58 protein-coding genes and 1 tRNA gene (1 of these 59 cut by a window edge) are annotated in these 55,180 nt (G+C 69.1%); 45 read left to right on the top strand and 14 right to left on the bottom strand.

The genetic code is table 11. The features are described 5' to 3' along the window. Both AB0C27_RS18820 and AB0C27_RS18815 read right to left on the bottom strand, forming a co-directional pair. Nucleotides 1-159, bottom strand: partial view of a ClpX C4-type zinc finger protein gene (locus AB0C27_RS18820; RefSeq protein WP_357845448.1) — the 5' end (the start) only. 207 nt of this gene lie to the left of the window's left edge; 159 of the gene's 366 nt are visible here — the first part of the coding sequence; it begins with the start codon at nucleotides 157-159; the stop codon falls past the left edge of the window. Nucleotides 160-177: 18 nt separating this feature from the next. Then, nucleotides 178-495, bottom strand: coding sequence for a hypothetical protein (locus AB0C27_RS18815; protein ID WP_357845445.1), 318 nt, complete (start codon nucleotides 493-495; stop codon nucleotides 178-180). A gap of 367 nt (nucleotides 496-862) precedes the next feature. On the opposite strand from AB0C27_RS18815, the gene AB0C27_RS18810 reads away from it, so the two are divergent. From AB0C27_RS18810 to AB0C27_RS18775, 8 genes are all read left to right on the top strand, one after another. Then, on the top strand, nucleotides 863-2,677 hold the full coding sequence (locus AB0C27_RS18810; protein ID WP_357845443.1) for a glycosyltransferase family 2 protein: 1,815 nt from the start codon (nucleotides 863-865) through the stop codon (nucleotides 2,675-2,677). Nucleotides 2,678-2,795: 118 nt separating this feature from the next. Beyond that, on the top strand, nucleotides 2,796-3,818 hold the full coding sequence (locus AB0C27_RS18805) for an energy-coupling factor ABC transporter permease (protein WP_357845440.1): 1,023 nt from the start codon (nucleotides 2,796-2,798) through the stop codon (nucleotides 3,816-3,818). A gap of 3 nt (nucleotides 3,819-3,821) precedes the next feature. Beyond that, entirely contained in the window at nucleotides 3,822-4,577 is a 756-nt protein-coding gene (cbiQ, locus tag AB0C27_RS18800; RefSeq protein ID WP_357845438.1) for a cobalt ECF transporter T component CbiQ, read from the top strand. Continuing rightward, the gene (locus AB0C27_RS18795) at nucleotides 4,559-5,308 is read left to right on the top strand and encodes an ABC transporter ATP-binding protein (RefSeq protein WP_357845436.1); all 750 of its coding nucleotides are present in this window, start codon (nucleotides 4,559-4,561) and stop codon (nucleotides 5,306-5,308) included. Before cbiQ ends, AB0C27_RS18795 begins: the two co-directional genes overlap by 19 nt. A gap of 190 nt (nucleotides 5,309-5,498) precedes the next feature. Beyond that, nucleotides 5,499-5,837: an STAS domain-containing protein gene (locus AB0C27_RS18790; RefSeq protein WP_101785558.1), complete on the top strand. Its 339-nt coding sequence runs from the start codon at nucleotides 5,499-5,501 to the stop codon at nucleotides 5,835-5,837. A gap of 47 nt (nucleotides 5,838-5,884) precedes the next feature. Next, nucleotides 5,885-6,658, top strand: coding sequence for an SDR family NAD(P)-dependent oxidoreductase (locus AB0C27_RS18785; protein ID WP_357845433.1), 774 nt, complete (start codon nucleotides 5,885-5,887; stop codon nucleotides 6,656-6,658). 6 nt (nucleotides 6,659-6,664) lie between these two features. Further along, nucleotides 6,665-7,459, top strand: coding sequence for a crotonase/enoyl-CoA hydratase family protein (locus AB0C27_RS18780; protein WP_357845430.1), 795 nt, complete (start codon nucleotides 6,665-6,667; stop codon nucleotides 7,457-7,459). Between the two features lie 126 nt (nucleotides 7,460-7,585). Further along, on the top strand, nucleotides 7,586-8,224 hold the full coding sequence (locus tag AB0C27_RS18775; protein ID WP_357845427.1) for a rhomboid family intramembrane serine protease: 639 nt from the start codon (nucleotides 7,586-7,588) through the stop codon (nucleotides 8,222-8,224). A 4-nt stretch (nucleotides 8,225-8,228) separates the two neighbouring features. On the opposite strand, the gene AB0C27_RS18770 is transcribed toward AB0C27_RS18775, so the two are convergent. The 3 genes from AB0C27_RS18770 to AB0C27_RS18760 form a co-directional block, all read right to left on the bottom strand. After that, entirely contained in the window at nucleotides 8,229-8,804 is a 576-nt protein-coding gene (locus tag AB0C27_RS18770; RefSeq protein ID WP_357845424.1) for a TIGR00645 family protein, read from the bottom strand. A gap of 94 nt (nucleotides 8,805-8,898) precedes the next feature. Continuing rightward, entirely contained in the window at nucleotides 8,899-10,008 is a 1,110-nt protein-coding gene (gene serC, locus AB0C27_RS18765; protein WP_357845421.1) for a phosphoserine transaminase, read from the bottom strand. Between the two features lie 163 nt (nucleotides 10,009-10,171). After that, nucleotides 10,172-11,278 (bottom strand): citrate synthase 2, encoded by a 1,107-nt coding sequence (locus AB0C27_RS18760; RefSeq protein ID WP_346103296.1) that lies wholly within the window; start codon nucleotides 11,276-11,278, stop codon nucleotides 10,172-10,174. 203 nt (nucleotides 11,279-11,481) lie between these two features. On the opposite strand from AB0C27_RS18760, the gene pdxH reads away from it, so the two are divergent. From pdxH to AB0C27_RS18735, 5 genes are all read left to right on the top strand, one after another. Next, complete coding sequence (gene pdxH, locus AB0C27_RS18755; protein ID WP_357846626.1) at nucleotides 11,482-12,111, top strand: pyridoxamine 5'-phosphate oxidase; 630 nt, start codon at nucleotides 11,482-11,484, stop codon at nucleotides 12,109-12,111. A gap of 10 nt (nucleotides 12,112-12,121) precedes the next feature. Further along, nucleotides 12,122-13,360 (top strand): MFS transporter, encoded by a 1,239-nt coding sequence (locus AB0C27_RS18750; protein ID WP_357845417.1) that lies wholly within the window; start codon nucleotides 12,122-12,124, stop codon nucleotides 13,358-13,360. A 207-nt stretch (nucleotides 13,361-13,567) separates the two neighbouring features. After that, on the top strand, nucleotides 13,568-14,269 hold the full coding sequence (locus AB0C27_RS18745) for a metal-dependent transcriptional regulator (RefSeq protein WP_346103376.1): 702 nt from the start codon (nucleotides 13,568-13,570) through the stop codon (nucleotides 14,267-14,269). Between the two features lie 123 nt (nucleotides 14,270-14,392). Then, complete coding sequence (locus AB0C27_RS18740) at nucleotides 14,393-16,615, top strand: SpoIIE family protein phosphatase (RefSeq protein WP_357845413.1); 2,223 nt, start codon at nucleotides 14,393-14,395, stop codon at nucleotides 16,613-16,615. A gap of 16 nt (nucleotides 16,616-16,631) precedes the next feature. Beyond that, nucleotides 16,632-17,408 (top strand): alpha/beta fold hydrolase, encoded by a 777-nt coding sequence (locus AB0C27_RS18735; protein WP_357845410.1) that lies wholly within the window; start codon nucleotides 16,632-16,634, stop codon nucleotides 17,406-17,408. On the opposite strand, the gene AB0C27_RS18730 is transcribed toward AB0C27_RS18735, so the two are convergent. Together AB0C27_RS18730 and AB0C27_RS18725 are read right to left on the bottom strand one after the other, a co-directional pair. After that, a complete protein-coding gene (locus AB0C27_RS18730; protein WP_346103304.1) occupies nucleotides 17,409-17,570 on the bottom strand; it encodes a hypothetical protein in 162 nt (53 codons plus the stop codon). Nucleotides 17,571-17,686: 116 nt separating this feature from the next. After that, complete coding sequence (locus tag AB0C27_RS18725) at nucleotides 17,687-18,832, bottom strand: acyl-CoA dehydrogenase family protein (protein WP_357845407.1); 1,146 nt, start codon at nucleotides 18,830-18,832, stop codon at nucleotides 17,687-17,689. Nucleotides 18,833-19,061: 229 nt separating this feature from the next. Between AB0C27_RS18725 and AB0C27_RS18720 the strand changes: the two genes are divergently transcribed. The 6 genes from AB0C27_RS18720 to AB0C27_RS18695 all read left to right on the top strand — a co-directional run bounded on the left by AB0C27_RS18720 (nucleotide 19,062) and on the right by AB0C27_RS18695 (nucleotide 25,442). Beyond that, the gene (locus AB0C27_RS18720) at nucleotides 19,062-20,435 is read left to right on the top strand and encodes a hypothetical protein (RefSeq protein WP_357845404.1); all 1,374 of its coding nucleotides are present in this window, start codon (nucleotides 19,062-19,064) and stop codon (nucleotides 20,433-20,435) included. Beyond that, nucleotides 20,432-21,283: a class F sortase gene (locus AB0C27_RS18715; RefSeq protein ID WP_357845401.1), complete on the top strand. Its 852-nt coding sequence runs from the start codon at nucleotides 20,432-20,434 to the stop codon at nucleotides 21,281-21,283. Before AB0C27_RS18720 ends, AB0C27_RS18715 begins: the two co-directional genes overlap by 4 nt. A gap of 540 nt (nucleotides 21,284-21,823) precedes the next feature. After that, nucleotides 21,824-22,726, top strand: coding sequence for a hypothetical protein (locus AB0C27_RS18710; protein WP_357845398.1), 903 nt, complete (start codon nucleotides 21,824-21,826; stop codon nucleotides 22,724-22,726). A 5-nt stretch (nucleotides 22,727-22,731) separates the two neighbouring features. Continuing rightward, the gene (locus tag AB0C27_RS18705; RefSeq protein WP_346103312.1) at nucleotides 22,732-23,490 is read left to right on the top strand and encodes a class F sortase; all 759 of its coding nucleotides are present in this window, start codon (nucleotides 22,732-22,734) and stop codon (nucleotides 23,488-23,490) included. Between the two features lie 23 nt (nucleotides 23,491-23,513). Further along, a complete protein-coding gene (locus AB0C27_RS18700; protein ID WP_357845394.1) occupies nucleotides 23,514-24,239 on the top strand; it encodes a hypothetical protein in 726 nt (241 codons plus the stop codon). Between the two features lie 57 nt (nucleotides 24,240-24,296). Beyond that, nucleotides 24,297-25,442, top strand: a complete 1,146-nt coding sequence (locus tag AB0C27_RS18695) for an acetyl-CoA C-acetyltransferase (protein WP_357845391.1) — start codon at nucleotides 24,297-24,299, stop codon at nucleotides 25,440-25,442. A 441-nt stretch (nucleotides 25,443-25,883) separates the two neighbouring features. On the opposite strand, the gene AB0C27_RS18690 is transcribed toward AB0C27_RS18695, so the two are convergent. The 3 genes from AB0C27_RS18690 to AB0C27_RS18680 form a co-directional block, all read right to left on the bottom strand. Next, complete coding sequence (locus AB0C27_RS18690; RefSeq protein ID WP_357845388.1) at nucleotides 25,884-26,243, bottom strand: MerR family transcriptional regulator; 360 nt, start codon at nucleotides 26,241-26,243, stop codon at nucleotides 25,884-25,886. 10 nt (nucleotides 26,244-26,253) lie between these two features. Further along, nucleotides 26,254-27,705 (bottom strand): serine hydrolase domain-containing protein, encoded by a 1,452-nt coding sequence (locus AB0C27_RS18685; protein ID WP_357845385.1) that lies wholly within the window; start codon nucleotides 27,703-27,705, stop codon nucleotides 26,254-26,256. Nucleotides 27,706-27,775: 70 nt separating this feature from the next. Beyond that, nucleotides 27,776-28,237, bottom strand: coding sequence for an Lrp/AsnC family transcriptional regulator (locus tag AB0C27_RS18680; protein ID WP_357845382.1), 462 nt, complete (start codon nucleotides 28,235-28,237; stop codon nucleotides 27,776-27,778). An 82-nt stretch (nucleotides 28,238-28,319) separates the two neighbouring features. Between AB0C27_RS18680 and AB0C27_RS18675 the strand changes: the two genes are divergently transcribed. The 5 genes from AB0C27_RS18675 (at nucleotide 28,320) to AB0C27_RS18655 (ending at nucleotide 34,803) form a co-directional block, all read left to right on the top strand. Next, nucleotides 28,320-29,546, top strand: a complete 1,227-nt coding sequence (locus tag AB0C27_RS18675; protein WP_357845379.1) for an amino acid permease — start codon at nucleotides 28,320-28,322, stop codon at nucleotides 29,544-29,546. 68 nt (nucleotides 29,547-29,614) lie between these two features. Next, complete coding sequence (locus AB0C27_RS18670) at nucleotides 29,615-31,486, top strand: acyl-CoA dehydrogenase family protein (RefSeq protein WP_357845376.1); 1,872 nt, start codon at nucleotides 29,615-29,617, stop codon at nucleotides 31,484-31,486. A 204-nt stretch (nucleotides 31,487-31,690) separates the two neighbouring features. Further along, nucleotides 31,691-32,962, top strand: a complete 1,272-nt coding sequence (locus AB0C27_RS18665; protein ID WP_357845373.1) for an extracellular solute-binding protein — start codon at nucleotides 31,691-31,693, stop codon at nucleotides 32,960-32,962. Nucleotides 32,963-33,025: 63 nt separating this feature from the next. Beyond that, nucleotides 33,026-33,910: a sugar ABC transporter permease gene (locus AB0C27_RS18660; protein ID WP_346103328.1), complete on the top strand. Its 885-nt coding sequence runs from the start codon at nucleotides 33,026-33,028 to the stop codon at nucleotides 33,908-33,910. Beyond that, nucleotides 33,910-34,803 carry a carbohydrate ABC transporter permease gene (locus tag AB0C27_RS18655; protein ID WP_357845368.1) on the top strand — a complete coding sequence of 298 codons (894 nt, stop codon included), beginning with the start codon at nucleotides 33,910-33,912 and terminating at the stop codon, nucleotides 34,801-34,803. The genes AB0C27_RS18660 and AB0C27_RS18655 overlap by 1 nt, the downstream gene beginning before the upstream one ends. 70 nt (nucleotides 34,804-34,873) lie before the next feature. Here the strand turns inward: AB0C27_RS18655 and AB0C27_RS18650 are convergent, their stop codons facing one another. Further along, nucleotides 34,874-35,620: a methyltransferase domain-containing protein gene (locus AB0C27_RS18650; protein ID WP_357845365.1), complete on the bottom strand. Its 747-nt coding sequence runs from the start codon at nucleotides 35,618-35,620 to the stop codon at nucleotides 34,874-34,876. 124 nt (nucleotides 35,621-35,744) lie between these two features. Here AB0C27_RS18650 and AB0C27_RS18645 point away from each other — a divergent pair, with 124 nt between their 5' ends. Next, on the top strand, nucleotides 35,745-36,284 hold the full coding sequence (locus tag AB0C27_RS18645) for an RNA polymerase sigma factor (RefSeq protein ID WP_346103334.1): 540 nt from the start codon (nucleotides 35,745-35,747) through the stop codon (nucleotides 36,282-36,284). Next, a complete protein-coding gene (locus AB0C27_RS18640) occupies nucleotides 36,271-37,062 on the top strand; it encodes a hypothetical protein (protein ID WP_357845361.1) in 792 nt (263 codons plus the stop codon). Before AB0C27_RS18645 ends, AB0C27_RS18640 begins: the two co-directional genes overlap by 14 nt. Here the strand turns inward: AB0C27_RS18640 and AB0C27_RS18635 are convergent. Next, nucleotides 37,051-38,073 (bottom strand): adenosine deaminase, encoded by a 1,023-nt coding sequence (locus AB0C27_RS18635; RefSeq protein WP_357845358.1) that lies wholly within the window; start codon nucleotides 38,071-38,073, stop codon nucleotides 37,051-37,053. The genes AB0C27_RS18640 and AB0C27_RS18635 overlap by 12 nt on opposite strands. A gap of 89 nt (nucleotides 38,074-38,162) precedes the next feature. Here AB0C27_RS18635 and AB0C27_RS18630 point away from each other — a divergent pair, with 89 nt between their 5' ends. Genes AB0C27_RS18630 through AB0C27_RS18615 form a run of 4 tightly spaced genes read left to right on the top strand, consistent with a single transcriptional unit; the run spans nucleotide 38,163 to nucleotide 40,748 of the window. Continuing rightward, complete coding sequence (locus AB0C27_RS18630; RefSeq protein ID WP_357845355.1) at nucleotides 38,163-38,669, top strand: SigE family RNA polymerase sigma factor; 507 nt, start codon at nucleotides 38,163-38,165, stop codon at nucleotides 38,667-38,669. Next, nucleotides 38,666-39,571, top strand: coding sequence for a PASTA domain-containing protein (locus AB0C27_RS18625; protein WP_357845352.1), 906 nt, complete (start codon nucleotides 38,666-38,668; stop codon nucleotides 39,569-39,571). Before AB0C27_RS18630 ends, AB0C27_RS18625 begins: the two co-directional genes overlap by 4 nt. Before the next feature lie 29 nt (nucleotides 39,572-39,600). Further along, the gene (locus AB0C27_RS18620; protein ID WP_357845349.1) at nucleotides 39,601-40,203 is read left to right on the top strand and encodes a hypothetical protein; all 603 of its coding nucleotides are present in this window, start codon (nucleotides 39,601-39,603) and stop codon (nucleotides 40,201-40,203) included. Nucleotides 40,204-40,247: 44 nt separating this feature from the next. Further along, nucleotides 40,248-40,748, top strand: coding sequence for a hypothetical protein (locus AB0C27_RS18615; protein ID WP_357845347.1), 501 nt, complete (start codon nucleotides 40,248-40,250; stop codon nucleotides 40,746-40,748). Between the two features lie 73 nt (nucleotides 40,749-40,821). Here AB0C27_RS18615 and AB0C27_RS18610 read toward each other — a convergent pair whose 3' ends face one another. Then, nucleotides 40,822-42,030, bottom strand: a complete 1,209-nt coding sequence (locus AB0C27_RS18610) for a pyridoxal phosphate-dependent aminotransferase (RefSeq protein WP_357845344.1) — start codon at nucleotides 42,028-42,030, stop codon at nucleotides 40,822-40,824. Between the two features lie 168 nt (nucleotides 42,031-42,198). On the opposite strand from AB0C27_RS18610, the gene AB0C27_RS18605 reads away from it, so the two are divergent. The 10 genes from AB0C27_RS18605 (at nucleotide 42,199) to rplL (ending at nucleotide 49,031) form a co-directional block, all read left to right on the top strand. Next, nucleotides 42,199-42,271 (top strand) — tRNA-Trp (locus AB0C27_RS18605). Nucleotides 42,272-42,348: 77 nt separating this feature from the next. Beyond that, a complete protein-coding gene (gene secE, locus AB0C27_RS18600; RefSeq protein WP_181307797.1) occupies nucleotides 42,349-42,594 on the top strand; it encodes a preprotein translocase subunit SecE in 246 nt (81 codons plus the stop codon). A gap of 67 nt (nucleotides 42,595-42,661) precedes the next feature. Beyond that, complete coding sequence (gene nusG / locus AB0C27_RS18595) at nucleotides 42,662-43,432, top strand: transcription termination/antitermination protein NusG (protein ID WP_106244320.1); 771 nt, start codon at nucleotides 42,662-42,664, stop codon at nucleotides 43,430-43,432. Nucleotides 43,433-43,550: 118 nt separating this feature from the next. Next, the gene (gene rplK / locus AB0C27_RS18590; protein ID WP_106244322.1) at nucleotides 43,551-43,982 is read left to right on the top strand and encodes a 50S ribosomal protein L11; all 432 of its coding nucleotides are present in this window, start codon (nucleotides 43,551-43,553) and stop codon (nucleotides 43,980-43,982) included. Nucleotides 43,983-44,047: 65 nt separating this feature from the next. Further along, nucleotides 44,048-44,767: a 50S ribosomal protein L1 gene (rplA, locus tag AB0C27_RS18585; RefSeq protein ID WP_346103347.1), complete on the top strand. Its 720-nt coding sequence runs from the start codon at nucleotides 44,048-44,050 to the stop codon at nucleotides 44,765-44,767. 546 nt (nucleotides 44,768-45,313) lie between these two features. Next, entirely contained in the window at nucleotides 45,314-45,814 is a 501-nt protein-coding gene (locus AB0C27_RS18580) for a SigE family RNA polymerase sigma factor (RefSeq protein ID WP_357845339.1), read from the top strand. A gap of 11 nt (nucleotides 45,815-45,825) precedes the next feature. Then, on the top strand, nucleotides 45,826-46,767 hold the full coding sequence (locus AB0C27_RS18575; RefSeq protein ID WP_357845337.1) for a hypothetical protein: 942 nt from the start codon (nucleotides 45,826-45,828) through the stop codon (nucleotides 46,765-46,767). 211 nt (nucleotides 46,768-46,978) lie between these two features. Further along, nucleotides 46,979-47,803: a DUF1396 domain-containing protein gene (locus AB0C27_RS18570; RefSeq protein ID WP_357845334.1), complete on the top strand. Its 825-nt coding sequence runs from the start codon at nucleotides 46,979-46,981 to the stop codon at nucleotides 47,801-47,803. Nucleotides 47,804-48,042: 239 nt separating this feature from the next. Further along, nucleotides 48,043-48,567, top strand: a complete 525-nt coding sequence (rplJ, locus tag AB0C27_RS18565; protein WP_357845332.1) for a 50S ribosomal protein L10 — start codon at nucleotides 48,043-48,045, stop codon at nucleotides 48,565-48,567. A 71-nt stretch (nucleotides 48,568-48,638) separates the two neighbouring features. Beyond that, nucleotides 48,639-49,031 (top strand): 50S ribosomal protein L7/L12, encoded by a 393-nt coding sequence (gene rplL, locus AB0C27_RS18560; protein WP_185070580.1) that lies wholly within the window; start codon nucleotides 48,639-48,641, stop codon nucleotides 49,029-49,031. 86 nt (nucleotides 49,032-49,117) lie between these two features. Here the strand turns inward: rplL and AB0C27_RS18555 are convergent, their stop codons facing one another. After that, a complete protein-coding gene (locus tag AB0C27_RS18555; RefSeq protein ID WP_357845329.1) occupies nucleotides 49,118-49,510 on the bottom strand; it encodes a nuclear transport factor 2 family protein in 393 nt (130 codons plus the stop codon). An 87-nt stretch (nucleotides 49,511-49,597) separates the two neighbouring features. Here AB0C27_RS18555 and AB0C27_RS18550 point away from each other — a divergent pair, with 87 nt between their 5' ends. From AB0C27_RS18550 to rpoB, 5 genes are all read left to right on the top strand, one after another. Beyond that, nucleotides 49,598-50,161, top strand: a complete 564-nt coding sequence (locus tag AB0C27_RS18550) for a TetR family transcriptional regulator (protein WP_357845326.1) — start codon at nucleotides 49,598-49,600, stop codon at nucleotides 50,159-50,161. Between the two features lie 121 nt (nucleotides 50,162-50,282). Continuing rightward, nucleotides 50,283-51,284, top strand: coding sequence for an ABC transporter ATP-binding protein (locus AB0C27_RS18545; RefSeq protein WP_357846624.1), 1,002 nt, complete (start codon nucleotides 50,283-50,285; stop codon nucleotides 51,282-51,284). Nucleotides 51,285-51,526: 242 nt separating this feature from the next. Next, the gene (locus AB0C27_RS18540) at nucleotides 51,527-52,027 is read left to right on the top strand and encodes a hypothetical protein (protein WP_357845325.1); all 501 of its coding nucleotides are present in this window, start codon (nucleotides 51,527-51,529) and stop codon (nucleotides 52,025-52,027) included. After that, a complete protein-coding gene (locus tag AB0C27_RS18535; RefSeq protein ID WP_357845323.1) occupies nucleotides 52,024-52,521 on the top strand; it encodes a hypothetical protein in 498 nt (165 codons plus the stop codon). Before AB0C27_RS18540 ends, AB0C27_RS18535 begins: the two co-directional genes overlap by 4 nt. Before the next feature lie 446 nt (nucleotides 52,522-52,967). Next, a partial coding sequence (gene rpoB / locus AB0C27_RS18530) for a DNA-directed RNA polymerase subunit beta (RefSeq protein ID WP_357845320.1) occupies nucleotides 52,968-55,180 on the top strand: 2,213 nt, incomplete at its 3' end.

The following is a 55,180-nucleotide window of genomic DNA, read 5'->3' as shown; positions in this document are numbered from 1 at the left end:
CGAGGTCGATTCGGCGAGCCGTTCCTGTTCCAAGATTTCGCTACACAGGCCGACGCACTGGTCACAAATATGCACACCAGGCCCAGCGATGAGTTTGTTCACATCCGCGCTGTTCTTGTGACAGAACGAGCAGTGGAGGTTGTCCTTCCAGTCAGGCATGCCCTGACGCTAGCCTCGTCAGGCCACTCCTGACAAGCCTGAGATCCGGCCGCGGTCCATCTGGCCCTCGATGATCTCCTGCCGCTCCTCGGTGATCCGTTGCAGGATCCGCATGTACGCGTCCAGCACCTGGGCGTACTTCGCCCGTGCCAGCTCAAACTGCTCCCGCAGCAGGACGACCCGTTCGAGGTCGCCGTCCCGTCTGGCCTCCTCCAGCAGGGCGCGAGCCTCGTCCACGATCTCTTCGGACCTGGCTCTCGTACGGCGTAGCAGTGCGGCGCACTCGCACAACTCCGTCAGACGCGCCGACGCGATGATCAGCTCAGCGCTTCGCACGGCCGGACCGTCGGCCGTTTCCTCACGGAGATCGGATCCCATTTCACGCCACCTCCTGGTCAAGGTTGCCTAACTGTAGACGCGCAACCCGGCCCTGCGGATCACCGGCGGCTCGCAGTAGGAACTGAACGCTCCCAGCGGTTGTGTTTCTTCTCCCAGGTAGAAAATCATCACCCCTGAAACTCGTTCGGTGCGGCAAGTCTCAACTATTTGTCAGCCGATGGCTCCGCTTATCTGCAGAATGCCGTGTTTTGCCGGTGTGGGGAAAAGCCTCCGGAGGAAGACGTCCGATCTGCCCGCACGGGCTCGGCGTTGGTCACATACTGAAACGGACCGACAGCGCAACGTGACTCTGGAGTGGTGGGCGATGGCGGCGACAGGGAGCGAGGGCGACGCGGTGGACGTCAGTGTCGTCATCCCCGTACACAACTGCCGGGCCTATCTCGACCGGTGTCTCACGTCCGCGCTCGTCCAGCGGGTGCGCAAGGAGATCGTCGTCGTCGACGACGGCTCCACCGACGGCAGCGGCGAGCTGCTCGACCTCTACGCCGAATATCACCCCGAGAGCGTCAGGGTGATCCACATCGAGGCCAGCGGCGGCGCGGGCCGGCCGCGCAACGTCGGGATCGAGCACGCGACCGGCCGGTACGTCTTCTTCTGCGACGCCGACGACCACCTCGGCCCCGAGGCGCTGGAACGGATGGTCGCCGCCGCCGACGGCAACGGCACCGACATCGTGCTGGGCAAGATCGTGGGCCACGGCAGGCGGGCGCCGGCGTCGATGTTCCAGCAGGGCGCGGAGCGGGTGGGACTCGGCGACAGCAACGTCTACAACAGCCTGAGCTGCTTCAAGCTGTTCCGGCGCGAGCTGCTCGAACGCCACCGCATCAGGTTCGGCGAGGGCATGCTGGTCGGGGAGGACCTCCTGTTCACCGCCCACGCCTACTGCCACGCCGAGGCGGTCTCCGTGGTGGCCGACTACGACTGCTACCACCTCGTGTCCAGGTCCGACGGCAGCAGCATCATGCAGCAGCCGGGCAGCAGGGACCCGCTGGCCTGGCTGGCCATGATCAGGGGCCCGATCGAGGTCATGGCCCGGCACGTCGAGCCGGGCCCACTGCGCGACCACCTGCTCCGCAGGCACTTCAGGCTCGACGTGTTCACCCAGCTCGGCACCGTGTTCCTGGAGAGCGACGACGTACGGCGCAAGGACATCGCGCGCGAGGTCGCGGCCCTGTGCGACGACTGGTACACCCCCGGCGTGCACGAACGGCTCAACACCATCGACCGGCAGCGGGCGGGCGCGCTCGACGACATCGACCGCCTGGTGCGCCTGGCCCGCATCGAGAGCGCCACCGTGCGCAGGAGGCTGACCGGGCTGCGCTGGGACGGCGACTGCCTGGTGGTGACGGGCGCGGCCAGGCTCGACGGCATCACCAGGGACGACGGCCTGTCGGTGGTGCTGCGCGCCCGCCACGATCCGGACGTCGAACTGGTGCTGCCGGCTGAGCGCAAGGGCGGCGAGTTCACCGCGCGGGTGGACGTGGCCGCGCTCGCATCCGGCATCTGGGACCTGCGGGTGGCGGTGGAGATCGAGGGCGTGATCCGGCTCGGCCGGCTCGGCGCCGACCGTGACAGCGACATCGCCCGCCCTCAGCCCCGCCTGATCGGCGGCGTGGTGGCCGTGCCCTACTTCACCAGGGACAACGGCAACCTGAGCATCGACATGGGCGGGCATGCGGTCGCGGTGCCTGGCCTGGCCAGACTGATCAGGGCCCGGTGGGCGCTGGGGCACCGGCTGATCGTGGACGGCGAGATCACCGTGGTCGGCACCGCGCCGGCGGCCTCGGCGATCAGGCGGATCGTCTGGCGCGAGCGGCGCACCGGGCGCGAGCGCACCGACGCGGTGGTGGCCCTGCCCGGAGGCGGCTTCGCGGCCAGGCCCGCCGTGGGCCGGCTCGCCCCCGGCACCTGGGACGCCTACCTCGAACTCGACCTGGGCGGGCCGCCCGCGCGCTTCAGGATCGAGACCGACGCCGAGACGGTCGCGGCGCCGCGCCGGTGGTGGGGAGCGCCGCTGCTGAGGAGCGTGCGGCCGTACGCGACGTCGGGCAAGGGGCGCTTCAGCGCCGTGGTGCGCCGGCTCACGGCCGAGATGCTGATCAGAAGAATCATCAGGTAGCGAGGGCCGATCAGAGGAATCTTCCGCTATTGCCCATTATGTGCAGGTGCAAGATGATGTCGTAAAGTGAGGCCGTTTGGTCTGTCCGCTTTGGATCCGTCCTCTTCAGGAGGGTGCCGTGCACGTTCCCGATGGCTTCTTCAACGCAGCGACGTCCGTGTCGGCCGGGGCCGTGGCGGCGGCGGGGGTCGCGGTCTGCCTGCGCGGCGCCCGGCGCGAGCTCGACGACAGGACCGCGCCCATGGCCGGCCTCGTGGCCGCGTTCATCTTCGCCGTGCAGATGCTCAACTTCCCCGTCGCCGCCGGCACCAGCGGACACCTCCTCGGAGGCGCGCTGGCCGCGATACTCGTGGGGCCGTACACAGGGGTGCTGTGCATGGCCGTGGTCCTGCTGGTGCAGGGCGTGTTCTTCGCCGACGGCGGGCTGACCGCGCTGGGCGTCAACATCACGATCATGGGCATCGTCACCGTGCTGGTCGGCTGGGGCGTCTTCCGGCTGGTCGCCGGCCTGGCCAGGGGGGCCAGGGGAAAGGTCGTGATCGCGGCGTTCCTGGCCGCGCTGATCTCGGTGCCGGCCTCCGCCCTCGTCTTCACGCTGCTGTTCTGGCTCGGCGGCACCGCGCCGATCGAGGTCGGCGCGGTCGCCGCCGCGATGGGCGGCGTGCACCTGCTGATCGGCATCGGCGAGGCGCTGATCACGGCCGCGACCGTCGGCGCCGTGCTGGCCGTGCGGCCCGACCTCGTGTACGGCGCCCGCGGCTTGGCCAGGCCCCTGGTCCTGCGCGGCGCGGGCGGCGAGAGCACGACCGTGGGCGGGCCCGAGCCGGTCGCCGCGGGCCGGTCGCTCAAGCCGTTCCTGCTCGGGGGCGTCGGCGTGACGCTGGTGCTGGCCGGGCTGGTGTCCTTCTTCGCCTCCTCCTCGCCCGACGGACTGGAGGCGGTGGCCCAGAACGAGGGCTTCATGGAGCGGGAGAGCGGCCACCTGTTCGGCGAGTGGGCGCTGGCCGACTACGGTGACGTGGGCGGGATCCCCGTCGGCGTGGCCGGCGTCATCGGCGTCGGGCTCGTGCTGCTCATCGCCGGCGCCGTGGCCTACGCCGCGCGGAGACGTAGCGAGATCCCCGACGAGACCAAGGCGTGACACGTGGGCGCGGGCCATCATCACCAGCTCTACCTGCCGGGCGACTCGGTCGTGCACCGGCTGCCGCCGCAGTGCAAGCTGCTCGCGGTCTTCGCCTTCGCCCTGGTGGTGGTGGCCACGCCGCGCGAGAGCCTCTGGGCCTTCGCGGTCTACGCCGTCCTGCTCGCGGGCGTCGCGACGGTGGCCAGGGTGCCGCTGCCGTACGTGCTGCGGCGGATGGTGATCGAGGTGCCCTTCGTGCTGTTCGCCTTCTTCATCCCGGTCATCGGGCTGGGAGAGCGGACCACGGTGCTGGGCCTGTCGCTGAGCGTGCCCGGTCTCTGGGCGGCCTGGAACATCCTGGCCAAGGCCACCCTCGGCGTGGTCGCCTCCATCCTGCTGGCGGCCACCACGGAGCCGCGGACGATTCTGCTGGGGGCCCAGCGGCTGCGGCTGCCGGGCCTGCTGGTGCAGATCGCCATGTTCATGCTCAGGTACATGGACGTGATCCTCGACGAGATGCGGCGGATGCGGGTGGCCAGGGAGTCGCGCGGGTTCGTGGCGCGTGACCTGCGGCACATCCCGGTGCTCGCCAGGTCCGCGGGGGCGCTGTTCATCCGTTCGTACGAGCGGGGCGAGCGGGTGCACCTGGCGATGCTGAGCCGCGGCTACGACGGCCAGATGCCGATAATTCATGAAATGTCGGCGTCTGTGCGCCAATGGGGGACCGCGCTCGCCCTGCCCGCGGTCGCCCTGGCAACATGGGGACTGACGTGGTGAACTCTCTCGAAGTCCGGCAACTCGCCTACGCCTACCCCGACGGCACGCAGGCGCTGTTCGGCGTGGATCTGTCGATCGCCAGGGGCGAACGCGTCGCCCTGCTCGGCCCCAACGGCGCCGGCAAGACCACGCTCGTCATGCACCTCAACGGCATTCTGACCGCCGGGCACGGGAGTGTGGCCGTGGCGGGCACCCCCGTGCGCAAGGACACGCTGAAGGAGATCAGGCAGCGCGTCGGCCTGGTCTTCCAGGATCCCGACGACCAGTTGTTCATGCCCACCGTGCGCGACGACGTGGCCTTCGGCCCGGCCAACGCGGGCCTGCGCGGCGAGGAGCTCGACCGGGTGGTCAAGGACGCGCTGGAGCGGGTGGGCATGCTGGAGGCCGCCGACCGGCCGCCGCACCACCTGTCCTTCGGCCAGCGCCGCCGGGTCGCGGTGGCCACGGTGCTGGCCATGGCGCCCGAGATCCTGGTGCTCGACGAGCCGTCGTCCAACCTCGACCCGGCCGCGCGCAGGGAGCTGGCCGAGATCCTGCGCTCCCTGGACGTGACGGTGCTCATGGTGACGCACGATCTGCCGTACGCGCTGGAGTTGTGCGAGCGCTCGCTCATCCTGTCCGGCGGCGTGATCGCCGCCGACGGGCCCACGCGCGAGTTGCTGTCCGACCCGGACCTGCTGGCCGCGCATCGCCTGGAGCTCCCGTACGGGTTCGCCATCCCCGCACCGTGAGCTCCAGGAATGTGAGCCCCAGGTTGCCGCAAGCCTCCGAGATGGGTAGAAACTCGGGAGCATGGCTCTTGACGGGGCTTTTGGTACGCGATTAGGCCCGCCTTGTCCTCCTGCATCCGACTTTTCGTAGTTTGTGCATGCCCGCTATCCGGGGATGTCGAAGTACAGTGGCTCATCGAGGAGGGGCCCAATGAAGCTGCGGCTTGCGCGACACGCCCTGGGCGACGCCGTGGTGGTGGCCGTCGAGGGAGAGCTTGACCTGTTCACCGCACCGTTCCTGCGCGACGAGGTGCGTGACGCCATCAAACAGGACAGCGCCAGGCTCGTGCTCGATCTGCAGCAACTGTCGTTCATGGACTCCAGCGGCCTGTCCGTGCTGATCGAGGCGTGGCGCCTGGCCACTGGCGAGGGCGGCGGCGTGTCCCTGGCGGCGCCCCAGGCGCCCGTGGCGCGCATCCTGCGCACGACGGGGCTCGACCGGCGGATCAAGGTGTACTCCGACGTCGACAGCGCCGTGGGCGAGATTTAACCGCCCCCGAGTAGAACTTCATTCGGTAGGCGGCTAGGGTCCGGGATATGGACGTGAACGGATCTGCAGCAATCATCTCGGGCGGCGCCAGCGGCCTGGGCGAGGCCACGGCTCGCGAGCTCGCCCGCGCCGGGGCCACGGTGGTCGTCGCCGACCTCAACGAGGAGCGCGGCAAGGCGGTCGCCGACGAGCTCGGCGGCGTCTTCGCCAGGACTGATGTCTCCGACGACGAGCAGGTACAGGCGGCCGTCGACGCCGCCGTGGCCACCGGCAAGCCGCTGCGGGTGGTCGTCAACAGCGCCGGCATCGGCTGGGCGGAGCGCACGGTCAACCGTGACGGAAATCCGCACAACCCGGCCTCCTACCGCAAGGTCATCGAGGTCAACCTGATCGGCACGTTCAACCTCATGCGCCTGGCCGCGGCGGCCATCGCCAAGACCGAGCCCGCCGACGCCGACGGGCAGCGCGGGGTAGTGATCAACACGGCCTCCGTGGCGGCCCTTGAGGGACAGACCGGGCAGCTGGCGTACTCGGCCTCCAAGGGCGGCATCGTGGGCATGACGGTGCCCGCCGCGCGCGACCTGGCCGCGATCGGCGTGCGGGTCAACACGATCTGCCCCGGCATCATCGACACTCCCATCTACGGCTTCTCGGCCAACGCCGACGAGTTCAAGGCGAAGCTGGTGGCGCCGGTGGTCTTCCCCAAGCGCATGGGACGGGCCGACGAGTTCGCCCACCTGGTCAGGTCGCTGATCGAGAACGACTACATGAACGCCGAGGTCATCCGCTTCGACGGCGGCATCCGCTTCCAGCCCAAGTGAGGTCTCGTGTCTGACGAAGTGCTCGTCGAGGAGTCCGCCGCCGAAGGGTCGGGCGCCGAAGGATCGGGCAAGGTGGCGATCCTCACCATCAACCGCCCCAAGTCCCGCAACGCCGTCAACGGTGCCGTGGCCAGGGGCATCGCCGACGCGCTCGACACGCTGGACGCGCGTCCCGACATCTCCGCGTACGTGCTGACCGGCGCCGGCGGCACCTTCTGCGCCGGCATGGACCTCAAGGGCTTCCTGACCGGGGACCTCCCGGTCGTCGAGGGCCGCGGCTTCGGCGGGATCACCGAGGCGCCGCCGAAGAAGCCGCTGGTGGCCGCGGTCGAGGGGTACGCGCTGGCGGGCGGGTTCGAGCTGGCGCTGTCCTGCGACGTCATCGTGGCCTCGTCGGAGGCCAAGTTCGGGCTGCCCGAGCCCAGGCGCGGGCTGGTGGCGGCCGCGGGCGGCATCATGCGGCTGCCGCGGCGGATCCCGTACCACGTGGCCATGGAGATCGCGCTGACCGGCGACCACTACCCGGCCGCCCGCCTGTACGAGCTCGGCCTGGTCAACCGGATCACCGAGCCGGGGGCGGCCCTGGAGGGCGCCCTTGAGCTGGCCCGCAAGATCGCCGCCAACGCGCCCCTGGCGCTCGCCGCGACCAAGCGGATCGTCATCGAGTCGCAGGACTGGTCGCAGGAGGAGATGTTCGCCAGGCAGAGCGCGATCGTCAATCCGGTGTTCGGCTCGAAGGACGCCATGGAGGGCGCGGCGGCCTTCGCCGAGAAGCGCGCCCCTCAGTGGAAGGGTGAATGACCCCCTCGGTCCCGTCCGGCTGAGAGTCCCCTCCCGTCCCATGGAACGGGAGGGGACGCCTTCGACGCGCGCACAGCCGTTCCTGGTTACGGTAAAGAGAGAGCAGTCGACCGACCGGGAGGGCGCATGAGCGACTATTCGGGCTCCAGATTCGAGCCGGCCAAGCGCGGCGCCGCAGCTCTGTTCTCCGGTGCCCTGAGCGCGCTCATCATCGTCGTCGGCATGCTGGTCGTGATGTGGGCGGTCGAAGGGGTCGACTTCTTCCTCGGCGGCTCGCTCGACCGGCAGTTCGGCATCGTCGGCTGGGAGCCGGACGGCCTGGTCGGCATCATCTTCGCGCCGTTCCTGCACGGCGGCTTCGGCCACCTGATGGCCAACTCGGTGCCGCTGCTGATCCTGGGCTTCCTGGCCGGGCTGCGCGACGTGGGCAAGTTCCTGTGGGCCAGCGTGCTGATCATCTTCATCGGCGGCCTCGGCACGTGGGCGACCAGCCCCGGCGTCTACACGGTCGGGGCCAGCGGGCTCGTCTTCGGCTACTTCGGCTACATCCTGGCCCGCGGCCTGTTCGACCGCAGCCTGCTCGACATCGCGATCGGCATCGGCGTCGGCATCGCCTACTGGGGGATCCTGGCGGGCCTGCTGCCGAACCAGCAGGGCATCTCCTGGCAGGGACACCTGTTCGGCCTCATCGGCGGCGTGGTGGCCGCCTGGGTGCTGCGCCGCAGGCGTACGCTTCCGCCCGCCAGGACCACCTATCCGTACTGATCGCTCAGAGGTGGGGCCGGGTGTGCTCGGCGGGTGAGCTCGCCAGCAACCGGTCGATGTAGGCCAGGCCGACCGCCGACACCACGAACGCCAGATGCATGATCGTCTGCCACATCATCTTGTCGTTCGGCGTCGACTGCGCCCTGATGAACGTCTGCAGCAGGTGCACCGACGAGATGCCGATGATGGCCGTGGCCAGCTTGACCTTCAGCACGTTCGCGTTGACGTGGGAGAGCCACTCGGGCTCGTCGGGGTGGTCGTTGAGGTCGATGCGCGAGACGAACGTCTCGTAGCCACCGATGATCACCATGATGAGCAGGTTGGAGATCATCACCACGTCGATGAGCGCCAGCACCGTGAGCATCACCACGACCTCGGGCGAGGGCGCGTTCGCGACGGCCGTCTCCCCGTGCAGGAACACGGTCTCGATGAGATGCCACAGCTCCAGGGCGAACTGCCAGACATAGACGGCCTGGGCGACGATGAGGCCGAGATAGAGGGGGACCTGGAGCCAGCGGCTGGCGAACATCAGATAACCGAGGCTCTTCGGCCGTACGGTCCGTCGGGGAGTGGCGGACAAAGGGGGGTTTCCTACTCGTCGGTGGGCAGATATCAGCAAAAGCCAGCACCGGCGGATCGCCGGTGCTGGCCGAGATGAGCGGGAACGAGGTCGGCTAGAGGCGCTCGACCACGTAGTCGACGCAGACCGTCAGCGCCTCGATGTCGGCCGGGTCGACGGCCGGGAACATCGCGATGCGCAGCTGGTTGCGGCCCAGCTTGCGGTAGGGCTCGGTGTCGACGATGCCGTTGGCGCGCAGCACCTTGGCCACCGCCGCGGCGTCGACCTCGTCGGCGAAGTCGATCGTGCCGACCACCTGCGAGCGGAACTCGGGCGCGGCGAACGGCGTGGTGTAGGAGGTCTTCTCCGCCCACGTGTAGAGCCGCGAGCTGGAGTCGGCCGTGCGGCCGGTGGTCCAGGCCAGGCCGCCGTTGCCGTTCATCCAGTCGAGCTGGTCGGCCAGCAGGAACAGCGTGGCCACCGCCGGGGTGTTGTAGGTCTGGTCCTTGCCCGAGTTGTCGATCGCGACGGGCAGGCTGAAGAACTCGGGCACGTAGCGGCCGCTCGCGGCGATCTCCTCGACCCTGGCCAGCGCCCGGGGCGACATGATCGCGATCCACAGGCCGCCGTCGGAGGCGAAGCTCTTCTGCGGCGCGAAGTAGTAGACGTCGGTCTCGGCGATGTCGACGGGCAGGCCGCCGGCGCCGGAGGTGGCGTCGACCAGCACGAGCGCGTCGTCGCCGCCCACGCGCGTGATCGGCATGGCCACGCCGGTCGAGGTCTCGTTGTGGGTGAGCGCGTAGACGTCGACGCCGTCCTCGGCCACGGCTACCGGGTGGGTGCCGACCTCGGCCTTGATCACGCTCGGCTCGGCCAGCCAGGGCGCCTTCTTGGTGACGGTGGCGAACTTCGAGGAGAACTCACCGAACGACAGGTGCTGGGACTTCTCGCGGACCAGCCCGAAGGCGGCGATGTCCCAGAACGCGGTGGTGCCGCCGTTGCCCAGGACCACCTGGTAGCCCTCCGGCAGCGAGAACAGGTCGGAAAGACCCGACCGCACCCGGCCGACGAGGTTCTTGACCGGCTTCTGGCGGTGCGAGGTGCCCATGAGGCTCGCGCCGGACGCGGCGAGCGCGGCCAGTTGCTCGGTGCGAACCTTCGAGGGCCCACAGCCGAACCGGCCGTCCACGGGCTTGATGTCAGCGGGAATAACGATGTCAGCCACGTAACGGAGCCTACCGACCGGCGTGGAATGGCTCGTACGCGGTCCGGATTCTGAGACCTGTCAAAGTCTCACCAAGGATGCCGTACCAGAGCGAAAAGAAACGGCTACCGCGCAGCGTGGGGCCGCGCGGTAGCCGTGACAGGAATTCCCGTGAGGGAGACGTTCAGATCTTGCCGGTGACCTCGGCGGCGCCGGGGACGTCGCCGAGCGGGCGCGAGGCGGGCCCGATGTAGTTGGCACTCGGGCGGACGAGCCGGCCCGTGAGCTTCTGCTCCAGGATGTGCGCGGCCCAGCCGGCCGTGCGGGCGCATGTGAACATAGAGGTGAACATGTGGGAGGGGACCTCGGCGAAGTCGAGGACGACGGCCGCCCAGTACTCCACGTTGGTGGCCAGCACACGGTCGGGCTTGCGGGCGTGCAACTCCTCCAGCGCGGCCTGCTCCAGCGCCGCCGCGACCTCGTAACGAGGCGCGTCGAGCTCCTTGGCGGTCCTGCGCAGCACGCGGGCGCGCGGGTCCTCGGCGCGGTAGACGCGGTGGCCGAAGCCCATGAGGCGGTTGCCCTTGTCGAGCTCGCCCTGGACGTACTTCTTGGCGTCGCCGAGCTGCTCGACGCCCTCGATCATGTGCAGGACACGCGCAGGGGCGCCGCCGTGCAGCGGACCCGACATGGCGCCGACGGCGCCGGACAGGGCGGCGGCCACGTCGGCGCCGGTGGAGGCGATGACGCGGGCGGTGAACGTCGAGGCGTTCATGCCGTGCTCGGCGGCGGAGGTCCAATAGGCGTCGATGGCCTTGACGTGCTTGGGATCAGGCTCACCGCGCCAGCGGATCATGAAGCGTTCGACGATCGTGTCGGCCTCGTCGACCCGGCTCTGCGGAACCATGGGCAGGCCGAGGCCGCGCGCGGACTGCGCGACGAAGGACAGCGCCATGACGGAGGCACGGGCGAGCTGGTCACGAGCCTCCTCGCCGCTGATGTCGTGCAGCGGCTTGAAGCCGTAGGCCGGCGCCAGCATGGCCAGCGCGCTCTGGACGTCTACTCGGATGTCACCGGAATGGACAGGGATGGGGAACGGCTCCGCCGGGGGCAGGCCCGGCTGGAACGTGTTGTCGACCAGCAGGCCCCAGACCGCCCCGAACGGGACCTGGCCGACCAGCTCTTCGATGTCGACGCCCCGGTATCGAAGGGCGCCCCCTTCTTTGTCCGGTTCCGCGATCTCGGTTTCGAAAGCTACGACGCCTTCGAGCCCGGGTTTGAAGTCGGACATACTCGGCCGCCTCCCCTTCTGTTGCCATGTTTGGGCAATGCCTTGATGTCGAGATACCGGCGGGTCAATTTAACCCCCTCGCAGCTCATGGTCGGTCTCGGGACCCGCCGTAAGCCCAAACCCGCTGGTCGGGAGCGGTGCGTGGGATCTACCACGCGAGCGCGACAGAATACCGTCTCGTGGATGCCACCCCGCGCCCGCCCATGCTGGCGGGGCTTCGCCGTACGTACGAGGGCGAGCCGCTGCTCGAATCCGACGTCGCGTCCGACCCCATCGCGCAGTTCACCGTCTGGTTCCAGGACGCGCTCGACGCCGGCCTGCCGGAACCCAACGCCATGGTCCTGGCCACGGCCTCCGCAGGAGGCCGCCCGAGCGCCAGGACGGTCCTGCTGAAGGGCTACGACGAACGCGGATTCGTCTTCTACACCAACTACGAGTCGCGCAAGGGCCGCGACCTGGCCGAGAACCCGCGCGCGTCACTGCTGTTCCCGTGGCATCCGCTCCGCCGTCAGGTGCGGATCGAGGGCACCGTGGCGCGGATCTCCCACGAGGAGTCGGCCGAATACTTCGCCTCCCGCCCCTACGGCTCGCGCGTCGGCGCGTGGGCCTCGCGGCAGTCGGCGGTCGTCCGGTCGAGGGAGGAGCTGGACGCCCGTTACGAGGAGCTGGCGGCGCGCTGGCCGGAGGATCCGCCGGTGCCCGACTTCTGGGGCGGGTTCCGGGTCACGCCCATGGAGCTGGAGTTCTGGCAGGGGCAGCTCGACCGGATGCACGACCGGCTGCGGTACCGGCGGACCCGACCCGGCTGGGTGCTGGAGAGACTTGCCCCTTAATGTGCCTTAAGTGGCAATCGGGGAGCTGGTAAGACGTCATCTGGTGGACACCCGGCCGCTGGGCGTGCCCGCGTACCGGCGGATCTGGATCGGCCAGGCCGTCTCACACGTCGGCGTCGGCGTGACCGTCGTGGCGGTCGGGCTGCAGGTCTTCGAGCTCACCCGGTCCTCGTTCTACGTCGGCCTGATCGGCATCGTCAGCCTGGTCCCGCTGATCGTCTTCGGCCTGTGGGGCGGGGCGGTGGCGGACGCCGTGGACCGGCGCAAGCTGCTCATCGTCAGCTCGCTGATCGCCTGGGCCTCCACGCTGATCATCCTCGCCCAGGCGGCGCTCGGCCTGAACAACCTCTGGGTGATCTTCGGCGCGGTCGCGCTCAACTCCACCGGCTTCGCCATCACGGGCCCGACCAGGGGCGCCATCATCCCGAGGATCCTGGAGCCCGAGCTGGTGCCGGCGGCCAACGCGCTCAACTCGCTGGTCTACAGCCTCGGCGCGGTCCTGGGGCCGATGATCGGCGCGATGGCGCTGGCCACCCCGGCGAAGTTCGCGGCGGCGTACTCGGTGGACGCCCTGCTGTTCACCGCGAGCCTCTACGCGGCCCTCAAACTGCCTCCACTGCCTCCGTTAGGAGAGGTGACCCGTCCGGGGGCCCGGGCCGTCTGGGACGGCCTCAGCTTCATCGTCAGCAGCCCGGTGCTGCTGATGTCGTTCGTGGTGGACATCATCGCGATGGTGTTCGCCATGCCACGGGCGCTCTTCCCCGAGCTGACCGCCGAGCGCTTCGGCGGCTCGGAGATCGCGCTCGGCTGGATGACCTCCGCGATGGCCATCGGCTCCGTCGCCGGCGCGCTGTTCTCCGGCTGGGTCGGGCGGGTGAAGCGGCAGGGGGTGGCGCTGTCGGTCGTCATCGCCGTCTGGGGCGTGGCCGTGGCCGCCGCCGGGCTCGCGCACGAGCTGTGGCTGGTGGTGGCGTTCATGGCGGTCGGCGGCGTGGCCGACGTCATCTCGTCGGTGTGGCGGCAGTCGATCCTGCAGCTGTACGCGCCGGACGAGATGCGCGGGCGGCTGCAAGGGGCGTTCATGGTGGTCGTGGCCGGCGGGCCGCGCCTGGGCGAGCTGCGCGCGGGCGCCATGGCGACGGGGATCGGGCTGAGCGGGGCGTGGGTGGGCGGCGGCATCGCGTGCGCCGTCACCGTGCTCATCGTCGGCCTGTCGGTGAGCGCCTTCAGGAACTACCGGGCCGGCTGAGGATCGCCCGCGTGATGTGCGCGGCAGGACGCCGTACGACGTAGGTTGTCAAGATCGAAGCGGTCGGGAAGGAACTCGGCCGCTCCGTTGTTGCCGTCCTTAAGCATCGCCGGTCGTTCTCCCCATAGGGTTCCTGTGACTCCTGCGCCCGCTGCGGACGGGCTCAGTCCCCGCCTTGACCGGCGTACCATTCAGTTGGGAGGAGCCTTGACCGCACACGGCCTGATCGACACCACGGAGATGTATCTCCGCACCATTTACGAGCTCGAAGAGGAGGGCATCGTCCCCCTCCGCGCCCGGATCGCCGAGCGTCTGCAGCAGAGCGGCCCCACCGTGAGCCAGACCGTCGCCCGGATGGAGCGCGACGGCCTCGTCCGCGTCGAGGGCGACCGGCACCTGTCGATGACCGAGCTGGGCCGCACCCTGGCCACCCGCGTGATGCGCAAGCACCGCCTGGCCGAGTGCCTCCTGACCCAGGTGATCGGGCTTCCCTGGGAAGAGGTGCACATCGAGGCGTGCCGCTGGGAGCACGTCATGTCGGAGTCCGTCGAGTCCCGGCTCGTGACCCTGCTCGACAACCCGACCGTCTGCCCGCACGGCAACCCGATCCCCGGCCTGGCCGAGCTCGGCGCCAGAGAGCCGGCCGACAGCGCCGACACGCTGACCACCATGTGCGACCTCGCGGGAACGCGTGACACGCCGGTTGTCGTGCGTCGAATTAGCGAACAAGTGCAAAGCGATCCTGCTGTGATGCTTAAACTCAAGCAAGTTGGGATACAACCCGGACGCGAGGTGACGCTCGCGGCGAGCGACGACGGTGTACGGGTGACAGGTGACGGTGACGCGAACGACACTCCTGCGGATCTTCCGCGCGACATCGCGGCGCACGTTTTTGTCTCCAAGCGCTGACGCGCGCGCCGCTACTTGGTTGAATCCCTCCTGGGAGGCCCTCCACTCCCCCCTGGCCAAGACTGTTGCAGGAGCGCTCGTGGTCCGCTTTGCATACACGCCACCCCGAGGAGTGGTCTCCGGATGAAGCGTTGGGGGGATCTGTCACAAGAAGCGGCTGATCACCTTGCTGCCGGGTCCGTGCTCGATCACGCCGAAATGGCGGTGGTCGTAACCGACCGTTTCAGCAATCTCCTCTATTGGAACCCCTTCGCCGAGAAGCTGTTCGGGCGTCAGGGTAAGTCGCCTTCGCGTGACTCGTCCGTCCTGTCCCTCGGGATCATGGAGAAGGACCACCCGCTGGCGATCGAGCTGGCCAAACACGTGCTCAAGGGCGGCGTGTGGGAGGGCACGTTCGACGTCAGGCGCGGCGACGGCACCATCGTCTACGTCCGCGCCCAGGCCGTGCCGCTGCGCCACACGTCCGGCACGGTGACGGGGATCGTCATCATGGCCCGCGAGGCGCTGCGCAGCAACGAGCGCGAGAAGGACCGCTTCGGCCTGCTCGAACGCATCGGCGAGCGGCTGGCCGGCTCCCTCTACGTCGAGGAGACGCTCAAGCGCGTCGCCGAGATGCTCATCCCGCAGTTCGCCGACCACTGCTTCATCGAGCTGATGGAGGGCGACCGGCTCGTGCGCAGGGTCTCCCAGCACGTGCAGGGGTGGGCGCCGCCGTCGGGAACATGGAAGCCGGTGGGGGCGGAGATCCGCTACCCCTCCGGCCACTACGCCGACACCGCGCTGCGCCGCCAGGAGACGATCCTGGTGGAAGACTTCTCCAACAGCCGCTTCCCCGCCCCCCACGAGAACAGCGCGCGGCTGTGCGGCGAGATCGGCATGACCTCCGCCATCGTGGCCCCGCTGCTCGTGCGCGGCGAGACGCTCGGGCTGATGTACCTCGGCCTGTCCAACCTCACCGACCGCCGCAGCCCCCACTACGACGCCTTCGACCGTGACTTCGTCGGCGCCATCGCCACCAGGGTCGCGCTCGCCATCGACAACGCGCTGCTGTTCGAGGAGGAGCGCCACACGGCCGAGTCGTTCCAGAAGCACCTGCTGCCCAGGGCGCTGCCGCAGCTCGACGGGCTGCAGATCGCCGTGCGCTACTACCCGGCGGCCCCGCTGGCCTCCCACGGGCAGGGCATCCAGACGCAGGTGGGCGGCGACTGGTACGACGTCATCCCGCTGTCGGCGGGCCGCGTCGGCATCGTGATCGGCGACGTCGAAGGCCGGGGCGCCAAGGCCGCGGCCATCATGGGCCAGCTGCGCGCCGCGCTGCGGGCCTTCGCCCAGGACGACAAGTCCCCGGCCGACATCCTGGCCAGGCTCGACGAGTGGACCCGCATCATCGCCACCCCCGAGCAGGACGACAACGGCGCCGAGGTCAGCATCCCGCCCATCGTGACCTGCCAATACCTGGTCTACGACGCCTGGTCGCGGCAGCTCTCGTTCGCCAACGCCGGTCACGCCCCGCCGCTGCTGCTGGTCGACGGTCAGTGCCGCGAGCTCGACATCGAAGAGGTCGGCCAGCCGCTCGGGGTGCGCGCCAAGGGCCTGCACGCCGACCTGGTCTACAAGGAGGAGACGCGTACGCTGCCGCCGGGCGCGGCGCTGCTCCTCTACACCGACGGCCTGGTCGACCGCCGCCCGACCCGCGACGGCCGGATGCCGACCGAGGAGGAGACACTCGGCGTCCTGTGCGACAAGCTCGCCAAGATGGCCGACGCCGAGGTCGAACGCATCGCCGACGCCGCCACCGTGGCGGTGCCGGGCGAGATCGACGACGACATGGCCATCCTCGTGGTCCGCTCCAGCGACGTCGATCTCGACGTCGAGTCGCGCACCTTCCCCGCCCAGCCGATCATGGTGAGCGAGGCGCGCCGCATGGCCGCGGAGGCGTTCTCCAGCTGGAACGTACCCGAAGAGCGGGCCGAGCTGGCCTGTCTGCTGGTCTCCGAGGTCGTCACCAACGTGGTGCTGCACGCCGCCACCGCCGGGGTTCCGCGCAGGGAGCTGGTCGTGGAGGGGCCGCCGCTGCCGTTCGAGGAGTCCTGGGACACTCCGGGCTTCGAGGACGAAGTGGTCGGCGACAAGGAGTTCACGCTACGGCTGCGCAGGGGCGACGAGTCGGTCTGGGTCGAGGTGTTCGACCAGGACCTGCGCCTGCCCCGCATCCGCAGCGCGGGGGAGAACGACGAGGGCGGGCGCGGGCTTTACCTGGTCGACCAGCTCGCCAGGCGCTGGGGATCGCGTCCCACCAGGGAAGGCAAAGCCGTCTGGTTCGAGATTCCCACGCGCGGCAGGTGAATGATTAGCTGGCGCCATGGAGCTGGCCTTCGAACGACGGGGCACCGGTGCGCCGCTGATTCTCATCCACGGCATCGGCCACCACTGGCAGGGGTGGCTGCCGGTCATGGACCGGCTGGCCGCCGCGCACACGGTGATCGCGCTCGACCTGCCCGGTTTCGGGGTCTCTCCCGGGCTGCCGCCCGGCATCCCCTACACCGCCGAGACGCTCGCCGACGCCGTCGAGTCCTTCTGCGCCTCGCTCGGCATCCGCGAGCCCGCTGTGGCGGGCAACTCCCTCGGCGGCTACATCGCGCTTGAGCTGGCCTCGCGTGGCGTCGTCCGTACGGCGACCGCGCTGTCCCCCGCCGGCTTCTGGTCGCGGCCCGAGCTGCTCTACTGCCAGGCCGTGCTGCGCGCCCTGCGCTCCTCGGCCCGCTCCCTGTCTCCTGAACAACTCGCCATGACGGCCGGCAACCGCCACCTGCGCGCGGTGTCCGCGGGCCTGCTGGTCGCCCGCCCCGGCCGGCTCGACCCCGCCGCGCTCGTCGCCGCCACCCAGGCGCTCGGTCAGGCCGCCGGCTTCGAGGAGACGCTGGAGTCGTTCGGCGGCCTGATGCCGCCCGCGCCGCCCAAGTCGCCGATCACGATCGCGTGGGGCGAGCACGACCGGCTGCTGCCGCGCCGCCAGGCCGTACGCGCGGCGCGCTGGTCGGGGCAGCGGGTCAAGTTGCTGCAGGGCTGTGGTCACCTGCCGATGAGCGACGATCCCGCGCTGGTGGCCCGGGTGATCCTGGAGTCGGCGGCCCGGTAGCTAGATCTTGGTCTGACCCCAGAGCATCAGCATGACCAGCACGAACACGATGAGCACGCCGGCATAGCCGACGGGCCCCAGGCGGAACGCCCGGCGCACGCGGTTGAGCAGCCAGGCGAACAGCAACGCCAGGAAAACCAGGAGGATCAGGCCGCCGTCCATGGTGTCCAGTATGCGGCGTGAACAGGCGCACCGCGCGGGGACGGCGGAAGCGGCATGACCTCCTCGCGCGGGCGCGGTGCCCTGGTTTTTTTGCACGCGGGCGCGTCGACCGCGTGTCAGAACCCGAAGGACCTGCCGATGATCTCCTTCATGATCTCGGTGGTGCCGCCGTAGATCGTCTGGACCCGGGCGTCCAGCCACGCCTTGGCGACCGGGTACTCGGTCATGTAGCCGTAGCCGCCGTGCAACTGGAGGCAGCGGTCGATGACCTTGGTCTGCAGCTCGGTGGTCCACCACTTCGCCTTGGCGGCGTCCACCGCCGTGAGCTCCTTGGCGTTGAGCGCGAGGATGCACTTGTCCACGTAGTGGCGGGCGATCTCCGTCTCGGTGGCCAGCTCCGCCAGGACGAACCGGGTGTTCTGGAACGAACCGAGGTTGCGGCCGAACGCCTGGCGCGTCCTGCAGTACTCGATGGTCTGCTCCAGCACGACCTCGGCCGCGGCCACCGCCGCCACGGCGATCGACATGCGCTCCTGCGGCAGGTTGTTCATGAGCTGGAAGAAGCCCTGGCCGTCCTCGGGGCCGAGGCGGTTGGCGGCGGGCACGCGTACGCGGTCGAAGAAGAGCTCGGCCGTGTCCTGGGCCTTCATGCCGATCTTGTCCAGGTTGCGCCCGCGGGCGAACCCCTCCATGCCCCGCTCCACGACCAGCAGCGTCACGCCCCTGGCGCCCGCCTCGGGATCGGTCTTGGCCACCACGACGACGAGGTCGGCGTTCACCCCGTTCGTGATGAACGTCTTCTGGCCGGTGAGCACGTAGTGGTCGCCGTCACGCTCGGCCCTGGTCGTGATGCCCTGCAGATCGCTGCCGGCCCCCGGCTCGCTCATGGCGATGGCGGTGATCAACTCACCGCTCACGAACCCGGGCAGCCAGCGCTGCTTCTGCTCGTCGTTCGTCAGATCCACCACGTACGGGGCCATGACGTCGTTGTGCAGGGAGAAACCGAGACCGCTCGCCGCGTTTCTGATGATCTCCTCGACGATCACCGCGTTGTAGCGGAAATCGGTGATGCCCGCGCCGCCGTACTCCTCGGGCACGGAGAACCCGAACATGCCGAGTTCGCCGGCCTTCTTCCAGACCTCGCGCGGGACAATGCCCTCCTTTTCCCACTGCTGGTGGTGCGGCACGACCTCACGGGCCATGAATTCACGCACGGTCTCCCTGAACAGCAGGTGCTCTTCGTCGAAGAGGTCTCGCCGCATGTCGCCTCCGGGGGGACAGAACTCCATTCGGTTAGCGCCAGGTATACCCCCTTTCGTGGTGCCGGAGGAGCCTGTGGACACGGGTTCATCACAAGTGTCGGGGGAAGCGGCGTTCGGTGTGTGTTGCGGGTGTTTTGGACTCTAAGATCTACCCTCGGTCTATTTGTGGGTGATCGGAGTCTCCGTGAGTCGGTGGCACAAGGCGTTGATCGCCGCTTCGATTGGATCCGTGGCGACATTAGGCGTCGTGGTGCTCCCTGGCGTACCCGCTTCCGCCGCACCCGCCGACCTCGTCATCGACTACTCCTGCTCGTCCGAGGGGAACACCAGCAGCATCGTCCGCCACGGCGCGGTCAAGCTGCGGACCAACCTCACCTTCGCCACCGATCTCGCGGTCGGCGGCCCGCTGAACTTCACCTGGAAGCTCGCCTACACCGGCTCCGACCCCAACCGGCTGCAGTCGCCCGGCTACTTCAAGGCGGGCGGCCTGGTGCACGCGACCGGCCAGATCAAGCTGGAGAAGGACTGGAAGGGCATCCTGGAGCCGCAAGGGGTGTCCGACGCCGCGGGTGCGCTGCGCCCCGACGACGAGTTGCCGCTGCCCGAGCTGATGAACGATCCCGGCCTGACCAACAAGGCGGGCGTCGTCAAGATCACCCCGCAGGACATCGAGCTCGACTTCACACCGCCGGACGGCCCGGTCACCGTCAACGACGGGGACGACGCCGACAACCCGAGCGACATGGGGATCGAGTACAGCAGCGGCTGGGCCTCGCTGGACGACCGGCCGGCTTCCGAGCACCACGTGCACAACGACCTGCACGAGACCACCCAGAACGGCGCCTTCGCCGACCTGACCTTCGTCGGCACGAGCGTGAAGTACATCGGGCCGACCGACAAGGACTCCAGCCCGGTCAACGTCTACATCGACGGGGCTCTGGTGTCGACGATCGACCCGTCGCGCGACGCCGACGACGACCCCGTCAACGACGATCTCGACGGCGGCAAGACGCTCTACACCTCGCCCGTGCTGGACTACGGCCGGCACACCATCAGGGTGCAGAAGGCCGCCGCTACCGGGCAGATGTGGGTGGACGCGTTCGAGGTGTCCACAACCACGGCCGAGACCCCGACCGGTTTCCACAAAGCGAAGTGCACCATCGTGGGCACCGCGCCGTCGGTCGAGGTGACCATCGGCGGCGGCACGGACCCGACCGATGACCCCGACCCCACGGACGACCCGGATCCGACGGACGACCCGGACCCGAACAACCCCGACCCGGGTAACCCCAACAACCCGGACCCGGGTAACAACGGTGTCGGTAACGGGGACGGTCTCACCAACGTGGTCGTCATCCCCCAGGCGTCCAACTCGTCCTCGTCTACGCCGAAGAGCACCGGGCCGACCGCGACCAAGTACTACAAAGCACCCCAGGTGGCCAAGACACCCAGTGGCGGCGTCGAGACCGGGGTGGCGCCCGATGCGGATCGGCATCCGTACGGGCTGATGGCCGGAGGGATGGCGCTGGTCATGGGGACCGCCGGCGGTGGGCTGCTCATGCGCAGAAGAAAGGCCGAGCACGCGGGAGGAGCGCACTCATGACCGACCAGAACGCACCGGATCACGACGCTCCGGCTCCGGTCCCGGCTCCGTTCGCGGTCCCGGCCGCGCCGGCGGAGAAGACGCCGATGCAGAAGGCGCTGCCCGGGCTGCTGATCGCCGGCTCGCTCGGCGGTGTCGGCCTGGTCATGGTGAGCCTGCTCTCGCTGGCGCCGCCGGTGGACGACGGCTCGGGCCCGCGGCCGGTCGCTGCGCCGCAGGACGTGCCGACCACGGTGCAGATGCAGAACGCGGGCGCGTTCATCCTGCCGCCGACGGTCGGCCCCGGCGGCAAGAACAAGCCGCTCACCCCGGCCCGCCTCGACGCCCCGCCGCCGCTGGCCGCCGTACCTGTCATCCCGGCGATCCCCAAGGCCAAGACGAAGACCGCCAAGGCCAGGCCGACCCGCATCAAGATCCCCAAGATCAAGGTCAACTCCGCGATCGGCGGGGTCACGGTGAGTAAGAAGGGCCGGCTCGGCACGCCGCCGCTCAGCAGGCCGAACCAGACCGGCTGGTACAGGCTGTCGCCGGTGCCGGGCGAGGTGGGGCCGGCGATCATCAACGGCCACGTCAGCACCCGCAAGGGCCCGGCCGTCTTCGATCGTCTGCGCGAGCTGGCGAAGGGTGACCAAATCTACGTGTACCGGTCGGACGGGAAGGTCACCCGGTTCACGGTGAGCGGGATCGAGCAGGCCAGCAAGAGCTCGTTCCCGACCAAGCGGGTGTACGGGAACACCAACGACTCCCAGCTCAGGCTCATCACGTGCGGCGGGGTCTACAACCGGACGACGCATCACTACACGGACAACATCGTCGTGTACGCAACGTTGTCCAAGAAGAAGGGCTGACCGGAAGTTGGGATCTTTTCGCCTGTTTACGGGAAGTTGACAGGGACAGTTCGTAGGATCTCAACCTAACCGTGACCAACGGCTGGAATTCTGGCACGACTGTTGACACTGCTTTGAAACGGAGATGGACCCGTGCTTATGTCCCAGGTGGGGCGCCGCCTCGCCCGTAAGACGGCCGCTTTGGGGCTTGCTAGCACGCTCGTCGTCTTTGTGTGCTCGGTCTTGGCGCTGTCGTCTCCGGCTCAGGCTGCAGCAGCGCAGTTGAGAGTCACATACAAGTGCACCGGTGGTTTCCTGCCGGCTGACTCCGTTGTCTTGACGGCGAACACTCCCACGTCTGTTGCGCCGAATCAGGCAGCGACGATCGAGTGGACCTTCCCCGCAATGACCGCCACGAAGGAAATTGAGGCGCAGGCTTCGGTGACCACCAGCGGCGGTGACCTCACGGTGACGGGTGGAACTCCGACGCCTCTGAAGGGCTCGGGCACCGGCACGGTCGCCACAGATGTTCCGACCAGCGGCACGTATACGCCACCGAAGATGACAGCCTCGGTCACCGCGACGGCGGCGACGGGCGGCAACCTCGTGCTGACTCCCGTGACCACGACGGGCACGCTGCTGACCATAACGGTGGCGGGCGAGGCGACCAGCTGCACTTATGTGTCGGCATCCCCCACCAGCGTCTCGGTCCCGATCCAGACGGGCGGAGGTGGCGGTGACACCGGTGACGACATCGTCGACTACAACTGCACGCTCCCCAGCGGCACCGACGCCGACTACCCGGCCACCGTCGACATCAAGGTCGTCATGACGCCGCCCACCAGCGCTTCCGCCAACGCCGACGCCTCCATCTCGTGGACCGGCACCATCCAGAGCACAGGCGACCCGCTGAAGGCGCCCACGGGCTTCCCCACCACGAGCCCGAAGATGTTCGTCACGGTCAAGGCGAGCGGCGCCGGAGCTCCGGCCACCGCGACGGGTGAAGGCACGCTCACGAGTGTCACCGCGGGCTCGAACATCACGTCGCTCCCCAACGTGACCGTCAAGGTGAAGCCCACCACCACGGGCACCGTCACGCTGACGGCTGGCGACCTGGCTTTCGGCACCTCTTCCGCGTCGCCGGCCATCAAGTGCACCGCCCCCACGACCGGTCTCAAGGCGTACACGTTCACGGTGGGCAACAGCACAACAAGCCCGAGTCCGACCAACACCAGCCCCACCCCGACGAACACCAGCCCCCGCCCCACCACCACCCGCACCCACACCGAGACCGTCACCCCGACGACCACCAGGAAGTCGCAGACCCCCAAGGCGGGTGCTGACACCGGTGCCGGTGGGACGATGGGGCCCGATGGGCGGTTGTTCATCCTGACAGGGACCGGGCTGGTCGCGGCGGCGGCGATCGGTGGGCTGGTCATGCGACGCCGTTCCGTCAAGGGCTGAGCGAGATGTCCGGCTACTACCCGTATGGCCAGCCGAACCAGCCACCCCCTCCGGCGGACAAGGGCGGCACCGCGCTGCGGACCGTGCTGATCGTCGCGGCCATCGCCGGCGTCGTGACGGTCGTGGCGGGGCTGCTGATCGTCTTCAAGTCGCCAGAAGAGTACGGCCTGGCCAGTAACAGGGACTCCCTGGCCCTGCGGGCACAGCCGAAGAACACGGGGGAGCCCGAGCAGGCGCTGTTCCAGGCACCGGCGAACGTGCCGCCCCCGCTGCCGCAGATCACCCCGGCGCCCCCCATGCTGCCCTCGACCCCGATCAGGCTGGTCGTCAAGCGGCTGGGAATCAACGCGCCGATCCGGTCGGTGGGTCTGGCCAAGGACGGCACGATCCAGGTGCCGCCGTCGGAGAACCACAACCTGGTCGGCTGGTACCGGAACATGTCCACCCCGGGCGAGGTCGGCCCGGCCGTGCTGCTCGGGCACAAGGACACCCGGACGCGTGCCGCCGTGTTCGCCCGCTTGCCGGAGCTGAAGAACGGCGACACCATCGAGGTCAAGCGCCAGGACAAGACGACCGCGGTGTTCACCGTCGGCGGGATTGAGCAGGCGAGCAAGAAGACGTTCCCGACCCAGCGGGTCTACGGGAGCCAGGACAACGCTCAGCTGCACCTGATCACCTGCGGTGGCACCTACGATCGGACCACCGGGCACTACACCGACAACGTCATCGTCTACGCGACGATGACGAGCTCCTATCGAAGCTGAGCGCGGAGGCGGGCATGGGCTGGATGGCGAAGCGGAGACTGCGTACTGGCCCCACGGCGGCATTGCCCGCCAAACCGGACCTGGACGAGTTGTTGCGCGTCGTCAGGCTCGCCGACCCGGCCGCGAGGCGGGACGGCGACGACATCGTGGCGACCGACGTGCGCGTGTACGCGCCCGTCGAGGCCGAGGGTGAGCTGACCGGCGGCGAGCTGGAGAAGGTGTGGGCGGTGCGGGTGGCCGCGGAGGGCCCGCTGCCGCTCGACTTCTTCGACCGCTTCCTCGCCGAGGGCCTGGCGTTCCGGCTGGGCGGGCTCGCGGTGTGCCGGGGCGAGGTGAGCGATCCGGCCGACGACGAGGAGAGCGGCCCGGCGGTCATCCTGCCGGTACGGCCCACGCCAGAGGAGCTGGCCCCGCTGCTGGAGCAGGAGGAAGAGGGCGTCGCGTTCACGGCGGGCGACATCAGGGCCGTGCTGGTGCCGCAGAAGGGCCAGCCGCCGGCCGTGCAGGAGTTGCTGCCGTTCGCGACCGAGCTGACCGCGATCGAGCTGCGCAGCGACGAGCCGGTCAAGCTGGGCGCGCTCGCGCTGGAGCTGTCGGAGGCGCTGAACGGGCTGGCGGTGGACCGCTGGCGGTTCCGGATCGACGCGGCGGAGGATCTCGTGCCCCCTGCGTCGGCGGAAGCGGAATCAGAAGCGGAGCCGGAGGCGGCGGAGGAGCTCGTACCCCCGGCGGAGCCTGCGCCCGAATGACGTTCTGTTGTACTCTGCACCTAGTAACCGAATAATGCTCGGTTTCCAGGAGGCACTGTGGCAGAGGCGTACATCGTCGGGGCGGTTCGCACCCCCGTCGGCAAGAAGAAGGGCGGCCTTTCCACCGTCCACCCCACTGACCTGGCCGCCCACGCGCTGAAGGCGCTGATCGACCGCACCGGCGTCGACCCGGCCGCGGTCGAGGACGTCATCATGGGGTGCGTCATGCAGTTCGGCCCCCAGAGCATGGACATCGCGCGAAATGCCTGGCTGTCGGCAGGGCTGCCCGAGACCACCGCCGGCGTCACGATCGACCGGCAGTGCGGCTCCTCCCAGCAGTCGATCCACTTCGCCGCGCAGGGCGTCATGTCCGGCACCCAGGATCTGGTGGTGGCGGCCGGCGTCGAGTCGATGAGCATCGTGCCCATGGGCGCGTCGATCACGGCCGCCCTGGAGAAGGGCATGCCGTTCCCGTTCGGCGACAAGTGGGTCGAACGGTACGGCAAGCAGGAGATCTCGCAGTTCCGCGGCGCGGAGCTGATGTGCGAGAAGTGGGGCTACACGCGGGACGTGCTGGAGCAGTACGCCTTCGAGTCCCACCAGCGGGCCGCCAAGGCCATCGCCAACGGCTACTTCAAGGACCAGATCGCCCCCGTCAACGGCGTCGAGGACGACGAAGGGCCGCGGGCGGACACGACGCTGGAGAAGATGGCGGGCCTGAAGACCCTCAAGGAGGGCGGCCAGATCACCGCGGCCACGTCGTCGCAGATCTCCGACGGCTCCGGAGCCGTGCTCATCGCCTCCGAGCAGGCCGTACGCGAGCACGGGCTGACCCCGAGGGCCCGCATCCACCAGCTCGCGCTCATGGGGGACGACCCGGTCTACATGCTGACCGCGCCGATCCCCGCCACGCAGCGGGCGCTGAAGAAGGCCGGCATGTCGATCGACGAGATCGACGTCGTCGAGATCAACGAGGCGTTCGCGCCGGTGCCGCTGGCGTGGATGAAGGAGCTCGGCGCCGACCCGGCCCGGGTCAACCCCAACGGCGGCGCCATCGCGCTCGGCCACCCGCTCGGCGGCACGGGCGCGATCCTGATGACCAAACTGCTGCACGAGCTGGAGCGCACCGGCGGCCGTTACGGCCTGCAGACGATGTGCGAGGGCGGCGGCCAGGCCAACGTCACCATCATCGAGCGGCTGTGAAGGGTGGAGCGCCGCCTCCGGGCGTACGGGGGAGGCGGCGCTCCGCTAACTACCATCCCGGTAGTTGTCTAGCGGCCCTTGGGCGGAAGGCGCCGGGGCGGCATGATCGGCCGCTGCGGCATCTTGGGCATCGGGCGCACCACCGGCAACTGGGGCCGGTTTTTCTTGTTTCCTGAGCGAACGCGCATAAGGGAAAGCTCCTCTACGTAACTCACGACGCGACTCATGGAGGCCGGTCGACATGCTCAGCTGCCGCGTCTCATGGGTGGACTGGCTGAGTGGCGGGCGGTCAAGCCCCGCGAATTACAGGTAAAGGCGCATGTCCATGAGGCTAAAGGGGGCTTCGGGGGACGCGCAACCGAATTAATCGCCGGCGGAAACCGTGGTCAGCCGCGAGCCGGGCGTCCGCCCAGGCCGTCGGCCGCGCGCCCGTTCAGGTCGTCAGCCGCGTGCCTGGCCCGCCGCGATCACGCTGTCGAGGGCCTCGCGTGACTCGCGCATCGCCTCCATGGCGCGGTCGATCCGGTCGCGTTCGGCGCGCAGCCGCTCCAGCATGTCGGGACAGGTCGGAGCCAGGTGGTCGCTTTCGTCCTCCAGGCAGGGCAGCACGGTCGCGATCATCGTGGTGCCGAGGCCGGCCGAGAGCAGGCAGCGGATCCGGCGCACGACCTCGACGTGGGCCTCGCCGTATTCGCGCTGGCCGCCGGCGCCGCGCTCGGGGCGCAGCAGGCCCTGCTCCTCGTAGTGACGCAGGAGCCGCTCGCTCACCCCGGTGCGTCGGACGAACTCGCCGATGCGCACGTGGCCTCCCTCACGCCGGTCCGACTCTGACGTGCATGTGGGAACTCAGCGTACTCGCATGACGTGGACTTTCCCGGGACCTCAGCGCACGGAGTCGGGCGGCCGTCACCGCCAGGCCGGCCAGGGCGCAGAACAGCACCGTGACGGAGAGGGGCGCGGGGAAGTAGGCGAGCTGCGCCCAGGTGACCGTCCGGCCGTTCACCAGCACCGACACGAGGTCCGGGTACGCGGCCAGCACCGCGGCCGGGACGAGCGCGGGCACCAGCCGCGGCCCGATCCGCCACCAGGACCGGCCAGAACGCCTGGAGGCCCAGCGGCGGGCCCTGACCACGCCGAGCACGCCCAGCCCCAAGGCGACGATCGCGAGCGCGCCCAGCACCGCCTCGAAGAGCTGCCGGTCGCCGCCGGGCCCCTCCGGGGTCCGGCCCTCGCTCAGCGCCGCGAGGCCGAGCATGATGTCGTACGTCGGGTCGTACAGGGTGGCGTTGTTGGTCATCACGGCGAAGCCGTAGCCGGTCTTCGGGGAGACGGCCTCGACGGCGTTGTAGGTGAACAGGTTGCCCGAGTGCACGAGCCACCCGTCCTCCTCGACGCCCCACCCCATCCCGTACGGCCGCAGCTCCGTCGGCCGGTGCATGGTCGCCAGGCTCTCCCGCTTGACGAGCGGCCGGCCGCTTCCCGCCTGCACGATCAGCCATTTGCCCATGTCGGCGGCGGTGGTGATGACCCCGCCCGCGCCGCTGTCGTCGTGGAACCCGTCGAGCTCGGGCCGGGGCAGCCAGGCGCCGAAGAGCGAGTTGTAGCCGTTCGCCGGTCGCACGTCGGCGGCGGAGACGGCGCTGGACGTCATGCCGAGCGGCCCGAACACCCGATCGCGCAGGTAGTCGCCGAACCGCCGGCCCGAGGCCACCTCCACCAGCCGCGCGGCCAGGTCGTAGTTGACGTTGCAGTACTCGTAGCGGGTGCCGGGGTCGGCGGCGAGCCGGGAGCCGGCCAGGCGGGCGGTGTAGTCGGCCAGGGAGGTGGCGCGCTCGGTCGCGGCGATGTCGATCGTGCGGTCGGACAGGCCCGAGGTCTGGTTGAGCAGCTGCCGTACGGTGATGCGGGCCGCCCGCGGGTCGGCCATCGCGAACCCGGGCACCTGCGCGGCCACCGGCTCATCCAGCCTGATCCTGCCGCGCTCCACGAGCGTCATGACGGCCATGGCGGTGAACGACTTGCTCACCGAGGCCACCCGCATGGGGGTGTCCTCGGTCATGGGCCGCCCGTCGGAGTCGTGGCCGTAGCCGGCGGCGTGCACGACCTCGCCGCCGTGCGTCACGACCACGGACAGACCGGGCACCCCGGTGGTCTCCATGGCCTCGCGCAGGTAGGCGTCCACGGCGGCGGGGGTCAGCTCGGGGGCCGCCGGCGCGACGGAAGCCGGGCTGAGGGCGAGAGCGAGGGACAGAAGGAGTTTCACGCTGAAGAACCTAGGAAGGCGGGGCCCGCTTCCGTATCGGCCGACCGTCTACCACCACCCCTGACGAAAGTCAGGTCTCGGGCAGCCGCTCGGGCGCGACCTCGCGGACCTGCTGGAAGATCATCGAGGTGCGCCAGCCGACGATCTCCTTGCGCTTGCTCAGCCGGTCGAGCAGGAACCCGTGCAGGTGGTCGAGGTCCCTGACGCCCACGTGCAGCAGGAAGTCGTCGCCGCCGGAGAGTACGTACACGCTCATGACCTCCGGCATGGCGGCCGCCGACGACTTGAACGCGTTGATCACCGCGCGGCTCAGCGGGCGCACCTGGACCGAGACCATCGCCTGGACGCCGCGGTTGAGCGCGGCCGGGTCGATGTCGGCGTGATAGCCGCGGATCACCCCTTTTCGGGTCAGCGTCCTGACCCGCTCCAGGCAGGTCGAGGGGGCGATGCCCAGTTGCCTGGCCAGTTCGCGGTTGGACTGCCGAGCATCCGTTTGGAGCAGGCGCACGATCGCCGAATCTAGTTCGTCCATGGTGTCAGGTTGCCATGTTCTTTCGGCCGAACGTTCGATTCACCGGGGGTCGGACCGAACGGATGAACTAGCTTCGGGCGTCATGAGTGGACGAATGGGAGCCTGGCAAGGGACGGCACTGCTCGTGGGCGCGGTGCTGGGGCCGGGCATGCTGGTGCTGCCGCACCTGGCCGCGACCGCGGCGGGGCCCGCCTCTGTACTGGCCTGGGCGGGGATGCTCGCGCTGAGCGTGCCCGTCGCGCTGACCTTCGCCGCCCTCGGCACGCGTTACCCGGGCGGCGGGGGAGTGGCGGCCGTCGTCGGCCTGGCGTTCGGCCGGCACGCCTCCGCCGTGGCCGGCTGGTGGTTCTACGGCGCCGTCCCCATCGGCACCGTCGCGGGCGCGCTCGTCGGCGGCCGGTACGTCGAAGCCTCCCTGGGCGTGAACGCCACTCTGGCGGCCTGCCTGATCCTTCTGGCCGCTTTCGCCGCCAACGCGGCCGGGCTGCGCACCTCCGGGCGGCTGCAGATCGTCATGGTCGCCCTGCTCGTCACGCTGCTGGCCACCGCCGTGATCACCGCCGTCCCGCACGCCGACTCGGCCAACTTCACCCCCTTCGCCCCGTACGGCGCCGCCGGCGTGGCGGGCGCGGCCGGTGTGCTCATGTTCGCCTTCGTCGGCTGGGAGGCGGCCAGTCACCTGTCCGCCGAGTTCGCCGACGGGAAGAAGGGCCTGCTGCGGGCCACGGTGGTGACTCTGGGAGTGATCGGCCTGTTGTACGCGGGCGTCGCCGTCACCTCCGTCGGCGTGCTCGGCGCGGACATGACCGGCGTGCCGCTGACCGCGATGCTGGAGACGGGCATCGGCCCGGCGGCGCGGCCGGTCACCGGGGTGGTGGCGGTGCTGCTGTCGTTCGGGGCGGTCAACACCTACATCGCCGGGGCGGCCCGGCTGGGGGCGGCCCTGGCCAGGGACAAGGCGCTGCCGGGCTGGTTCGCCAAGGGCGGAGGGCCGGGCGAGACGCCGTACCGGAGCCTCGGGCTGGTGCTCGCACTCAGCGTGCCGGTGCTGGTGTGGGGCGCGGACCTCGACCTGCTCATGCGCGCGACCTCGGCCTGCCTGGCGGCGGTCACCTCGGCGGGGGTGGCGGCGGCGGTGCGCATGTTGCCGGCCGGCCGGCACCGGACCACGGCCGTGATCGGGACCGGGATGTCGCTGCTGGGGCTGGCGGCCTGCGGCGCCTACCTGGTGGTGCCCGCCGTGCTGGCGCTGGTGGCGCTCGGTGCACTGAAGGTGAATGCTCGCCGTTCCTACAAAATCGGGTTATAAACGGCGACAGGACGCCGTCAGGCGGGCAGTACTCATGAGCACATGACGGCGCTATGTCGGGAGGTGCGATGACCGAGCACACCAAGTACGCGGAGTCCAGGGAAGTCGGCGAGCAGGCACGCGAGAAGGAGTGGACGCGTCCCAGCTTCGCCAAGCAGCTCTTCCTCGGTGACTTCCGGCTGGATCTGGTGTATCCGGCCCCCGCCCCGCCCGACGAGGCGGCCAAGAGGGGCGAGGAGTTCGTCCGGGCCGTCCGCCGCTACCTCGACGCGCACGTGGACCCCGCCCTCATCGAGCGGACCGCCCAGGTGCCCGACGACGTGGTCAAGGGGCTGGCGGAACTCGGCGCGTTCGGCATCACGATCAAGGAGGAGTACGGCGGGCTCGGGCTGCCGTACCTGTACTACTGCCGCACGCTCATGCTCGTCGGCTCGTACTGCCCGGCGCTGGCCACGCTGCTGTCGGCGCACCAGTCGATCGGCGTGCCCCAGCCGCTCAAGCTGTTCGGCACCGAGGAGCAGAAGCGCGAGTTCCTGCCCAGGTGCGCGGCGGGGGCGATCTCGGCGTTCCTGCTGACCGAGCCCGACGTCGGCTCCGACCCGGCCCGCCTGGGCACCACCGCCGTACGCGACGGCGACGACTACGTGATCGACGGCGTGAAGTTGTGGACCACGAACGGCGTCGTGGCCGACCTGCTGGTCGTCATGGCCAGGACCGGTAAGAAGATCAGCGCGTTCGTCGTCGAGGCCGACTCGCCGGGCATCACGGTCAAGCGGCGCAACTCGTTCATGGGGCTGCGTGGCATCGAGAACGGCGTCACCGAGTTCTCGCAGGTCAGAGTGCCGGCCAAGAACCTGATCGGGCGCGAGGGCGAAGGGCTGAAGATCGCCCTCACCACGCTGAACACCGGCCGCCTGTCGCTGCCCGCCACGTGCGCCGGCAGCGCGAAGTGGGCCGTCAAGATCGCCCGCGAGTGGGGCAACGAGCGGGTGCAGTGGGGGCGCAAGGTCGGCATGCACGAAGCCGTGGCCACGAAGATCGCCTTCATTGCGGCCAGCGCGTACGCGCTCGAAGCCGTTTGCGAGCTCAGCAGCCGCCTGGCCGACGACCAGCGCAACGACATCAGGATCGAGGCGGCCCTGGCCAAGCTGTACGCCTCCGAGCTGTCGTACCGGGTGCTCGACGAACTGGTCCAGATGAGGGGCGGGCGCGGCTACGAGACGGCCGAGTCGCTCGCCGCGCGGGGCGAGCGTGGCGTGCCCGCCGAGCAGATGCTGCGCGACTCGCGCATCAACCGCATCTTCGAGGGCTCCTCCGAGATCATGCACCTGATGATCACCCGCGAGGCGGTGGACGCGCACCTGTCGGCCGCCGGCGAGCTGATCAACCCCGAGGCCGGGCGGCAGGAACGCGCGCAGGCGCTGCGCCGGGCGAGCCGCTTCTACGCCAAGTGGCTGCCCACACTGGTGGCCGGCACGGGCAACCTGCCCACCTCGTACGCCGACTTCGGCCCGCTGGCCGCCCATCTGCGCTTCGTGGAGCGGACCAGCAGGAAACTGGCCAGGTCCACCTTCTACGGCATGTCCCGCTGGCAGAGCAGGCTGGAGTACAAACAGTCCTTCCTCGGCCGGATCGTGGACATCGGGGCCGAACTGTTCGCCATGACCGCCGTCTGCCTCAAGGCCGAGGAGGACGCCGGGGACCTGGGGCGCAGGCCGTACGAGCTGGCCGACACCTTCTGCCACCAGGCACGACGCCGCGTGGACGAGCTCTTCGACCGGCTCTGGGACAACAGCGACAGCCATGACGTACGCCTGGCGAACTACGTCCTGGAGGGCCGCTACACCTTCGTCGAGGAGGGGATCCTGGATCCGTCGATCGAGGGTCCGTGGATCGGCACGCCGTCGGGCGGGGAGAACGTCCGGCGGAAGATCATCTGACATCCGGTCTAGACCGGATGTGCGGTCTGATTTCCCCGAGTGTTGTCAAAACGAGACGGACCGGTATAGACCGGCTGCCAAACTCAGGCTTACGCTGGCGCAAACGCGGGCGAGCCGTTACTCGCGCGCCTCATCCCCCAGGGCTGGGTCCGCCGGCTGGTACGGACCAGCTCGGCCCGGCCCGACGAGAAGGCGGTATCTCCAGTGAACATCAAGCTTGTGAGCGGCGCCGCTCTCGGCCTTGCCACGATGCTGGTCCTGTCCAGTTGCGGCTCTGGCGGCTCCGGCGGAGGCGACGACACCCAGGCGTCGGGCGGCGGTGCGGTCACCCTGAAGATGGTCGCGGCCGACTACGGCGACGGCCCCGGCAAGCCGAACTCGGGCGAGACGTTCTGGAAGGGCGTCGTGGACGAGTTCCAGGCGGCCAACCCGAACATCAAGGTCGATGTCCAGGTCATCAACTGGAACGACATCGACAAGCAGGTCGCCACCATGATCCAGAACGGTCAGGTGCCCGACATCCTGCAGACCGGCGACTACTCCGGCTTCGTCGCCGACAAGCTCCTCTACAAGGTGGACGAGGTCCTGTCGCCGAACGTCTCGGGCGACATGCTGCAGAAGTTCGCCGAGTTCGGCAAGGTCGACGGCGCCGCGTACGGCATCCCGTTCGTCTCCTCCGCCCGCGCCCTGTTCTACAACAAGGACCTCTTCGAGAAGGCCGGCATCGCCGAACCGCCGAAGACGTGGGACGAGCTCAAGGCCGCCGCCGAGAAGCTGAAGGGCGCCGGCGTGACGCAGCCGTTCGGCCTGCCGCTCGGCCAGGAGGAGGCCCAGGCCGAGTCGTTCCTGTGGATGCTGGGCAACGGCGGCGGTTACAAGGACGCCTCCGGCAAGTGGGCGATCAACTCGCCGCAGAACGTCGAGACGTTCACGTACGTGAAGGGCCTGGTCGACGCCGGCCTGACCACCCCCAACCCGGGCACCAAGGACCGCAAGACGGTCTGGGAGGACTTCGGCGCGGGCAAGGTCGGCATGGTCAACGGCGGCCCCATGTCCATCCCGATCTTCGACGCGGCCGGCCTGAAGAACTACGGCGTCGTGCCGATCCCCGGCAAGGCCGGGCCGCTCGACACCACGCTCGGCGTCATGGACTGGATCATGGCGTTCAACAAGAACGGCCACGCCGCCGAGATCAAGAAGTTCTTCGACTTCTTCTACACCGGCAGCGCCGCCCAGAAGATCTCCGACACCTACAAGCTGCTGCCCGTCACCAACGGCGGCATCCAGAAGCTGTCGAGCGACGAGAAGCTCAAGCCGTTCCTCGACGCGCTGCCCAACGCCAGCTTCTACCCCTTCCAGGACCCCAAGTGGGCCGAGGTGAACCCGGCCATCAAGCAGACCATCGGCGGCGCCGTCAAGGACGACCCCGCCAAGGTCCTCGGTGAGCTGCAGAAGACCGCCGAAGCGGCCGGCTGATCCAGCGGGACACGGATACGGCCGGCGCGCGCCGTCGGCCGTATCGTCCTGGAAAGGTGTCTGATGAGAAGATTGCGCGCCCTGGAGCCCCTGGCCTGGGTCGGGCCCGCCATCGTCCTGATCGCCCTCGTCGTGCTCTGGCCCGTGATCGAGATGATCAGGTCCTCGTTCCTGGAGATCAGCCGGCTCGGCGTGGAACGCGGCTACACCGGCTTCGCCAACTACGAGAAGCTGTTCGGCGAGAAGGACTTCGCGGACATCATGGTCCGCAGCGTGATCTGGGTCGTCGCCGTCGTGGTGCTCACCGTGCTGTTCTCGCTGGCCCTGGCGCAGCTGTTCAACCAGCGCTTCCCGCTGCGCAAGGTGGCCCGCTGGGCGCTCATCGCGCCCTGGGCCGCGTCGGTGCTCATGACCGCGATCATCTTCAAGTGGATGCTCGACCCCGAGGTCGGCGTGATCAACCAGATCCGGCTGAAACTCGGGTGGATCGACGCCATGGGCGGAGCCGCCGCCGACCAGCTCGGTGACGCCTCCACCGCCATGCCGTGGCTGGTGTTCGTCGCGGTGTTCGTGTCGGTGCCGTTCACCACGTACGCGCTGCTGGCCGGGCTCGCCACGATCCCCGCCGACGTGTACGAGGCCGCCCGCATGGACGGAGCAGGACGCCTGCGGACGTACTGGTCGATCACGCTGCCGCTGCTGCGCCCCGCGCTCACCGTGGCCGCGCTGATCAACGTCATGAACGTCTTCAACAGCTTCCCGATCATCTGGGCCATGACGCACGGCCAGCCCGGCTACTCCACGGCCACGTCGACGATCCTCATGTACATCCTCAAGGGCTCCGACATCGGCGAGTCGGCCGCCATGTCCGTCGTCAACTTCGGCATGGTGATCGTGCTGACCGTGATCTTCCTGCGGGTGTCGCGGTGGAACAAGGAGGTGGCGTGATGGCCGTCAAGACCGCGCCGTCGCGGACCAGGCCACACCACCACGCCCGCGCCGGCCGGGGCGGCGGCGTCGCCGGCGCCATGCCCAAGGTCAAGACCGTCCTCGTCGCGGGCACCGCCTACGTCGTCTCGCTGCTGTTCCTGTTCCCGTACGTGGTCATGCTGCTGACCTCGCTGCGCTCCCAGGACTCGCTGCGCGAGGTGACGTTCTGGCCGCGTGAGTGGATCTGGTCGAACCTCGCCGACTTCTGGGGCACCGGCCTGGCCGTCAACCTCTGGGTCACGATCAAGGTGGCGGCCGGCTCGACCGTGCTCGTGCTGCTGGTGGCGCTGCCCGCCGCGTACTACTCGGCCCGGCACCAGTTCAAGGGCCGCACCGCGTTCCTGGTGCTCGTCCTGATCACGCAGATGTTCCAGCCCACGGCCATGGTCGTCGGCATCTACCGCGAGTTCTTCCAGTTCGGGCTGGTGGACTCGATCTGGGCGCTGATCCTGGTCAACGGCGGGTTCAACCTGGCGTTCGCGGTGTGGATCCTGAACGCGTACTTCGCCTCCATCCCGCGTGAGCTGGAGGAGGCGGCCTTCATCGACGGCAACGGGCGCTTCGGCGCGCTGTTCCGGATCACGCTGCCGCTGGCCATGCCCGGCGTCATCACCGCGCTGATCTTCACGTTCATCGCCGCGTGGAACGAGTTCGTGGTCGCGCTGACCCTGACCACGACCACGGCCAACCAGCCGCTTCCCGTGGCGCTCAACTCGTTCATCGGGCAGTACCAGGTGGACTGGCAGAACCTGTTCGCCGGCTCGGTGATCGCCACCATCCCGGTGATCATCCTGTTCGCCCTGATCGAGCGGAAGGTGGTCGGCGGCCTGACCGCCGGCTCCATCAAGTAGACCGCCCGGCCGCCCCCGGTGACCCCTGGGCGCGGCCGGGCGTCTTCACGTGGCTTCGGGGCGGGCCGCCTCAGTCCTGCTTGGGCTGGGGCACACGGGCCACGCAGAACACCGTCTGGCCGAACGGCGGTGTGATGAACCGCTCGATGAAGCGCGTCGTCGGCACCACCGTACGGTCGTAGATCTTGACCAGCCGCGGGTCCGGATAGCCCACGCCGCCCCGGCGCACCGCCGCCCACCAGGCGATGCCGCCCAGGAAGTTGATCGGCTTGAGCACCTCGACGTCCAGCCCCGCCTTGGCCACCGTCGTGCCGAGCGTCTTGGGCGTGTAGCGCTGGACGTGACCCACCTTGCGGTCGAAGTCACCGTAGAGCTGCGGATATCCCGGCACCCAGATGATGATCCGGCCGCCCGGCTGCGTGACGCGCGCCAGCGAGCGCAGCGCCTCGGCGTCCTCCTCGATGTGCTCCAGGACGTTCATCATGACGACGGTGTCGACCTTGTCGTCCAGCGGGATGTCCGTCGGCAGGCCGAACTGCAGGACGCTGATGTCGTCGCGGTCGGCGAAGCGCTTCTCCAGCTGCTCGACGCAGTAGGGGTCGAAGTCGCTCACGACCAGGCGGTCGAGACGCGGCATGAACTGCTCGGCGAAGTGGCCCAGCCCCGAGCCGATCTCCAGCATCGAGCGGCCGACATGCGGGGCGACCATGTCGAACTCGTACTGCCGGTAGTTCTTGGCCTCGTCCCCACCCAGGTGGTTCTCCAGGGCCTCGTCACCGGCCGCCGGTTGCACTACACGGTCATACCCAGAAGACATATTCCCGTTCCTTCAAGGGGCTCATGGATTGCCCGAGTCTAATGCCCCGCATCGTCATGAGGATGACACGATCAGCGAAACGCCCTTTCCCAACTGCCCGGGATGCGGTGGAATCTGACTCGTCATGGACGACGACGAGGCGGTTACGCGCTCGCTCGACGGTGACCTGGCCGCCTACGAGGTGCTGGTCGCCCGCTACAGCGCGCTCGCCCACCGTACCGCCGCCATGCTGGGAGCGGGGGACGAGGCGGAGGATGTCGTCCAGGAGGCGTTCGTCAAGGCGTTCCGGCACCTGCCGAGCTTCCGCAGGGACGCGCCGTTCCGGCCGTGGCTGCTGCGCATCGTGGCCAACGAGACCCACAACCTGACCCGCTCGCGCGGGCGGCGCTCCGACCTGGCGCTGCGCCTCGCCGCCGGCGCCGACCCGGTCGCGCCCGACGACCCCGAGGGGGCCGCCGTGGCCACCGACCGGCGCTCGCGGCTGCTGGCCGCCGTACGCGGGCTGCCGGAACGGGAACGTCAGGCGGTCGTCTGCCGGTACTTCTTACAGCTGAGCGAGGCGGAGACCGCGCAGGTGCTCGACTGGCCCGTCGGCACCGTCAAGTCCAGCACGCACCGGGGGCTGGCCCGGCTGAGGGAGGAGGTGGGCGGTGAACTCGCGTGAACCCTTCGACGACCTGGAGGCCGAACTCGTCGCGCTCGGCGACCTCCTCGACACGCCCACACCCCCTCCCACCGACGTCGCCGCCGCCGTCCGCGCCCGCCTCGAACAGCCCGGCCCGGCTCCCGAGTCCGATCCCGACCCGGCGCACGGGCCGATCGCCACGCCGGTAAGGCCGCATCCCCGGGCGCTGGGGCGGCGTGGGAGGCGGTGGGTGGTCGTGGCGGCCGTGGTCGTCGCCGTCGTCACCGTCACGGCCGCCACCCCCCAGGGCCGCGCCGCCGTGGCGTACATCCTGCGCTTCGCCGGCATCGAGCTGCAGGTCGGGGACACCCCGCCCCCGCCCGTCACCACCACGGCCGGGCTCCCAGGGGAGCACACCGTGCCGCCGTCCGCCGTCGCGGGCCAGGCGCGCTTCCCGGTCAGAACCCCTTCCGCCCTCGGCCCCCCGCAACGGGTGACGGTCTCCGACGGTGGCAGGGTGGTGTCGATGTTCTGGCCGGACGGCATCCGGCTCGACCAGTTCGACGGCGCCATGGACCCGTACTTCTTCAAGAAGCTCGGCCCGCCCTACCCCGACCACGCGATGGTCGGCGGGCGCTCGGCCTGGTGGCTCCCCGGCGCGCACCCCCTCGGCTACATCCGCCGCCAGGACGGCACCGAGGTCCCGCTCCGCCAGGCCGCCCCCACCCTCGTCTGGCAGCAGGGCACGCTCAACTACCGCCTGGAGGGCGCGGGGAGCAAGGAGGAGGCCGTCCGCGTCGCCGAGTCACTCGGGTGACGACGTCAGCCAGTCGTCCACACCCTTGAGCAGTTCCTTGCGCACCGTCTCGGGGGCGGTGGACGAGCGTACGGACTGGCGGGCCAGCTCGGCCACCTCCGCGTCGCTGAACCCGTAGACGTCCCTGGCCAGCTCGTACTGCCGCAGCAGCCGCGTACCGAACAGCAGCGGGTCGTCGGACCCCAGCGCGATCGGCACCCCCGCGTCGAACAGCCGGCGCAGCGGCACGTCGGCGGCCTGCTCGACCACCCCCAGCCCCACGTTGGAGGTGGGGCAGATCTCGCAGCAGATCTGCCGGTCGGCCAGCCGCTGCATCAGCCAGTCGTCCTCGGCCGCGCGCACGCCGTGGCCGACCCGGTCGGCGCCCAGGTCGTCGACGCACTGCGCGACGCTGCGCGGCCCCATCAGCTCGCCGCCGTGGGGCATGGCCCGCAGCCCGCCGCGCTTGGCGATCCTGAACGCCCGCTCGAAGTCTCTCGCCTGGCTGCGCCGCTCGTCGTTGGACAGCCCGAAGCCGACCACGCCCTTGTCGGTGTACTGGACGGCCAGCCGGGCCAGCGTGTTCGCGTCGAGCGGATGACGGGTCCTGTTCGCCGCCACGATCACCGCGATCCCGATGCCCGCGTGCGTGGCCGCCTGGTGCACCGCGTCCAGCATCAGCTCCAGCGTGGCCGTCAGCCCGCCGAAGCGCTGGGCGTACCCCGAGGGGTCGACCTGGATCTCCAGCCACCGCGACCCGGCCGCCACCTCGTCCTCGGCCGCCTCGCGCAGGAGCCGGTAGACGTGCTCGGGACGGGTCAGCACGGACCTGGCGATGTCGTACAGGCGCTGGAACCTGAACCAGCCCCGCTCGTCGGTCGCCCGCAGCTTCGGCGGCCAGTCCTGCTCCAGCGCGTCGGGCAGATGCAGCCCCTGGTCCCTGGCCAGCTCGATCAGCGTCGAGTGCCGCATCGAGCCGGTGAAGTGCAGATGAAGATGGGCCTTGGGAAGGGCATGTAGGGGCCGTGGCATCTGCATATCTTGCCACTCAACCTCCGGGCGGGTCGGCGCGTTGGGGAGGGCGAAAGGGGACCCTCGCTGATGACAGATGCTGATGACAGATGCTGATGACAGATGACGACGAGGCGGCCTTCGACGACTTCCTGGCCGCCAGGAGCACCTCGCTGCTGCGCACCGCGATCCTGGTCTGCGGGGCGACGCCGCACGACGCCGAGGACCTGGTCCAGCACACGCTGGAGAAGGTCTACCGGAACTGGCCGCGCATCCGGGGCGACAACCCCGAGGCGTACGCGCGGAAGATCGTCGTGAACGCGGCGATCAGCAGAGCGCGGCGGCGCAAGGTCATCAAGGAGATCATGTTCGCCCGGCCGCCGGATACCGCCGCGGACTCACCCGACCTCGACCTGCGTGACGCGCTCATCCGGGAGCTGCGCAGGCTGCCGCCCAGGATGCGGGCCGTGCTCGTGCTGCGCTACTGGGAGGACCAGTCGGAGCAGTCCACCGCCGCCCTGCTCGGTTGCTCGGTGGGCACGGTCAAGAGCCAGGCGGCGCGCGGGCTCGCCAGGATCCGCGAACACATGGACATGGCAGAGGAAGTGAGCAGATGACGATCGAGGACGACCTGGCCGACGCCATGCGCGCGCACGTCGCCGGCGTGCGGGCCGCGCCCGGCCTGGGATCGGCCGTACGCGGCCGGCATCGGGCCCGAGTGCTCAGGCTCCGCGCGGCCGGCGCGGCGCTCATCACCGCCGCGGTGGCGGTGGCCGTACCGGTGACGCTGGACCACCTACCGCTGGGCGGCGGGGACGCCGCCGCCCGTCAGGACCGGGTCATGGTGCGCGACGACGTGACCGTTCCCGACGTGACGGGCAAGAGCGCGGCGCAGGCCGCGCGGATCCTGCGCGAGGCCGGGCTGCGGGCCGAGTTCTCCGGATCGGAGATCCTGAACGACCTGGTGCTCACGCAGCGGCCGCCCGCCGGAGAACGGGCCGCTCCCGGCGACCACGTCAGGCTCACCCTCGCGCCGCGCGACAGACCGCCCCAGGACCTTGGCGACCTGGGCGACGGGCGCGAGTTCGGCGGCATCCGCCTCGGCTATCTGCCCGAAGGGCTCGTATGGGGCAAATGGTCGGCCAAGGACAGGTTCGGCAAGCACAGCTACACCACCAGCTTCCAGCGGCCGGACGCCGATCACGGCACGTTCGCGGTGCAGGTGTTCGTGTTCACGGGCGAGGCCGCCAGGCAGGCCGTCGAGAAGTTCCCCGGGCAGGGGGAGGCCGAGCGCGTGGACGTCGGTGGCAGGCGGGCGTGGCTGGCGACCGTCGCCGACGGTGGCGAGGTCGTGCCGCGGGGCACCGAGCGCGGGCTGCTCACGATCGGCTGGGAGGTGCGTGACGACCTGGTCGTCCAGGTGTGCCTGGAAGCCGGCTACAGCGAGGAGATCGACGGCGAGGCCGAGTTGCGCAGAATCGCTGAGGGCGTACGTCCCGACCGGCCGAACGTACGGTAGGGAGGGCTCGGGCGGGGGATCATGGGGGGATGATCCCCGAGGGACACGAGCTCGGCCAGGGCGCCCGCGCGGCTCTGGCGGCGATGGCGCTGGGCGTGACGGCCCTCATCATCTACGGGCTCTTCTCCTCGGGCTTCGGCCGCCCGCCCCGCCTGGCCCTGCCCACCCCGCGCCCCGCGCCCGTACCGACCTCCGAGGAGCCGGGGGCGGCGGCGGGGGCGGTGGGGCCGCGGCCGGTCAGGGCGCTCGCGGTGGTCTCCGGCGATCTGTGGCTCACCCACCTGCCCTCGGGTCTCGAACGCGTCGGTGGCGGCGTCCTCGCGCGGCGGCCCGGGGTCGAGAGCGGGGCCTGGGCCAGGTTCGGCGGAGCGGGCCGGTTCGTCGAGATCCAGATCGAACACGGCACGATCGCCGCCGGCTGGGACCGCTACCGTAAGCGCGTCGCCATGTCGGCCGCCCGTCCCGTCACCGTGCGCGGCAGACCGGCCCTGGCCGGCCGGCATCCCGACGGCGGCCGGGTGATCGTCTGGCTCGAACGTCCCGGCACGGGCGCGTGGGTCAGGGTCGGCGATCCGCTCAGTGACGATCTCGTCGCTATTGCCGCCTCCATCAGGGCTCGTGTAGGAGACTAGGAGCCCTTTCCCCCGGTAATCCGCTCACGTCAAAGGGGAGGTCGATGCGGCGGCTGGCAGCGGTGCTCCTCATGTTCACGCTGACGGCGTGCGGCGTCGGCGGCGACCCCACGCCGCCGCTTCAGGCGACCCTGCCCCCGCCCAAGCCGGTCATCACCCGCAAGAACATGGCCTCGCTGTCCTGCGACGACACCAAGGTGCACGTGCCCGCCGAGATCCCCGGGCTCGACGACGCCGGCAGGTTCGCCCGTCTCGACTCGCTCAGGCAGCGGCTCAAGGTGCGCGGCCGGATCTGGCGCGAGGACGACGAGCGCGTGTACGTCGGCGTGGTGTGCGGGGTCCAGACGGCCGAACGCTTCTCCACGCTGGTGGCCAGGTCGACGCTGACCCTGTACCAGGGCAAACCGGCGCTGCGCTGGATCACACGTACGGGCATGCGCAACTTCATGTGGCTGGAGCGGCCGGGCACCGCCGTCTACATCGGCGCGACGCCCGGCCTGGCCACGGAGATCAGGTTGATCGCCGCCGACATCACCGCGGCCTGACCCGGCCCCGCCACCACCGCTTCCCTTCGCGGCCCCGACCAGGTCGGAACCGCGCGAACCGGCCCTGAACGGATCAGCGGGCCTCGGACAGCAGCTTGCTCAGCCGGCTGACGCCCTCGACCAGGTCCTCGTCACCCAGCGCGTAGGACAGCCGGAAGTAACCCGGCGTGCCGAAGGCCTCGCCCGGCACCACGGCCACCTCGGCCTCCTCCAGGATCAGCTCCGCCAGCTCGGCGGACGACCGGGGCCGCCGGCCGCGCAGCTCCTTGCCGATCAGCTCCTTGACCGAGGGATATGCGTAGAACGCCCCCTTCGGTTCCGGGCACAACACGCCCGGGATCTCGTTCAGCATCCGCACCATCGTCTGACGACGGCGGTCGAACGCCTCGCGCATCTCCGCCACCGCCGACAGGTCGCCGGAGACCGCCGCCAGCGCGGCGATCTGCGCCACGTTGGAGACGTTGGAGGTGGCGTGCGACTGCAGGTTGGTCGCGGCCTTCACCACGTCGGACGGGCCGATCAGCCAGCCCACGCGCCAGCCGGTCATCGCGTACGTCTTGGCCACGCCGTTGAGGATCACGACCTGGTCGCCCAGCTCGGGGACGGCGGTGGCGATGCTGGTGAACTCGGCGTCGCCGTAGATCAGGTGCTCGTAGATCTCGTCGGTGACCACCCACAGGCCGTGCTCCGCCGCCCAGCGGCCGATCGCGATCGTCTGCTCGCGCGAGTAGACGGCGCCCGTCGGGTTGGACGGCGAGACGAACAGCAGCACCTTCGTCCGCTCGGTGCGGGCCGCCTCCAGCTGCTCGACGCTCGCCAGGTAGCCGGTGGACTCGTCGGTCACGACGTCGACCTGGACGCCCCCGGCCAGCTTGATCGCCTCGGGGTAGGTCGTCCAGTAGGGGGCCACGACGAGGACCTCGTCGCCCGGGTCGAGCAGCGTCGCGAACGCCTGGTAGACGGCCTGCTTGCCGCCGTTGGTGACGAGCACCTGCGAGGGCTCGGCCGCGTAGCCGGAATCGCGCAGCGTCTTGGCCGCGATCGCCTTCTTCAGCTCGGGCAGCCCGCCGGCGGGCGTGTACTTGTGGAACCGCGGGTCGCGCGCCGCCTCGATCGCCGCCTCGACGATGTAGCCGGGCGTCGGGAAGTCGGGCTCGCCGGCGCCGAAGCCGATGACGGGCCGTCCTTCGGCCTTCATCGCCTTCGCCTTGGCGTCCACGGCGAGCGTGGCGGACTCGGAAATCGCGGAAATTCTCGCGGAGATGCGGGGTCGGGTGGACATGCGTCCATGTTCCCACGCGGCCCACACGCGGGCGTGACCTGGGCGATCAGGTTTTGGTTCGACGTACCGGGCAATCCCCCGTATGCTTTCGCCTGGTCCTTCCGCCGCATGTCGGCGAGCGGTTCGGTCCAGGCAGTGAGTCGATCAGGGTAGTCTGGTCAACGACATAGGGCACTGGCGCAATTGGTAGCGCACCGGTCTCCAAAACCGGCGGTTGGGGGTTCGAGTCCCTCGTGCCCTGCGAGTGCGGTCCGCGCAATGCTTGGCGTGTAAGCGCGCCGCAATACTGCGTTGGATACGACGGATCAGGTGAGGACTGTGGCGATCGACACGCGCGGCGAGACCGCAGACAAGCCTAGTGGCGACAAGAAGGCGCGCACGACTCCTGCCCTCTTCTACCGGCAGGTCGTCAACGAGCTTCGTAAGGTCATCTGGCCGACACGCAAGGATCTCATCACCTACACCACGGTCGTTCTGATATTCGTTCTGATCATGGTTGCGATCGTGTACGGGCTCGACAGTGCCCTGGGATGGGCGGTCCTCCGCGTCTTCGGCGGATCCTGACCGAGACTCCGGCGGTGGTCGCCTGACGGGGTCGCCATTCGATTACCACGAAAGAGGAAGAGTCACCGTGTCCGAGTCTTCAATTCCGGCTGACGGGTCCCGCGACGAGTGGGGCGACGAGCTGGAAGAGGCCACTGAGGAGTCCGCCGAGGCGGCTCTGGAAGAGGCCGAGGTCGAGGAGAGCGACGAGGAGGCGGCCGAGGTCGAGGCTTCCACCGTCGACGACGACGGTGAGGAACTTCCCGAGGTCGACCCCGTCGAGGAGTTCAAGAGCTCGCTGCGTGGTCAGCCCGGCGAGTGGTACGTCATCCACTCCTACGCCGGTTACGAGAACCGGGTGAAGTCCAACATCGAGAGCCGCAACGTCTCGCTCAACATGGAGGACTACATCTACCAGGTCGAGGTGCCCACGCACACCGTCCAGGAGTTCAAGAGCGGCAAGAAGGTCCCGGTCAAGGAGCGGGTGCTGCCCGGCTACGTGCTGGTGCGCATGGAGCTGACCGACGAGTCCTGGGCCGCCGTGCGTAACACGCCCGGCGTGACCGGCTTCGTCGGCCTGTCCAACAAGCCGAGCCCGCTCAGCCTCGACGAGGTCGCCAAGCTGCTGGCGCCCGAGCCGACGGAAGAGGCCAAGAAGGCCACCACCAAGGCGTCCGCGGGCCCGACGGTCGAGTTCGAGATCGGCGAGTCCGTCACGGTCATGGACGGCCCGTTCGCGACGCTGCCCGCCTCGGTGAGCGAGATCAGCCCCGAGTCGCAGAAGCTCAAGGTGCTCGTGTCGATCTTCGGCCGGGAGACCCCGGTGGAGCTCTCGTTCAACCAGGTCTCGAAGATCTGAGACGATCACATACACTTAGACGTTCGGCTGGCCGCCTCACGCGAAGGGCGGCCTCCGACATGTCAGGGGCGCACCCGCGACCCTGACGGCATCGCAATCAGGACCCGGAGAAGGACTAATGCCTCCGAAGAAGAAAATCGCCGCATTGGTGAAGGTCCAGCTTCCCGCTGGACAGGCCACCCCGGCGCCGCCCGTGGGTACCGCCCTCGGTCCCCACGGCGTCAACATCATGGACTTCGTCAAGCAGTACAACGCTGCGACGGAGGCTCAGCGGGGCAACATCATCCCCGTTGAGATCACCATTTTCGAAGACCGCAGCTTCACCTTCATCACGAAGACGCCGCCGGCGCCCGAGCTGATCAAGAAGGCCCTGGGTCTCGACAAGGGCAGCGCGGTCCCGCACCGCGACAAGGTCGGCAAGCTGAGCCGCGAGCAGCTGCGCAGCATCGCCGAGACGAAGATGCCCGACCTCAACGCCAACGACATCGAGGCGGCCGAGAAGATCATCGCCGGCACCGCCCGGTCGATGGGCATCACCGTCGCCGACTGAGACCTTTCCCCGTAGTCGTGGGAGGGCCGGCACCGCGATCGGCCCGGACACCACAAGGAGTCAACATGCAGCGCAGCAAGGCGCACAAAGACGCGGCCGCCAAGATCGACCGCGACAAGCTCTACACGCCCGTCGAGGCCGCGAAGCTGGCCAAGGAGACGTCGACCACCAAGTTCGACGCCACCGTCGAGGTCGCACTCAGGCTCGGCGTCGACCCTCGCAAGGCCGACCAGATCGTGCGCGGCACGGTCAACCTTCCGCACGGCACCGGTAAGACCGCCCGGGTCCTGGTCTTCGCGACCGGCGACCGTGCTGAGGCGGCCCGCGAGGCGGGCGCCGACATCGTCGGCGCCGACGAGCTGATCGACGAGATCTCCAAGGGCAACCGGCTCAACGAGTTCGACGCCGTGGTCGCCACGCCGGACCTGATGGGCAAGGTCGGCCGCCTCGGCCGCGTCCTCGGCCCGCGCGGTCTCATGCCCAACCCGAAGACCGGCACCGTGACGCCCGACGTCGCCAAGGCCGTGACGGAGATCAAGGGCGGCAAGATCGAGTTCCGCACCGACCGGCAGGCCAACCTGCACTTCATCATCGGCAAGACGTCGTTCGGCGAGCGCCAGCTCATCGAGAACTACGCCGCCGCCCTCGACGAGGTGCTCCGTCTCAAGCCGTCGGCGGCCAAGGGCCGTTACCTGAAGAAGGTCACCTTCTCCACGACGATGGGCCCGGGCGTCCCGGTCGACCCCAACGTCACCCGCGGCCTCACGGCCGAGCTGGAGAGCTGACCGCTCCCCGCAGAGCTTCACTTACGCCCCCGTCCGGTTCTTCCGGGCGGGGGCGTTCTGCGTCCTCGACCCTTTTCGGGGCTGATCGACTGACCGGGGCGGGAGCCGCCACCGACCCGTATCCGCAGAGTCGCGGATGGCTGACCGGACCGCTGCCGGGCCTGTCTCTGTCGGGGCAGTCTCCGTCGTGCCGCTGCTGGGTTGCCGCGCCGGGCGGGCCCCACAAAGCCGTCTTCGTTGTGGCGTCGCCGGACGACCGGGCCGCCTCTGCTGGCTGTGCCTTCGTTTGGAGCTCTCCGGGTGTGTAGGTCGGCTGCCGTCTTCGGCGGGCTGCCAGACTGCGGTGTCGCGGCCGCTGGTCGTCTGGGGTGGGCTTCCGGAGGGCGGTGCCGACAGGTCGTCCGCGACGGGCTCCGGAGGACGGTGGTGCCGGTCGTTCGCGAGGGTTTCCCGAATGGGGTGATGTAACTCGTTCGCAGAGGCTGTCAACCGAATGTGCCGGCCGGCCGGTAGTCATCGCTGGAGCCGATGAGACGGAGATGACTGATGGATGACGGGTTCGCCGAGTACGTGGCGCACCGCCACTTACGGCTGTGCCGGATGGCGTACCTCCTGACCCGGGACTGGGGCACGGCTGAGGATCTGGTGCAGACGGCGCTGGCCAAGGCGTGGGTGGCCTGGCGGCGGATCGAGGGGAATCCTGACCCGTACGTGTATCGGATCATCGTGAACACCCACGCCTCGTGGTGGCGGCGGCTGTGGCGGGGTGAGGTGCCGGTTGAGACCTTTCCCGAGACGGCCGATCCGCGCGATCAGACCGCCGTGGCGGACGACCGGGCGGCGCTGTGGAACGCCATCGGCGCCCTGTCGCCGCGTCAGCGGGCGGTGATCGTCCTGCACTACTTCGAGGGGCGCACGCTCGCCCAGGTCGCCGACATCGTCGGTTGCTCGCTGGGCGCGGTCAAGAGCCAGCTCGGCAGGGCCCTGACCCGTCTCAGGGTCGATCCGGACATCCGCACGATGCACCTTGAGGAGCTGCAGCGATGAGGGAGACAGCGATGAGGCGTACGGAGAGCGGCCTGCGCGCGCTGCTGGAGGAGCGCGCCAACGACGGGGCCGGCGCGGAACCGAGCCCGCACCTTGACCGGATCGTCCGGCGGGGGCGTCGGACGCGTGCGACCAGGCGGGTGCTGAGCGCCGGAGCGGCACTGGCGGCCACCGCCACCGCCACCGCCGCCGTCCTGCTGACGGGCTCCATCACGGGCACGGGTCTCGTCCGTCCGGATGAACGGGCCGCGGTGGGTCGGCAGCCCGACTCCGCGCAGGTCGAGACGGGCCCCGAGCTTCCCGAGACCTACCCCATCGTCCTCGGAGCCAAGAGGTACTCCATCCCCCTCCTGCACGCCGAGCGCTTCACCACGACGGGCGTGGGCAGGACGGTGACGTTCACCCCGACGAGCACCGACACCGGCTTCAAGGTGGTCTGCGGCGACCCGAACGCCTGGCTCGTCCTCTCGGGCCCGCTCAAGGGCGGCGAACGAGGCGGCACGTCCGGGCGGTGCGGGAACGGGGGAGGGGGCCATCACGACCATCTCTCCGCGCCCACCGGATGGCTCAAGGGCCCGCAGAAGATACAGGTGTGGGTCTTCCCCCCGGACGCGCCCGTCGTCGAGGTCGCCGAGCAGCTCGGCCGCTGCCTGCGGGTCCCGGCTCCGGGGCCGTGCAACGAGGAGGCGGCCGGGCGTGCGCTCTTTCACAAGGACGTGCGCGAACGGCTCTCGGCGAAGGTGGGCGAGCAGCCCGGCACGTGGGCGGTCGGCGTGTACGACCACCCGCCCGTCGGCACCTTCGCGACCACCACGAGCCCATCCCCGACCGCAGGTTCGTCCGAGTCCGCAGGTTCGTCCGCGACCACTGGTTCGGCTGCGTCTACTGGCTCGTCCGCGACCTCAGACCTGTCCGCGACCTCAGACCCGACCGCGACCACACGCCGTCCGTGACCTCACGGGCGAATCGCGGGACTTCGCGGGACTTCGCGGGACTTCGCGGGACTTCGCCGGATCCGTACGTCGGCACGATCTTGCAGGTGAGGGCGGCTACGGCGGGAATTGTGTGGGAAGTGTGCGCGCCGTGTGAGGGATAACCCTGGGTTTTCCCTTATTTGTGAGGGGAAGACGCCACAGCGGGACGACATAAACGTAAGGTCAAAACATGCTGAAGCGCACGATAAGTATGACCGCGGCCGGAGCCGCGCTAGTCGTAGCCGCGGTCGCCGGTTGTGGATCGAACGCGCAGCCCATCCAGGTCAACCTGGCCGCCTCAGAAGTGCTCGCGCAGGCCGCGCAGAAGACGTCGGAGGTCACCAGCTACACGGTCGACGCCGTGGTGAACGTCTCGCACGGGCAGGAGGGCGACGGCAAGGTGCAGGGCCGCATGCTCTACCAGAGCAAGCCCGAGCTGGCCGCCGACCTCACGCTGGACACCATCGACATGGGCGGGCGGAGCGTTCCCGGTGGCGTGCGGGCGGTGCTGCAGGGCGACACCGTGTACGTCAAGGTCGAGGCGCTGAAGGAGCTCCTGGGAGCCACCAAGCCGTGGATCAAGGTCTCGCTGAGCGAGATGGGCGGCGACTCGGCGCAGGTGAACCAGTACCTCACCCAGATCCAGCAGTTCGACCTCGGCAACATGACCAAGCTGGTCACGGCCTCGCAGGACGTCAAGTCCGTCGGGACCGAGAGCGTCAACAACGAGGACACGACCCACTACAGCGGGACGTTCCCCGTCGACGTGGCCGTGCAGCAGCTGCCGGCCGACAAGCAGGAGCAGGCCCGCGAGAACCTGGCCGAGCTGAAGGACGTCAAGTTCGACATCTGGGTGGGTGCCGACGGGCTGCCGCGCAAGCTCGCGCTGAACGGCTCCAAGGAGGGCGCCACGCTCGACGCCACCCTGTTCTTCAAGGACTTCAACAAGGCCGTCAACATCCAGACGCCGCCCGCCGACCAGGTCGGAGAGCTGCCCAAGGGTACGAACAACTGAGAGCGATTTGGAAACTCGGCGATCAACACGTAGTGTGGTCGTTGCCGAAGACCGCCGGTCGTCGTCAGGTGCCTCAAAGCCTGGCGACCGAAGGATCCACATTCTGTGGACGGCCCGCGCAGGTGTGATACGAGTTTCCCATATGGAGTGATCCATGTGCGTGAAGCCCCGTGCGCCCTGCGCCCGGGGCTGTTCTCATTTCTGGGCCCTTCGCCGGTGGCACATCTGGAAGGAGGCCCATGGCGAGGGCGGATAAGGCGACAGCGGTTGCCGAGCTCAAGCGTGAGTTCGAAGGCAGCGCCGCCGCCGTTCTGACCGAGTACCGCGGTCTCACCGTCGCGCAGCTCAAGGAGCTGCGCATTTCTCTCGGTGGGAATGCGAAGTTCGCCGTGGCGAAGAACACCCTGACCAAGATCGCGGCCACTGAGGCCGGTCTTGCGGGCCTCGACGGCCTGCTCGCCGGTCCGACCGCGATCGCCTTCGTCAACGGTGACGTTGTCGAGGCGGCCAAGGGTCTGCGTGACTTCGCCAAGGCCAATCCCCTTCTGGTGATCAAGGGCGGCGTCCTCGACGGCAAGACGCTCGACGCCTCCGAGATCACCAAGCTCGCCGACCTCGAGTCCCGCGAGGTTCTCCTCGCGAAGCTGGCCGGTGCCATGAAGGCCAAGCAGAGCGCCGCCGCCGCGGTGTTCGCCGCTCTGCCCACGCAGATGGCCCAGCTGGCCGACGCCCTTCGTGCCAAGCGCGAAGAGTCCGGCGAGTAACACGGGGGTTGCCGCACATACCGCGGTCCCGTTCCTAGTTTTCTGCAAGTCCTAAACGTAAGGAAAACATCATGGCGAAGCTCAGCACCGACGAGCTGCTCGACGCGTTCAAGGAGATGACCCTCCTTGAGCTGTCCGAGTTCGTGAAGCAGTTCGAAGAGGTCTTCGACGTCAAGGCCGCCGCGCCCGTCGCGGTCGCCGCCGCCCCCGCCGCCGCCGGTGGTGGCGAGGCCGCCGCGGTCGAGGAGCAGGACGAGTTCGACGTCATCCTCGAGGCCGCCGGCGACAAGAAGATCCAGGTCATCAAGGAGATCCGCGCCCTCACGTCCCTGGGCCTCAAGGAGGCCAAGGACCTGGTGGACGGTGCTCCGAAGCCGGTCTTCGACGGCAAGGTCAACAAGGAGCAGGCGGAGAAGGCCAAGGCTGCCCTCGAGGGCGCCGGCGCCACCGTCACCGTGAAGTAATTCACGCAACGGCTCTTCGGAAAGAGGCGGACACACCCTGGTGCCGGGTGTGCCGCCTCTTTTCGCGTTCCGGGCCCATTCAATATTCAGCCCGCGGCGGCGCGTACCCGGTCGATGGCGCTGGTGTCCATGTAGTCCCTGGTGTGCGTGATGCGCCCGTTCCTGATCCTGAGCACCAGCAGGCCCGGGACGGTGATCGTGCGGCCGCCCGCCGCCACGTGCGTGTCCTGTTCCACCACCACGACCTCAGGGTCCTCGGTACGGTGCAGCGCCACTCGCCGCACCTCCCTGGCCTCGAACGGCGAGGCGCCCCACATGGCGCGGTATCCGGCGCGCACCGCCTCCCGCCCCTCGAAGGCCGGCAGCCCGCCGAACGGGAACTCGTGCAGCCCGTCCTCCGCGTACAGGTCGGCCAGCTCGTCGGCCGACTTGTGCACCATGGCCGCGTGGTAGCCGGTGACGATCTCCTCGATGGACATGACGAACCCCATTTCGCTCAACAGGCGTTGACTCAACGAGCGTAGAGCGAATCGAATGGTTCGGTCAACGCGGGTAGAGTCAGGCGCGTGAGCGAGCGACCGCTGCCGCGGGCCGAGAGGCGGCGCAGGACAGAAGGCCGGATCCTCGACGCCGCCAGGTCGCTCTTCGCCGAGGTCGGCTACGAACGCGCCACCATCAGGGGCGTCGCCAGGGCGGCGGAGGTGGATCCCGCCCTCGTGATGCAGTACTTCGGCAGCAAGCAGGAGCTCTTCCAGCGCGCCGTGCGCGTGACGCCGGTGGCCGAGGGCGAGCGGGACGCGGACGGGATGGTCGAGGAGTTGCTCGGCACACTGTCGGCCAAGATGGGGGAGCTGCCCCAGAGCTCCCTGGCCATGATGCGTTCGATGCTGACCCATCCCGAGGCCGCCGCGTCGGCGCGCGAGGTGCTGGGCGGGCAGATCGACCGGCTCGCCGCGGCGACGCCCGGCGCGGACGCGCGGCTGCGCGCGGCGCTGATGACGCTCGTCATGCTGGGCGTCACGGTCGGGCACCAGCTCCTGGAGCTGGACGAGCTGCGCGACGTGCCGCGCGAGGAGATCGCCCGCCTGCTGCGTCCCGCCCTGCGCGCGCTGGCCGACCAGGATGCCTGATAACCGCCCGGTAACAAGCTATTGGATGGCGGTCCAATTCGCCGCGACGCCGTTACGGTGAGGGCAGCGCCGAAGCCGGGCGCAATCCCCTGAAATCCCGGGAAACGTCGGGAAGGTGACAGTGGGCGTCGAGGTCGTGGTCGATGGGCTGACCAAGTCGTTCGGTCGGCAGGTCATCTGGGAGGACGTCTCGCTGACGCTGCCCCCGGGCGAGATCTCGGTGCTGCTCGGCCCCTCGGGCACCGGCAAGTCGGTCTTCCTCAAGACGCTCGTGGGCCTGCTGCGGCCCGACCGCGGCCACATCTGGATCGACGGCTACGACCTGGCCAACTGCAGGGAGGACAAGCTCTACGAGCTGCGCCGCCTTTTCGGCGTGCTGTTCCAGGACGGCGCGCTGTTCGGCTCGCTCAACCTGTACGACAACATCGCCTTCCCACTGCGCGAGCAGACCAGGAAGAGCGAGAGCCAGATCCGCCAGATCGTCATGGAGAAGGTGGAGCTGGTCGGCCTGCGCGGCGCCGAGACCAAGCTGCCGGGGGAGATCTCGGGCGGCATGCGCAAGCGGGCGGGGCTGGCCAGGGCGCTGGTGCTGGATCCGGAGATCATCCTGTTCGACGAGCCCGACTCGGGTCTCGACCCGGTGCGCACGGCCCTGCTCAACCAGCTCATCGTGGACCTGAACGCCGAGATCGAGGCGACGTTCCTGATCGTGACCCACGACATCAACACCGCCCGCACGGTGCCCGACAACATCGGGATGTTGTTCCGCAGGGAGCTGGTCATGTTCGGCCCCCGCGAGATGCTGCTGTCCAGCGACGAGCCGGCGGTGCGGCAGTTCCTGAACGCCAGGAAGCACGGCCCCATCGGCATGTCGGAGGAGAAGGACGTCTCCGAGCTGGAGGCCGAGGCGCAGCTGGGGCACGACCCCGGGGCGCTGCCGCCGATCCCGCCGCAGCTCATGCCCGGCGGGAACCGGATCCGCCGCACCCAGAAGCCGCCGGGCACGTGGCTGGCGGCCAACGGCGTGATCCCGCCGCAGGGGTCGTTCGTGGACGAACGCGGCCGCAACTGGCTGGAGGAGTACCCCCGCCTGGTCAACGCCCACTTCCACGGGATCGGCTGAACAGCCGCCGGGTGTCATCCCAGGACCCTAAGGGCGCGTACGGCGCTCAGCGGGCCTCTGAGGGCCGTCTGGAGGCATTCGCGGGAAATCCGACGGCCTTGCCCGATTCCCCGAGGAAAGCTTCCTGAGCCTTGAGGGGCGCTCCGGGCCTCCACTCATGCCGCCTGCGTCGATTCGCGGACTTCGCGAGCGGGTGTCGCGTTATGATCCGGCACGCGACCAGCCAGGAGGGGGTGGGCACCATGAACGGACTCGCCGTTCGGCCCGCTCGCATCCTGATCGCGGCGCTCAGCGGGATACTGGCGGCACTCGTCGGCACCGGCGTGTGGATCGCCGCCCAGGCGCGCGACGAGCAGGGCAGGGCGGGTGACAAGCAGGCGGTGCTGCTCGCGGCGGGCGTGCACGCCAAGAACCTGGTCTCGCTCGACTACCGGACGGTGGCGGCCGACCTGCGGCGCATCGTCGACACCTCGACGGGGCCGGCCAGGGCCGAGTACACCGCCACCGCGGCCAAGCTCGAATCGACCACGGTCGAGAACAAGGTCGTCCAGCACGGCGTGCTGCGCGCGACCGGCCTGGTCTCGATGACCGCGACCGCGGCCAAGGTGCTGGTGGTGGCCGACGTGGAGATCCGCTGGGACGGCTCGAAGAGCGCGCCGCAGGACCGGTTCTACCGCTGGCGGATGGACCTGAGCAAGGTCGGCGGGCTGTGGCTGGTGTCGAAGGTGGTGCAGGTGACGTGAGGCTCGTCACGATCGTGCTGCTGGGCGCCCTCGTCCTCGTGGCGGGGGTGATGGTGCCGACCATGTGGGTCAATTTGAGCGACCTGCGCGCGGCGGAGGCGGCCGCGGCGGAGGCGACGGTCGCGGCCAAGAAGGTCGCGCCCGAGTTGCTCTCGTACGACTACCGGACGATTGAGGAGGATCTGGCTCGCGCGGGGACGTTCACGACGGGCGACCTGACCGGGCACTACAAGGAGCTGAGCAAGAGCCTGGCGTCCCGCGCCAAGGCGCAGAAGATCGTGCAGACGGTGGACGTGACAGACGTTGGAGTCGAGCACGCCGAGCCCGGCCGGGTAGAGGTTCTGCTCTTCATGAACACTGGTACGGTCAAGGAGATCCCGGGTAAAGAAGGACTCCAGCGGGAGTTCACCCAGAACCGGGCAAGGTTCGTCATGGTGCGGCAAGAGTCGCGCTGGCTGGTGGCGGGCCTGTCCACCCTCCTGGGTACGGCATGAGGGCCCCAGAGATCGCGGGCGCGTCGCTTCCTTCAATTGTTACCAAAAATCAGGTTTAGCGAAGCCTTTGGCGGGGGTATCCCAGTCACTGCAACACCGGTTGTCGGCATGGGTTCGGCCCCCGGTGTGACAGAGCGTTAACCGCCCCCGTTCGCGGGTATCGTCTTGGGCCTGGCGGTAGGCGATCAGTCACACAGGGGAGAAAACCCAGCGTCCGGGCCCTGAGTCGGCTAAAAGTCGGGCTTGTGGGCTTGACGTTTCCGCCTGAACGGGCGATGCTGCGACCAACGTGGAGCATGCAGCGAGGGTGAAGTGGACAGGCGTGTGCCGTTCGGCTACACTGCCCCTTTGCGCTGCCCTTTGACGACCCGTGATGCTTGCTCACGTTGCGAGGTTGTCTGGCGTGCGTGTAGTCAGTCCGCCGCGAGCCCTCGGAAGGACATCTGTTGGCAGCCTCGCGCAACGCCTCCGCCGTACCCGCTGGTCCCCGTCGCGTCTCTTTTTCGCGCATCCAGGAGCCTCTCGAAGTTCCTGATCTTCTGGCCCTGCAGACCGAGTCTTTCGACTGGTTGCTCGGCAACGAGAAGTGGAAGGCCCGGGTAGAGGCGGCTCGCCAGGCCGGGCGCAAGGACGTCCCGACCCAGTCGGGCCTCGAAGAGATCTTCGAAGAGATCAGTCCCATCGAGGACTTCTCGGGGACCATGTCCTTGTCGTTCCGCGACCACCGGTTCGAGCCGCCCAAGTACTCCGTAGACGAGTGCAAAGACAAGGACATGACCTTCTCCGCCCCGATGTTCGTGACGGCGGAGTTCATCAATAACACCACCGGTGAGATCAAGAGCCAGACGGTGTTCATGGGCGACTTCCCGCTCATGACCCCGAAGGGCACCTTCATCATCAACGGCACCGAGCGTGTCGTGGTCTCGCAGCTGGTCCGTTCGCCCGGTGTCTACTTCGAACGCAATGTCGACAAGACCTCGGACAAGGACCTCTACGGCTGCAAGGTGATCCCCTCGCGGGGTGCCTGGCTGGAGTTCGAGATCGACAAGCGCGACAGCGTCGGTGTGCGCATCGACCGTAAGCGCAAGCAGGCCGTCACCGTGCTGCTCAAGGCACTGGGCTGGACCAACGAGAAGATTCTCGAGCGGTTCGGCCAGTACGAGTCGATGCGGGCCACCCTGGAGAAGGACCACACGGCCGGCCAGGACGACGCCCTGCTCGACATCTACCGCAAGCTGCGGCCCGGTGAGCCGCCGACCAAGGAGTCGGCGCAGACCCTGCTGGAGAACCTCTACTTCAACCCCAAGCGGTACGACCTGGCCAAGGTGGGCCGCTACAAGATCAACAAGAAGCTCGGCGTCGACGCCGAGATCACGCACGGCACCCTGACCGAAGACGACATCGTCGCCACCATCGAATACATCGTCCGCCTGCACGCGGGCGAGGAGTCGATGCCGGGCGCCGGCGACCGTGAGGTCATCGTCGAGGTGGACGACATCGACCACTTCGGCAACCGCCGCCTGCGCAGCGTCGGCGAGCTCATCCAGAACCAGGTCCGGCTGGGCCTGGCCAGGATGGAGCGCGTCGTGCGCGAGCGGATGACGACGCAGGACGTCGAGGCGATCACGCCGCAGACCCTGATCAACATCCGGCCGGTCGTGGCGTCGATCAAGGAGTTCTTCGGCACCTCGCAGCTGTCGCAGTTCATGGACCAGACCAACCCGCTGGCCGGCCTGACGCACAAGCGGCGTCTGTCCGCGCTGGGCCCCGGTGGTCTGTCCCGTGAGCGGGCCGGCTTCGAGGTCCGTGACGTGCACCCGTCCCACTACGGCCGGATGTGCCCGATCGAGACCCCTGAAGGCCCGAACATCGGCCTGATCGGCTCGCTGGCCTCCTACGGGCGGATCAACGCCTTCGGCTTCGTCGAGACGCCTTACCGCAAGGTCGTCGACGGCAAGGTGACCGACCAGATCGACTACCTCACCGCCGACGAGGAAGACCGCTACGTCAAGGCGCAGGCCAACACGACGCTCAACTCCGACGGCTCGTTCGCCGAGCCCCGCGTCCTGGTCCGCACCAAGGGCGGTGAGACCGAGCTCGCCCGTGCCGAGGAGGTCGACTACATCGACGTGTCGCCGCGCCAGATGGTGTCGGTGGCCACCGCGATGATCCCCTTCCTCGAGCACGACGACGCCAACCGCGCGCTCATGGGCTCCAACATGCAGCGCCAGTCGGTGCCGCTGCTCAAGAGCGAGGCGCCACTGGTCGGCACCGGCATGGAATACCGTGCCGCGACCGACGCCGGTGACGTCATCAGCGCCGAGAAGGCCGGTGTGGTGGAGGAGGTCTCCGCCGACTACATCACCGTGATGAACGACGACGGCACCCGCACCACCTACCGGGTGGCGAAGTTCAAGCGCTCCAACCAGGGCACGAGCTTCAACCAGAAGCCCATCGTGGCCGAGGGCGACCGGGTCGAGGTCAACCAGGTCATCGCCGACGGCCCCTGCACCGACAACGGTGAGATGGCGCTCGGCAAGAACCTGCTCGTGGCGTTCATGCCGTGGGAGGGCCACAACTACGAAGACGCGATCATCCTGTCCCAGCGGCTGGTCCAGGACGACGTCCTGTCCTCGATCCACATCGAGGAGCACGAGGT

The sequence above is a fragment of the Nonomuraea sp. NPDC048882 genome, from assembly GCF_040649755.1.
Classification (GTDB): Bacteria; Actinomycetota; Actinomycetes; order Streptosporangiales; family Streptosporangiaceae; genus Nonomuraea; species Nonomuraea maheshkhaliensis.
Note: the sequence above shows the minus strand (reverse complement) of the source record. Positions and strands in the feature narration are given on the sequence as shown.

Excerpts from the sequence above, each read along its gene's own strand:
- AB0C27_RS18810 (WP_357845443.1), top strand. The coding sequence starts at position 863 with ATGGCGGCGACAGGGAGCGAGGGCGACGCGGTGGACGTCAGTGTCGTC.
- AB0C27_RS18795 (WP_357845436.1), top strand. The coding sequence starts at position 4,559 with ATGGGGACTGACGTGGTGAACTCTCTCGAAGTCCGGCAACTCGCCTAC.
- AB0C27_RS18790 (WP_101785558.1), top strand. The coding sequence starts at position 5,499 with ATGAAGCTGCGGCTTGCGCGACACGCCCTGGGCGACGCCGTGGTGGTG.
- AB0C27_RS18785 (WP_357845433.1), top strand. The coding sequence starts at position 5,885 with ATGGACGTGAACGGATCTGCAGCAATCATCTCGGGCGGCGCCAGCGGC.
- AB0C27_RS18775 (WP_357845427.1), top strand. The coding sequence starts at position 7,586 with ATGAGCGACTATTCGGGCTCCAGATTCGAGCCGGCCAAGCGCGGCGCC.
- AB0C27_RS18760 (WP_346103296.1), bottom strand. The coding sequence starts at position 11,278 with ATGTCCGACTTCAAACCCGGGCTCGAAGGCGTCGTAGCTTTCGAAACC.
- pdxH (WP_357846626.1), top strand. The coding sequence starts at position 11,482 with ATGCTGGCGGGGCTTCGCCGTACGTACGAGGGCGAGCCGCTGCTCGAA.
- AB0C27_RS18740 (WP_357845413.1), top strand. The coding sequence starts at position 14,393 with ATGAAGCGTTGGGGGGATCTGTCACAAGAAGCGGCTGATCACCTTGCT.
- AB0C27_RS18735 (WP_357845410.1), top strand. The coding sequence starts at position 16,632 with ATGGAGCTGGCCTTCGAACGACGGGGCACCGGTGCGCCGCTGATTCTC.
- AB0C27_RS18730 (WP_346103304.1), bottom strand. The coding sequence starts at position 17,570 with ATGGACGGCGGCCTGATCCTCCTGGTTTTCCTGGCGTTGCTGTTCGCC.
- AB0C27_RS18725 (WP_357845407.1), bottom strand. The coding sequence starts at position 18,832 with ATGCGGCGAGACCTCTTCGACGAAGAGCACCTGCTGTTCAGGGAGACC.
- AB0C27_RS18715 (WP_357845401.1), top strand. The coding sequence starts at position 20,432 with ATGACCGACCAGAACGCACCGGATCACGACGCTCCGGCTCCGGTCCCG.
- AB0C27_RS18710 (WP_357845398.1), top strand. The coding sequence starts at position 21,824 with ATGACAGCCTCGGTCACCGCGACGGCGGCGACGGGCGGCAACCTCGTG.
- AB0C27_RS18705 (WP_346103312.1), top strand. The coding sequence starts at position 22,732 with ATGTCCGGCTACTACCCGTATGGCCAGCCGAACCAGCCACCCCCTCCG.
- AB0C27_RS18700 (WP_357845394.1), top strand. The coding sequence starts at position 23,514 with ATGGCGAAGCGGAGACTGCGTACTGGCCCCACGGCGGCATTGCCCGCC.
- AB0C27_RS18680 (WP_357845382.1), bottom strand. The coding sequence starts at position 28,237 with ATGGACGAACTAGATTCGGCGATCGTGCGCCTGCTCCAAACGGATGCT.
- AB0C27_RS18675 (WP_357845379.1), top strand. The coding sequence starts at position 28,320 with ATGAGTGGACGAATGGGAGCCTGGCAAGGGACGGCACTGCTCGTGGGC.
- AB0C27_RS18670 (WP_357845376.1), top strand. The coding sequence starts at position 29,615 with ATGACCGAGCACACCAAGTACGCGGAGTCCAGGGAAGTCGGCGAGCAG.
- AB0C27_RS18660 (WP_346103328.1), top strand. The coding sequence starts at position 33,026 with ATGAGAAGATTGCGCGCCCTGGAGCCCCTGGCCTGGGTCGGGCCCGCC.
- AB0C27_RS18655 (WP_357845368.1), top strand. The coding sequence starts at position 33,910 with ATGGCCGTCAAGACCGCGCCGTCGCGGACCAGGCCACACCACCACGCC.
- AB0C27_RS18650 (WP_357845365.1), bottom strand. The coding sequence starts at position 35,620 with ATGTCTTCTGGGTATGACCGTGTAGTGCAACCGGCGGCCGGTGACGAG.
- AB0C27_RS18645 (WP_346103334.1), top strand. The coding sequence starts at position 35,745 with ATGGACGACGACGAGGCGGTTACGCGCTCGCTCGACGGTGACCTGGCC.
- AB0C27_RS18635 (WP_357845358.1), bottom strand. The coding sequence starts at position 38,073 with ATGCCACGGCCCCTACATGCCCTTCCCAAGGCCCATCTTCATCTGCAC.
- AB0C27_RS18630 (WP_357845355.1), top strand. The coding sequence starts at position 38,163 with ATGCTGATGACAGATGACGACGAGGCGGCCTTCGACGACTTCCTGGCC.
- AB0C27_RS18625 (WP_357845352.1), top strand. The coding sequence starts at position 38,666 with ATGACGATCGAGGACGACCTGGCCGACGCCATGCGCGCGCACGTCGCC.
- AB0C27_RS18620 (WP_357845349.1), top strand. The coding sequence starts at position 39,601 with ATGATCCCCGAGGGACACGAGCTCGGCCAGGGCGCCCGCGCGGCTCTG.
- AB0C27_RS18615 (WP_357845347.1), top strand. The coding sequence starts at position 40,248 with ATGCGGCGGCTGGCAGCGGTGCTCCTCATGTTCACGCTGACGGCGTGC.
- AB0C27_RS18610 (WP_357845344.1), bottom strand. The coding sequence starts at position 42,030 with ATGTCCACCCGACCCCGCATCTCCGCGAGAATTTCCGCGATTTCCGAG.
- rplK (WP_106244322.1), top strand. The coding sequence starts at position 43,551 with ATGCCTCCGAAGAAGAAAATCGCCGCATTGGTGAAGGTCCAGCTTCCC.
- rplA (WP_346103347.1), top strand. The coding sequence starts at position 44,048 with ATGCAGCGCAGCAAGGCGCACAAAGACGCGGCCGCCAAGATCGACCGC.
- AB0C27_RS18580 (WP_357845339.1), top strand. The coding sequence starts at position 45,314 with ATGGATGACGGGTTCGCCGAGTACGTGGCGCACCGCCACTTACGGCTG.
- AB0C27_RS18575 (WP_357845337.1), top strand. The coding sequence starts at position 45,826 with ATGAGGCGTACGGAGAGCGGCCTGCGCGCGCTGCTGGAGGAGCGCGCC.
- AB0C27_RS18570 (WP_357845334.1), top strand. The coding sequence starts at position 46,979 with ATGCTGAAGCGCACGATAAGTATGACCGCGGCCGGAGCCGCGCTAGTC.
- rplJ (WP_357845332.1), top strand. The coding sequence starts at position 48,043 with ATGGCGAGGGCGGATAAGGCGACAGCGGTTGCCGAGCTCAAGCGTGAG.
- rplL (WP_185070580.1), top strand. The coding sequence starts at position 48,639 with ATGGCGAAGCTCAGCACCGACGAGCTGCTCGACGCGTTCAAGGAGATG.
- AB0C27_RS18555 (WP_357845329.1), bottom strand. The coding sequence starts at position 49,510 with ATGTCCATCGAGGAGATCGTCACCGGCTACCACGCGGCCATGGTGCAC.
- AB0C27_RS18540 (WP_357845325.1), top strand. The coding sequence starts at position 51,527 with ATGAACGGACTCGCCGTTCGGCCCGCTCGCATCCTGATCGCGGCGCTC.